The sequence below is a fragment of the Methylophilus methylotrophus DSM 46235 = ATCC 53528 genome, assembly GCF_000378225.1.
GTDB classification, from domain to species: domain Bacteria; phylum Pseudomonadota; class Gammaproteobacteria; order Burkholderiales; family Methylophilaceae; genus Methylophilus; species Methylophilus methylotrophus.
This window is the reverse complement of sequence record NZ_KB905141.1, coordinates 171,143-228,813: the sequence shown is the minus strand read 5'-3', so window position 1 is coordinate 228,813 and position 57,671 is coordinate 171,143. Positions and strand designations below refer to the sequence as shown.

The window sequence follows — 57,671 nt, the reverse complement described above, 5'->3', positions numbered from 1 at the left end:
CACTAAATTAAATAAATCATAGTGAGGCAATTTACACTCTTCTCCTACGTGCAATCATCCCAATCAGTCCTAAACCTAAAGCTGCCAGAGCTGCAGTCTGAGGTTCAGGTACAGCGGTGACGCCTAGACTATATCCTCCGCCGTTTTTGAGGGTTGTACCAGAAACGGAAAGTGTGTAAGTACCTGTAGCTAATAAACTGATCCAGTCAGTAGAAACTGTATTTTGTGTAGAAGTAGTTGCACTCCATACCAAAATTGGGATCACAAATACGCTTGTATTTGTTGGGCCGGTGGTTGTAGTACCACTTGTGCTACTTCCTGAAGGGCTTGTTAAAGTGACATTCAAATTACTGAAACCGGAGTTTGACACACCGCAAAAAATCAACAGCGCACAACCAACAGATTTGGAATTCGTGTAATTTAAAGTCGTTGACAAGGAGTTAAACTCCTGCAAGAGCTGTGCATTTAAATTAAATGTGTAATTGTCAGTGAAAGTCTTGTCTCCAGCATAAGACTTGCTGACACTAAAACTGCCATCATCAAACAGATCTTGCGAAATGTTTGAGGTTGTTGTCGTTGGGGTGCTTGAAGAAGGTGTCCCTGCGTGAGCGACACCAGTTACAGATAACAGACCGGCCAGTACCAAAGCATTTATTAATTTCATTTTAGTTCTCCCATAGTCACAATAAAAATCAGCGTAAAAAAATTACAGTGAATTTTTCTTGCGGTATGTGAGTGTGCCGATGGCAGCCAAGCCCAACAACATCATCAGATTTGTTTCTGGCTCAGGCACTGGCAAGGCCGTAATAGTGGTTTTTAATGTGTACTGCCCACCAAAAAGACCTGTTGTTGTGCCGGATACTTTAATGTAGTAAGCACCAGATGTCAGATTATTCAAATCGGTCACCAATGCATTGGAAGCATTGTACAAGCCATAGGTAAAGGATGTATCAGAAATGTCATAAATTTGAGCCACTGAAAACCCGAGAGAACTTGATGGGTCAGGATAACCAAACACGACTTCTTTCTCAGTGACTTGGTAGCTTATTTTGCCGGGGCCAGCGAGCGTGAAATTAAAAATGTCATTAAAACTGACAGTGGGGCCCAGAATACCACCCGCCGCAACTACCATAGGCAACGTAGACGAACCTGCGCCAAGTGTTACAGTGGTCGCACCTGCATTTACAGCAAAGGAGGCTAAAGCCGCAATTGCTAATCCTTTCACTATACTCATCTTAATTCTCCTCAATTTTATTAATACAATAATCAAATTCTTTTATTTGCAAAACTACCCATTCGGGCTAATTTTAATTAAAGCCAAATAGTGCGGGCGTTTCGTTAATCGTTATTAATTATCACAGCAAGAAATATACCAATATTACAAAAATATTAATGCTTTTATAATCAACAACTTATTTTTGTAGTCAGATTAAAAAGTGGGATTATCAGCCAGTTATGCTCCAAATAAACCAGCCAACCCGCGTTGACGCACCATTAACGTGCACCTTTACATACACCATTTTACACACAACTTCCATTGATTTGTGAATTTTTTTTGACAGATATTAGTCTGGAGGCAATGCAGATCAGGCCGATCAATTCAAGAATGTAAAAAATAGCGTCTTTGCAGCGGCTGTAAAAAGTGGCGCCTTGATAGCTATCGACAGTATAGTTAAGCGTCAAAGCCTTGTTTTTTGCTGCACGAACGAGAACTTCTCCGTTTTTATCAATAAAAGCCGTGATGCCGTTATTACTCGCTCTTGCAATCATTTTTTGGCTCTCTATTGCACGAGCCTGGCTGAACTGCAGATATTGCTCAAGCCCAACGCTATTTCCGAACCAGGCGCCATTACTTACGCTGACAATATAGCTTGCTTCTCGAGCATATTCTGCCAGGTCAGCCCCAAAAAGGTCGTCATAGCAAATTGACACAGCGACATTGTTAGCTCCAAGCAAAAATAATTGTTTTGCTTGGCCTACCGAAAAATCATTATGAGGCATATGAAACCAATGCTGGTAGATGGGCGAAAATAGAAATGGTAGCGGTACAAACTCCCCGAATGGCACCAGATGCGTTTTATGCTGAACCTGTAATCCTGAGACGCCATAATTCACAACGGCGTTAAATTTTTGCCGCGTTTCGCCAGCACCTTGCCAATCAAGCATCCCAACAAGAATGTCAGCATGTTTTTCAAATGCCAACGCCATTAACTTGTCTTTTGTTTTGCCCATGGCTTGGGAGAGGTAAATAGGAAACGCTGTTTCTGGCAATACCATCACCTCTGCATCAGCCTGCTGCATTAAATCCAGATAACTCAAAACGATTTGCTTACTTTGATCAACAGACCACTTGGTCTGCTGGCTGATATTCCCTTGCAGCAAAGACAGCCGAATAGGATCACCCTTTGTCGTCCAGCCGACATGCTGCAGACCCATCCCAAGGGCAACAATCACTGATATCGACAAAGCCCCTACCCACCGCCTTCTACTCGTGCCACGCAACGCATACAATAAAGTGACCACTATCCCCACCAGGATAATACTTAGACCGTATACTCCAGTCACGGGCAAGTAGCTGCTGAACAAACCTCCGGGTACCTGGGTGTAGCCCATGGTCAACCAGGGGAAACCACCGCCTATGTAGCCTCTTAGCCAATCCGCCAGGCCCCAGGCAAAAGGCAAGCACCATAAGGCTCGGACATATGCGGCCATCCACGTCGCCAGAGCAGTAAAACTGGCCAGGTATAAGCACAATATCGCCGTAGACAAATAAGCCAGCCATAATGGCATTTCACCAAATTCATGCAGGGTCGTCACCATCCATGACAAGCCAGCCACATACATCCCCAGGCCAAAACAGAGACCTAAGCAAAACGCATGAAAAGGCGTTTGACTGCGACAAAGCAGCCAACATAAAACAAATAGAGTGATGAGAGGGAGACAATAAAAATAAAAAGGCGCAAACCCAAAAACGGTCATTGCGCCTAGCAAAGCAGCGGTGACTAATAATATGCTAGGTCTATGCCAATATTTATTAAAGGCATTGAGAATCAGAAGTCTTTGCGAGATCAATTTAGAGTTGAACATTCCACATATCATGCGCCATTGATACTAATTTTTATGTACAGCCCAAGATGACAAGTCGATGCTTGCAATGGTTAGCTAACATTCTCATCAATCACAACTCAAGCAAACTTAGAGAGTTGTTTCAGCGTCACTTCAAGTAGCTTCATGGCTGACTCCGGGGTCTCATCCTCAACATAACACCTGAATTCAGGCGCATTTCCAGAGGGCCGCAAATGAACAATTTGTCCTGACGCCAACGTTATTCTTAATCCATCTGTATTATCAATGCTGTTGACTGGTGCACTCAGATTTAAGGCCTCAGCCAGAGCAGCCTGGTTGGCAGACCATTCAGCCAGCAATGCCTGACTTTTACTGGTGGCAAAATTCTGCAAACGATCACTGGCCGTATAACGTTGGGGCAAGGCCGTCACCTGTTGAGACAAAGGCTGGCCTAACTGTTTAACCTGGGAAAGCAAGACCACCACAGGCAGCACCGCATCCCTGGTTGGCAATGGCGCGAGGCCTGACAATCCAGGAGGCTGAGTGGCCAACAGAAAACCGCCATTTGCCTCAAAACCAGCCACGCTGGTCGCACCTTCAGACGCCAGTCTCTCCATGCCGGCAATTACATATGGAGAGCCGATTCTGGTGCGGGTGACCTGCGTAAAAAAACCACTTTTTTCGATCGCAGTATTACAGCTGACAGGCACCGCCAGGTGCGTAATATTGAGTGCGCGGGCTGTCAGCAAGCCAACAATGTCGCCGCGTAACCATTGACCACGCTCATCGCTGATCAGTGGACGGTCACCATCGCCATCGGTAGAGATAATCGCATCCACCTGATATTGCTCAGCCCATGCTTTGCCTCTGGTCACATCATCAGCCGACACTGCTTCGGTATCAATGGGTACAAAAGAGTCAGATCTCTCCAAGCAAACAACCTCAGCGCCCAGTGCGGTCAGTAATGCATGCATCAAATCGCGACCGACGCTGGAATGCTGATAAATGGCTAATTTGAGTCCAGCCAAGGCCTGCGCACCCGCCATCGTGACATAGCGTTGCACATAGCCCTCATACGCCGCCTCGTTGATCGGTGGTAACGGTGTCTCATCTACACTGCCAGCATCAACCGCAGAGATCAGCATGGCTGCTTCATCCTGTTTACTGATTTCGCCATCAGGGCGATAAAACTTCAAACCATTACGATCAAACGGGATATGGCTGCCAGTCACCATGATGCCAGGGATTTGGCGTGCCTGGGCATATAATGCCAACGCAGGCGTAGGAATTGCACCACAAAACACGGGGGTTACACCCAGTTTGTGTAGCATGCTCGCACAAGCCTGCGCAATGCGTAAACTGCTTGGACGCAAATCCACTGCAATCGCCACCTCGTCAAAATCAAAACTTGCACGCATGGTGCGTACAAAGGCTTGGGTATATGCAGCACAGACCTCATTGGTCAACGCAGAGACCAAACCGCGTGCGCCACTGGTGCCAAACGCCACCCCGCTCTGTTGCATCACCGCTTGTAATGTTTGCATACCAAACACCTAACTACGGCCGTAGGTATCTTCAAAACGCACGATGTCATCTTCTCCAAGATAACTACCGGATTGCACCTCGATTAAATGCAAAGGCAATTTACCTGGATTCTCTAGTCGGTGCGTTGAGCCAATCGGTATATAAGTAGATTCGTTTTCAGTATAGAGCTTGGTGACATCATCAATAGTGATCATGGCAGACCCACTGACAACCACCCAGTGCTCAGCCCGATGATGATGCATTTGCAGTGACAATCTTTCACCTGGTTTCACCATAATACGCTTGACCTGGAAACGCTCGCCGATATCGATTCCCTCGTACCAACCCCAAGGGCGATAAACACGGGGATGCATCTTATGTTCAGAACGTCCGCTTGCCTTCAAATGATCAACAATATTCTTGACATCCTGCGCACAATCACGGTGCGCAACCAGGATCGCATCACTGGTTTCAACAATCAGCAAATCCTCTACGCCAACGGCAGCCACAAAGCGCTCTTCCGCCCGTACCAAGGTATTTTTCACATTTTTAAGAAACACATCCCCGCGTGTAGCATTCCCATCCGCATCATTGGGCTGCACTTCTTTTAAGGCAGTCCATGAGCCAACATCATTCCACCCCATGCTGGCAGGTACCACGGCCGCCAGTTTGGTTTTTTCCATGACGGCATAGTCAATTGAATCAGAAGGAGACTCAGCAAACGAGGCCTCATGCAAGCGCACAAAATCCAGGTCTTTATAACTTTGCGCAACGGCATTGCTTACCGCACTGACCATGGCTGGCGCGTATTGCTGCAACTCAGCCAGGAACACAGCCGGTTTAAACAAAAACATGCCGCTGTTCCAATAAAAGTTTCCGGCATCCAAATATTGCTGTGCAGTCGCAGCATCAGGCTTCTCAACAAAACGTGCCACTTCAAAGCAACCATCACATGCTTCCAATTCTGCACCTGATTGGATATAACCATAACCGGTTTCCGGCTGTGTAGGCTCTATACCAAATGTGACCAGTTTCCCCTGCTCTGCTGCAACGCAGGCACGACGCACAGCAGCCTCAAAAGCAGTGACGTCAGTAATCACATGATCCGCAGGCAACACCAGCATCAAGACATCTTTGTCTTTTAAAGTCACAGCCGCAGCAGCAATCGCAGGTGCCGTATTTCGCGCCACCGGCTCCAGCACAATCGCCTCAGGTGTCAAATTCACTTGCCGTAATTGCTCCGCCACCAAAAAGCGATGATCGTTACCACAGACGACGATAGGATGACCGACATCCGCCCAGCTAGAAAGCCGGATCAATGTCTCCTGTAACATCGTATTTTCGGTCACCAAAGGCAATAACTGTTTAGGCAAAACCGCGCGTGACAACGGCCATAATCGCGTACCAGAACCACCGGACAAAATGACGGGGACAATTTTCATTAAAGACATCCAAAAATTAAATAAAAAAGACTAAAGGCACACGCATCATTTGCGATGATCAATTCAAGCCGATACTTTTGAGGCGCGATCCAAACACTTTATCTCCCACTGCCAAGCATGTTTAACAATCGTTTCCAAGTCGGTAAATACAGGTTTCCAGTTCAACACACTTCTCGCACGTTTGGCATCAGCCACCAGCCTTGCCGGGTCCCCATCTCTACGCGGACCATCAATGACCTTAACCTGCTTGCCAGAAACTTTTTGCACTGCGTCTAGTACCTCTTGCACCGAAAATCCAGACCCGTTACCCAGATTAAAGCGATCACTTTCACCGCCATTGACCAAGTAGTCCAAGGCGGCAAGATGTGCAGAGCATAAATCTACAATATGGATGTAGTCCCGAATACAAGTACCATCCGGCGTATCATAATCTCGTCCAAACACCTGAATATTTTCACGCCGACCAGAAGCTGCCTGCAATATGAGCGGGATCAGATGGGTTTCTGGATCATGACGCTCACCTAATTGCCCTTCAGGGTCTGCACCTGCCGCGTTAAAATAGCGCAAGCAAACCGACCTCAAATCAAACGCTTTGGCGTAATCGGCCAATACATGCTCTATCATCAGTTTTGAGCGGCCATAAGGGTTTAAAGGTCGGTTAGGGTGTGCTTCATCAATCGGCACATAGTCAGGCTCGCCAAATACCGCCGCCGTAGATGAGAAAATGAATTTTTTCACATTAAACTTGAGCATGATATCCAGCAAATTTAAGGTGTTTGTGACATTGTTTCGATAATATATGTCTGGCTTGCGAACGGACTCACCAACTTGTATGAAAGAGGCAAAGTGCATCACAGCATCGGGTTTATGTTCCTCAAATACGCGATATAAACAATCGTTATCCGCCAAATCACCTTCAACAAACACGCCTCCTATCACCGCATCACGATGACCGCTTGATAGATTATCTAACGTAATCACTTGATGATTGGCGTTAAGGAGCATTTTCACCATATGAGAGCCAATATATCCTGCTCCGCCCACTACTAATACTTTCATTTTTACATCCATCAATTATTAAGATTAGTTAATATACGATCAATACCAATTAACTTTAGTGGGACATTATTAAATGTCTAGCTCATATACTTTTCCGCTTCCAGAAAACTTAAGCCTTGAGCATCTTTTGCAGATAATGAGGGTGACTCTCCAATGGGCCAATCAATTTTCAAATCAGGATCATTCCAGATAACGCAACGCTCATGTTGCGGCGCATAAAAGTCCGTGGTCTTGTACAAGAATTCAGCCGTATCAGAAAGCACCACAAAACCATGCGCAAAACCTTCAGGCACCCACAGCATTCGCTTATTTTCTGCGCTAAGTATTTCACCTACCCATTGTCCAAAGGTGGGCGAGTTAGAACGCAGGTCTACAGCCACATCAAAGACTTCACCCTGAGTGACCCGAACCAGCTTGCCTTGCGGCTGTTGAATTTGATAATGAAGACCACGCAGTACGTGTTTAGAAGACTTTGAGTGATTATCTTGCACAAACCTGGGGCGCAACCCGGTGGCTTCTGCAAACACATTCTCGTTAAAGCTTTCATAAAAAAAGCCACGGGCATCCCCAAATACTTTAGGTTCAAATACCACCACATCAGCAATAGCTGTTTTAATCGCCTGCATTAAAACACCCTCTCATTTACAATTTGCATTAAATACTGCCCATAGCCATTTTTCTTATAGAGCTCGGCTTGTTTAAGCAGCGCCTCAGCAGAAATGTAGCCCATGCGGTAGGCGATTTCTTCAGGGCAGGCAACCTTGAGTCCTTGACGATTTTCAATGGTTTGAATAAACAATGAGGCCTCAAGTAAAGATTCATGCGTGCCCGTATCCAGCCACGCATGGCCACGCCCCATCACCTTCACATTGAGTTGATTTTGTGACAAATATTGTTTGTTCACATCGGTAATTTCTAACTCGCCTCTAGGTGAGGGCTTCATATTGGCGGCAATATCACACACTTGGTTATCATAAAAATACAAACCTGTCACTGCATAGCGTGATTTAGGCTTGGTAGGTTTTTCTTCCAAACTAATCGCCTTACCTTCAGCGTCAAACTCCACCACACCATAACGCTCAGGATCATGCACTGGATAAGCAAACACCGTTGCGCCTTCAGTTTGCATATTTGCTGCTTGTAGGCCGGAGGCTAATTCATGTCCATAAAAAATATTATCGCCCAACACTAAGGCACTCGGATGACCATTGATAAAATCTTTGCCAATAATAAAAGCCTGGGCCAGGCCATCTGGCGAAGGCTGTACCGCATATTGAATATTCATGCCCCATTGCGATCCATCACCGAGCAATTGCTCAAATCTTGGAGTATCTTGTGGCGTTGAAATCAGCAAAATATCTTTTATGCCCGATAGCATCAGCGTTGACAAAGGGTAATACACCATTGGTTTGTCATACACCGGGATCAATTGTTTTGAAACAGCCTGCGTGGCAGGGTATAAACGGGTGCCAGACCCCCCTGCCAGAATTATGCCTTTTCTATGTTTAGCCATCATGCATCCTTATAAAATTTGTTTTAGCACATGGGAAACACCGTGTTCCCAATGCGGCAATAGCAGGTTGAACGTTTTCTGGAACAAGCTTGTATCCAACCGGGAGTTAGCTGGCCGCTTGGCAGGCACCGGATAATCACTGGTCGCAATCGGCTTGATGGTTTCCGGCTGCACCTTGATTGCCTTGCCCGCCTTGATTGCCTCAGCAATCACAAACTGGGCATAGGCATGCCAATTGGTCACCCCAGAAGCAACCACATGGTATAAACCGAATGGAAAGCCCTGCAGCCCCTGCTGCCTGATACGTCCGACCAACTGCGCGGTCACATCCGCCAGCAAGGCTGCTGAAGTCGGCGCCCCATACTGGTCGGCAACCACACTTAAACTGTCGCGCTCAGCAGCCAGGCGCAACATGGTTTTGGCAAAATTGCCCCCATGCGCTCCGACGACCCAGCTTGTGCGCATAATCAAGCTTTGCGGACAACTTTGTTGTAACGCGCACTCACCATCTCTTTTGGTCAGGCCATATATGTTTTGAGGGTTAGTCGCATCACTCTCTTTATAAAACTGCTCGCCTATCCCTTCAAACACATAGTCTGTGGAGAAGTGAATGACGAAAGCACCTAACTTACTGGCTTCGTCGCCTATGATACGTGGCGCATCCGCATTTACCTTGCGTGCTTGTTCTGTATCCGTCTCAGCCTTGTCAACGGCCGTATAAGCTGCCGGATTAATGATCCCGTCCGGTTTTACCTTCTGGATAAGTGACCTTAATGCCGCTTCATCAGACAAATCGCAATCCGCTGAGCCTATGGCAACCACCTCAGCCAACGGGGCCAAGCTACGCTGCAATTCAAACCCCAATTGGCCATTACATCCTGTCAGCAGAAGTTTCATTGATATTGCTTCTCTACCCACTTCAGATATTGGCCACTGGTAATATTCTCTACCCAGGCCTGGTTATCCAGATACCATTGCACCGTTTTGCGTATGCCGGTTTCAAAAGTCTCAGCGGGCTTCCAGCCTAACTCTTTTTCAAGTTTGGTGGCATCAATGGCATACCGTCTGTCATGACCAGGGCGATCTTTGACAAAGGTAATTTGCGACTTATAAGATTGACCATCTGCACGTGGTTGCAACTCATCCAGAATATCGCAAATGGTATGCACCACTTCCAGGTTCGGCTTTTCATTCCAGCCACCTACATTGTAGGTTTCCCCCAATCGGCCAGCGGATAATACACGGCGGATCGCGGTACAGTGGTCTTTCACAAACAGCCAGTCACGAATCTGTTGACCATCCCCATAAATCGGCAATGGTTTACCATTGAGCGCGTTATGAATCACCAATGGAATCAGCTTTTCGGGAAAGTGGTACGGGCCATAGTTATTTGAACAATTTGTGGTCAACACCGGCAAACCATAAGTGTGGTGATAGGCACGCACTAAATGATCAGACGCTGCTTTAGAGGCAGAGTATGGGCTGTTGGGCTCATAGCGATTGCGCTCGTTAAACGGCGGATCATTTTTCTCTAAAGTGCCATATACCTCGTCAGTAGACACATGTAAAAATTTAAAAGCTGCTTTTTCTTCATCGTCCAACCCTCTCCAATAAGCGCGCACCGCTTCCAGCAAGTGAAACGTGCCAACCACATTGGTCTGGATAAAGTCTTCAGGTCCATGAATCGAGCGGTCAACATGTGATTCAGCTGCAAAATTCAATACTGCACGAGGCTTATGCTCAGCCAGCAGCTTGCTTACCAACTCAAAATCACCAATATCCCCCTTAACAAAAATATGTTTTTTGTTATCAGCAACGGTTTTCAAGTTATCCAAGTTACCCGCATAAGTGAGCTTATCAAGATTGATCACTGGTTCATCCAACTTATCCAACCAGTCCAATACAAAATTACTGCCGATAAAGCCGGCACCGCCAGTGACTAAGATCATAAAAAATAGTACCTAAATAAGTGAAGAGAGTAAGCAAAAGCTAAACTGAGAATATCTAAAAATAATAATTACTCTGAGATCGCTTTATTATGTTTTTAATCAGAATTTGTGAAAATAATTTTACAAAACGCGTCACCTATAGCTTGCCAAGAAAGACTATTTAGAAGCTTTTGTCTTGATTCAATAGTTTTATTTTTCCACTCTGACACGGGTTGACTACAGAAATCTAACATTGCATTTACTATACTAGTTTCATCAGGTGGATCAATTAAAGGTATACCGCACATACCAGTTTCAAATAGTTCAGCTATCCCGCCCATTGAAGTACCAATCACAGGCCTCATAGAAAGGGCTGCTAATACTGCAACTCCAGATTGGGAATTAAAATTCTTATAAGGTAACAATACAGCATCACACTCTGCAAAAAGCGTCTCTAACCGAGACTCCTCAACAAAACCAATTTCAGTTGTGACACTACTTCCTAGGTCGCTCAAGGCTTTTTCACATTCAGCCCAATATTCAGGCTCAGCTGAATAAGGTGCTCCTGCCACAACCAGCTTTGCATCAGGAACAGTTATCAAGAGATTTTTGAAAGCTTTTATAGACTCCAATATACATTTATTACTTCTAAGCATTCCAAAGATTAAAAATTTCCGATTATTTTTAAGTGGTTCAGCTTTTCCACTATCAAATACACCATGCGGTACTACAGAAAGCCTATTATTCTTTACTCCAAACTGCTCCTTAAGGACTGTATTACCCGACTTTGTAAGGGTCACCAATTGGTCAGCTAAGTAATAAGTCGAGGCTATACAAGCCATCTCAAAGTTTCTAAATAACTTAGGTAGGCTCCAAGCATGAGGCAGTGGATCATGCACAATATAAATAATCTTTGCACCCGTTAGCTTTAAAACCATAAATTGGAACATTGTTACAGACAACCAATGTGGGAATGTAACAACAAAAACTGAAGTTTCAAATCTAATCTTGATTAAATTGTAAGTAGCTTCCACAATCCGCATAACCATGTGAAATACCTTATGAATGCGTGACCATTCACTGCTATGGCCGGGTCTAAAGTTATAGCGGATTAAATTCTCAGATTTAGCTTCTCGCTCTTGAGGTTGCATGGGCGATGCGAGAAAGATTAATGAGTAACCTTTCGATCTCATTGCATTAGCTAAGCCTTCTGCAAAGCCATGTGTGTACCAACCATCACCACCTCGCCAAGAGGTAGAATAAAAACAAATTGACTTCATAACATCAGTAACCTGTCGCATTCGAAGAAAAGAGCTTTTCATAATCGGCCACTAAACGATCAAATCCAGAATTGGCAGTTATCAATGCTGAACTTTTCTTTAAGTTCTCGAAGAATATCTTATCATTTACCAGTTGATTTAAAACTTTTGCCAGGGAACTCGAATCACCAATCGGAACTAATGCCGCACAAAACTCACCAGTATCCAATCGTACAGCTTCTACCTGGGTTGGTACATCACTCACAACCATAGGCAAACCAAGAGCAGCGGCTTCCAGTAATGCGACACTGTGTCCCTCAAATAAACTAGGCTGAGTAAATACGTCACAATTAGCCATAAAAGTTAAGGTGTCTTTGTGAGACATATGCCCTTTTAGGTGGACAACATCTTGGAGTCCTAATTTCACTATTTGCGCTTGAAGTTTTTCACGCTCCGGGCCATCACCTAAAATTGAGAGATATGCACCATTAACATGCTTCATAGCATCAATCAATTGTGGATAGTTCTTTTGTTCAGCAAGACGACCTGCTGCAACAATATGTAATTTTTCGTGATTAGAAGACGTTTCTTTATTAGCTAAGATAGATTGAATGAGCTCGGCGACATCTGGTGATAATGCGTTTCGAATAACGATAATTTTGCGTTTATACAATAATGGATAATTATTGAACGACTGACTTACGCCCTCTGAAACGCATATGATATTCGTGACGATTGGAGTACAACCAACACAAAAATCTAATAACTGTTGTAATTTTCCATAAGTCTGAACTGGAGTGTGATGAGAAATAATTCGAAGCTTGGCGCCGGAAAAAAACCCAGCTATGGAGCCTATAATATTTGCTAATGGCTGCGCAGAGAGAGTCAAATAGTCTCTGTTCCCTCTCAAATGTCGACACATTAAGAATATAGCTTTAAAAATGTCGTAAATACGAAATGTGCCATTAATCGTAGGGAACCATTGACTTTTTTCTTCCTCATCTTTCCTGTAAATGGTCCTTAACGAAACTATATGTCCCCGTTTTTTTATAGCCCCTGCTATTTGCTCCCATAAATTTCTAGCACCGCCAGGTTCATCATGTGATAGCACAAATACAACCTGGCGATAACTAGAGAAGTTAGCCTGATTATGAAAAGTCATTTATTATTAACCTTATTCCCTGACTTAAATATTAATAGAAAAATTGCTACAGTATTAGTCCATAGGTAGCGCCAAAATAATCTTTTGGGATCTTGCAATAACCTGTACAACCATTCAAGTCCCAAGCTCTGCATCCATCCAGGTGCTCTTGGAGCATTTCCGGCTAAAAAATCGAAACAACCGCCGGCTGTGATAACCCAAGAGACCTGAAGCTGATTCTTGATTTGTTGAGAAAACAACTGCTCACGAGGTTTTCCTAGACCAATAAATAAAATATCAGCTTGCGTGGCGTTAATCTGAGAGATAACTTCGGAAACTTGATCTCCTGTAAAATAACCATCACGGAATCCAACCAATTTAGCTTTCGGATACAAAGAACGAAATCTATCAGCTGCGCTAGAAATTACTGCGGGCTTCGCACCAAGAAAAAAAATCTTAATTTCACTATCACTCGCACCTCTGCCGACGGAATGAATCAAGTCGGTAGTAGCACTTCTTTCAGTAATTTTTTGGTCGCAAAAAATTTGGGAGGCCCAAATTAATGCCTGCCCATCAGCATGAATAATTTCTGCTTGCTGCAAAGCTTCTCGATATGACTGATCAAAGGCTGCAAGCGCGATGCCATGACCATTTGCATCAAACACTAAGCGGCAATGCTTGTCGCCACTTCTGTCAATAATAGCCTGATCACATATCAATTTTGTGAGTTCAATCTCTGAACAAACATCAACTTCTATGCCACCAACAATAACTCTTGGAAAAAAAGACTTAACTACTTGTTTTTGTTGTTCCACAATAATCAATTCCATATCGTAGTGTTATTTGCTTGCTTAAAAAGCTACTTTTGCTCGTCTAGCATTGAATGCAAGTACCTGTTTAAATTGCCATGCTCTGGCGTTTGAGAGGGTTACGCTCCAGTCAGGTTGCCACTTACCGAAGTCATAAACCCATAATGCGGCACTTTCAATACCTGCGATATCAATTGCGTTCAGCATCATTTCAAAAGTTCTATACTCCTCTTTAGTGTTGCCTTGAGTCCTTACACCAAACTCACCGACAAACAAACTTTGAGAATTACTTGCAGCAGCAATTTTCGCCTCAATCAATAGTTTAGATGCTGTTGCCTCCCACTTTGAATACTTTCTAATTTTATCGGGATAAAAATGAATTGATGCTATCGAGTTTTTAACTGGATTAGCATTACAGACGGCTTGCCTGAACTGCTCAACGGTATCAGCCGAACTCTTTCCCTGTTGGAGATTGTAGGCATCAAACCGAGGGATATCTGATCCTGAGGATATAAGAGCGCCTGGTTTAATCTCCTGTACCCAAGAAGCAAAGTTACTCATTAATAGCGCGTAATCATCTGTAGTTAATACATCCGTTGGACTACGTCTTGCAGGAGTCCCCATTTCAACATTAACTTTTGGCCAAGGGAAGTCTCTATTGAAGTAATCAAGATTAAGGTTAAACTCATTGCCAAACTCCCAATGTAGAACGCTATTGTACTTTCCATATCGGCCAATAATGTCTTGAACGTATCGCTTTGCAAATTTAGATGTTTTTGACGCAGAAAACCCCCAAGAAGTAATCGATTCGCCGAACAAATCTGAAACTGATGTTGGGCTCCAGAAAAGAGAAGGAACCAGACCTATACCAAACTTATCAGCGTTTAGAAAAACTTCATCTAACAATCTATAATAGCGGTCTTGAGGATAAAGTCTCCACTCTTTTGGCCAAAAGGGAGAGGCAGCAAATCGTACAAAAGGGATTCCAGCATCAGACAACTCCCAAAGTCGATCTCTAGCTGATCTCACACCTCTTTCATCAACTAAGGTGCCATAAAACAAGTCGAAACAATTAACACCAATTCCAGACAACTTAAATACTTTACTATCCGCTAACACTGTTTTTGGTAAAACCAAAGATGCCATAGCTCCTAAAATAAACTCTCGTCGGGTGACTGGCATATTACTTTCCAACCTTTCCTAAAAGACCATGCCAAGTCGCTTTTATAATAGTATGACTAATACTTAAGTCGCGACAATTTATCTCTCGCAAAGCTTCTCTTAGATTTCTCAAAATGGCAAAAATGAGTAACAAGGGATAATTTTTTCGGTAAAAAATAACGAGATTTCTAGCAAGATAATAATAAGAAAGTAATGATCGTTTAGATCTGGAAGATGTGCCGATTGAGGCTCCCTCCTTATGGAATACAATACTTTTTGTAGCAACCACCATTTTTCCAGCCTTTGCAAGCTGCAATGCCCAATCCATTTCTTCATAATACAAGAAATAACGTTCATCCATTATTCCAAATTGCCTGATGGCCTCCATATTTACAAGCATGGATGCACCTGCAATATATGATAAGTTGTCCGGCTCTGGTAAATTCGAGCCTTTTGTCCAAGTATCGCCTTGACCAACCTGCTTTCCTACAGCTTTAAATATATTAAAAGAAACCCCTCCAACACATTGGATAGTTTGTCTATCATCAAAATAAACCAGCAATGACCCAACCATTGGCGAAGTGGACTGTTCAGCTTTATTAACTAACTCATTTAGTGCGTCAGGATCGACGACAACATCATTATTTAGTATCCACACATAACCAAATCTTGCATCTGACATAGCAGCGTTGATACCAAAATTATTTCCATATGCGAAACCGCCATTTATTGGAGCTTTAATTAAATTAAATTTAGCGTCAACACATGATGGTTGTGTCTTAGATCCAATTGTGTCAGGTTCAATTACTTGAAAAAGAATTGCAGAATCCGACTTTGACTGCTGATGAATCGCATTTGTGATCAACTCAATCGAGTTATCTGTAGATGCATTGTCCACAATGATCACATTAAAGTTACTGTACTTCAGGCGTCCTAAACTCTCTATACAGGCCGCGGTATCTGCCCCGCCATGCCAATTAAGAATGACAATTGCAATTTTTTGCATCAATCCACCTTCCGGCTACCCACTTGTATCGCAATCAAAGCACCAACAAGAAAGAATGCAATTGGTATGTTATAAGTGATCCCCAATACGGACCGCATAACAAATAAAGAAATTAGCGCAGCCGAAGCAGCCGAGAGGAAAGCGCTTTCAGCATCGCCTCTAAGCACCTGAAAAGCACTTTTCATAACAGGGATGATGAAAAAAAGCATGAAAAGACATAAATAAGGAAGCCCAGACTCAACTCCGATCATAATGAAATAATTATCCAATGTAGGAATACCACGACTAATAACGCCAGCAAGGGCAACTCCTGTACCCACACCAAATCCCAGAATTGGTTTTTCCGACATCAGGTCTATACCTTTATTCATCATAATAGAACGAGAAGCCGTACTCTCTGATTCAGCGTGAGATCGCCCTTGAGCAATATCTTGGACCACCCCCCAAGATAACAATGCCAAGAGAGTTATTGAAACACCAAGAATCACAAGACGGAAGAATGCCCTTGAGCCATCTGTACGCACTTTAGGCCGTAAAAACCATAATGCAACTAACCATGCCGAACCAATAGCTGTACAAATTAATGCACTACGGGAGTAGCTCAATACAACACAAATCAAAGCAGAAGTAATGCCTATGATTACGAACCACCGAGATTGAGACTGAGCGGGCCAAAGCAAGAGAGCTAATGCAAACACAAACACAACAGAACCAAACTCGGCAAGAAGTAATGGATGCTCAAAAGGGCCTTGTGCTCGAAGCACACCTTCCCTATACCTGGAAAGCATCATTGCATTCAAGCCTTCTCTGTCTGAGGATAATGGTGATAATAAATCTACAAAAAAGTTTTTCCCTATAGATGCCTCAATTATTGCAATCAGAGCACAGAAAATTGCTGAAACCAGCAGTGCATTTATAAAAAATTTGCGTGATTCCTCCACCTTAAGGCACAAAACCGCGAACAAGAAGATACTGAAATATAGGCATATCTCCCAAAAAACAAAGGCTATTGCTGAACCGAAAAATGGTGCAGAAAAAGCAGAGTAGATACGGATAAGTATCATCAGTACAGCAATAATTAAAACAACACGCTCAGTAAGGTGATCGGGTACAAGATTCTGCCTAACACTCCTTCGTGACATTAATAAATAAATAATCAACGCCATCATCCCCATGCCCAAAAGCCGTCGCAAATTTAGCGTAGGCAATAAAGGAATATGTAAATTAAGGAATGTTGGCCAGAAAACAGTCACGCCCACAAACATCAGTATCAAAATATTGATGTTTTTAATCTTCATAGGGCCAACATCATCGTGAAATAAGGCAAAAGCGACTATCACGGCCAAGATTGACATGGCTGTCAGTGCAACACTAAGCACTGGTGAGAATGCAGTAATTAACCCAACAAATGCCAATCCAATTACTGCAAACAGCATAAATACTAAATGCAAAATAGATAGATTTTTCACTGTTCTCTTACCTATCATAGGTTGACTTATTTTTTGCTGGCTAACATTGAAAAATAATCTACTAAAAAGTCTTCATAAGCCTGAAGTTTTAAATCCGCACTAGTCTTGGCTTTCAATGCATCTGCTTTAAGATTTGTTCGGTTTTTAAAGCCAGTAAGGATTTTTTCAACCGCCACCTCTGTGTTATCAACCTTACCATCTGCGATCCAAGGATACTCCAGAGTATTAAATAACCCATTGAACTTTCGACTATAGGACAGTGGTACGACAGGTACTCCAGAAGAAATCGCGGCGATACAAGCATGCATGCGCGCGCCAGTAAAGAAATCCATGCCCGCAATAAAGCTCTTAGCTTCAGATGGACTCTCGAATTTAGGAACTACTTTACAGCTTGGAAATTTCTTTTGTACCTCAAGAATAGATACCATGTCGTTTTCATTATCCATGTTTTCAGGAGTTACATGTGAGACCAACCAAATAGTATTGCGCTGATCAGCTGTCCATTCTTGAAGTAGTTTCTCTATCAGTTTCTTGTAGTCAACCGTCAGTCCAAACTGATTCGCGCCAGTATAGCCTCCACTCATGAGCAATCCAGAAATATTTAATCCGATATTTACAGTTTCGCCAATATTAGGTTCTGGTGATTTATAAGGCAGCCTAAATGCTACATCAATTGCTTCTGCGCGATTCTGTCTAACCTCAGCATCATCCAAATAACGCGTTGACAATTCATCACGGGTAAACACCTTCTCGCACCGCTTCATTACTTGTGCAGCAAGAAAGCGAGTAATTATCGAATTAAATGGGCCTATTGTTTGCGGGCTTAAAATAAGTGGGCGTTTTCTCATCAGAACGCCTACTTTACTACCCCATAAAAAAGCAAAACGATAAAGGCCATAAATATCTGTGAAGCTATCGCCTTCACCAATATCCAGCACCAGATCACACTGCTCAATATCATCAAGATATGGGGCATTGCCTAATATAGTGCGACGAATAGAAACGGGATTGCCTTGTGTAATTTCTATATCATGAAGCGTGTGCGCGCGGCCACCAGACGTACCAATAACTGTAAAGCTAATTTCTACATCGGCTCTTTTAGCAGCGGCAGAGCAAATTGCTATTTGCGACTCGGTTAAGGCACCAACTCCTAAGTTATCAGAAGTTAACGAGTGCCAAAGTAAACCAATTTTTATTTTAGATTTTTTCAACTCTTTTCTACCTTTGTTCGTCTGTAAGTGCCAACAGCATTTCTCAGCAAGCTAATCGGGTTAATCATAAAACTAGCCCTGAATAAGCCCATTCTTTTAAACTTAACAAACCTCATATTGGCCAAGCCCGCAGCAACTAACCTCGCCAAAGCAACTTTTTTTCTTAACGCTTGATAAGGCTGCATTTTTGCGATATCTGCCACCGGTAGGTCTACCATGTCGATAACTCTAGCCTCACAAGCCTTGTTAACCAACTCCTCACCTAGTTTAGTACGAGTCAAAAGCATGCTACGCCCCTCCCTCTCGGTAAAGTCTGGATATCCATCCTTACCGTACCAGGCATCCGCACATACAACATCCGCAAACTCACCCGTGCCATCTGGACACAACTTACATCTAAACTGGACTCTTCTTCCAAGAATCTCACCCCAAGAAGAGTTGTAATCCATTTCAAAAATCTGCCCATCATTCTGAATGGCGCGAGCTTTACCAGGCCAACCATCGCCACGATACCTGAATGAGGCCAATTTATTTTTATCCGCGCCCATTTTTTCCAGAACCTCGTGAGTTCCTTTAATGCTGGGAACACCCGCGCACATAAATGAAATCAAGAGCTTGACCTGTTCATAATACTCAGGGTGAGTATCGAGATAATGACGTAACGCTGCGACATCACAGGGCTTGCCGACAAATGCAAAACGCTCTCCAGTTTCTAGCATTTCACGAATATTTTCCAAAGGCGCAGAAGGCGCATATCTTGATCCTGCGGCCCTAAGCACATCCTCACGACTCCTACTTTTCTGCAATATATTTTTTAGAGGATCTGTAGGACTCACCGCTGTCTGTGCTACAAAATCGACAATCCCAGCCTCTAATAAATATGTACATAATGCAGACACAACCCCGCCGGATGAACCCTGCCGACGTATATCCTGATCTAATGAAAACGCTGTTCTTGTGTTTACTAGAGGCCCCCAAATGGGATGAAATTTTTCTGTATTTGCACTTGAATGCTCTAAATGAACTCCAGGACATGCCTCTTGAATTAATTGCTGACTTAATCTTGAAATAGGGCTAAATTCGACAGGTCGCAAGAACCCCGAAGAACTAATTTGCATTTCAATTTGACCAGGTTCTGCGATTGATGCGCAGATGCCACAGCCCGTGCAATAACCATTACTTTTTATAATATTCAAGACATTCGCGTTATTAGAATGTAATTCTGGATTCATATTATTTGCCTACAATGATCCCTGCATTTCAAAAATTGCAAAGGCTGTGATAACTATACAGTAAAGGATGGTGATTAAATTAAATCCAGTTGGTATTCGAGACCTAACCAAACTTGATAAATAAATAAAGAAAATTGTGATGAACGTGACACTAATTGCAATCAACATACCTTCAAGGTTATATGACCTTATTAAACTAGGCACGATGCAAAAAAACACTATTAACGATACGACTTGAGTATAGACTCTAACCTTTTGTTTTCCATATGCTGTAAGTATTACTCCAGAGGAAGCTGCAACATATCTAACCCACATCAAAAAGCCTACAAACGGCCAAATATTGGTAATTTTTTTGAATTGTCCACCGTAAACTAATTCAGATAAATTTGCACCAAAAAAAGTAAAAAACAACCACCCAGAAGAGCCTATAGCTAGCATTTTAATATTAAGCATCTTAACATATTTAAAGTTCCTCTCTTGACGACTTGCATTATTGGCTAAGGTTGGTAAGTAAACATTCGCTAGAACGGGGGCAAACTGCATACCTCCTTGCAACCATTTTGTTGCAGCCTGATATAAGCCAACTCCAGAAAAACCTAAAAAGTATTTAACTATTAATGTATCAATCTGTTGAAAAAAATTGGTAAATCCAGCATCAGCAGCATAAGGAAAACCCACTTTGAGAGTCTTCAAAATTTGCTCACGTTCAAAATTAAGTGTGATAGCTCCAATAGAAGAGCTATATGCTTTCGACGAAACGATCAAAAAAATGCATCTAGAAATAACGAATGCAAACGCCACAATTAATACGTTTTGAGTTATGAAAAGGACAGTTAGCAGTAAGAAAAAATGTATCAGTGATCCTATAGTTGCAATGTTAGTCTCTTTTTTATAATGACCAACCGCCCTTAACACAGTATTAAGAAGCTCGCAAAATGAGGCGACTAAGCAAGACAAAAGTAAAAACCCGAAAACAAAAGCAAACTCTCGAGTAAAAAAGCTTAAGTAAATGATTGATATTAATAAGACAAATAATGAAAGCAGTATCTTTGTACCCAAAACTTCTCCGACAATTTGACTGGCCTTGTCTGGAGTAGTCCCTATTTCGCGCAAAATTTGCTGTGGAAAACCGTAATCTACAATTAAGACAAGAAGAGTTGCAAGAGTGAAGGAGTAAGCGATCAAGCCAAAATCATGCGGACCTAGTAAACGTGCCATTAACACGAATACAACTATACCAGACAGCATTTTTGCTGCAGTAGTTAATCCCATAAAAATGGTGTTTTTAAACATCACAACCTTAAAACAAATTTATAACTTATAAGCCAGCAATTGCGTTTAAATTATTTGCTGGTAATGCTGAGAGCAGGTTATTGATAAAAGAAATTTGGAGTTCAAAGCCGTGTGTTGTGTCAGCCGTAATCGATGAGGTACGAAATAAAATCCCATCTGGGATCTTGCCTTGTAAACCATAACTTAATTTCAGCAACCGAGTTTCTTTGCCACGAAAAACAGCTCTATTACCAATAGTTGTCCAATAAATAATTGGCTCAACTCGTGTGGAGAATGTGGCAATCAGCTTTCTTACCGGTATGCTTCCTAATGATGTATTTAGCAAAGTATTGTCTGCTGAGATAATCTGAAAACCCTGCGCTGGGTAACAAACCTCGGGATAATGTAATTGGGTTCCATCACTTTGATCCTCACCATAGGCAATGACGAGCATGACCTGCTCACCCTTACTATTTGCGTATGTGCGAGATAATGTCTGGCTGTATAGCTTATTAATCAACGTATTTTGCTCAGGGTTAACAATCCGTCCACCTTCTGAGCTGTCAATTAACTTCCACTCGCCAAACTGTAAAGGAATAATATTAGCCAATATGAAGTTTTTTCTCTCGGCTGCAATTTTTTGTGTGGGCTCCAAGTATATTGCTGCAACTGCGGCCGCAACCATGGACACTAACAAAACCATTTTTTTTAAGTTCATTAACTTACTCTTGGGATAACCGCGAAACAACAATTCTTTGTATTAATGAATCAAGCGTAATGATTAAAATCAATGCGACCATAAACAAAACGATTCCTGCAAAGCCATGAACAAATCCCTGGCCAACCTCGTCACCGAAGTAGTAAGTTATTAAAGTGATTGCAATCACTCGAACTGTATTTGCAGTAAAAGAAATCGGAATAATGAATAGTGCTAGCAAAACATTTCTCGCTAGCGAATCATGCTTTACTAAATTGAGGTATAGCAATCCTAATGCTTCTAGAGAAATAAGTGTATGCATGCCAGCACAAGCGTCTGCAACCAGTAACTGGTATTGACCAATTTGCAGAATTACGCCAGTGCGTGCAATCGGATAATCGAACCAATATAATACGTGCTCAGCTACTTGAGATACCGCAATCTTCATGGGCATGGTTACTGCATCAACAAAAAAAGCAGGGAGCGGTACCATGAACAACATAAAAAACAACGGAAACCACAACACGACTAAGCTTTTCCAGCCCTTAAATAGCAAAATAAGTGAAGCAATAAGCAGCATTTGTCCGCCCATATCAAGAATCAATATATCTTGAGAACGACCAATGATGTAGCAAAACAAGGCAAATACAAATAATAACCAGCCAGAGATGTTTGCCGGTTTATTGGGTAGCGTTAAAGCATTTCGTTTGTCGTAAAATAAATATAGCACGACCGCAAGAACCAATGGCCCGTGGGCTTGATCTGAACTGTTCCAAACTGATTGCGTTAGGTAAACGTATGTTGGGATTATTACCGACATAAAGCCGATAATAATTGGCCAGAAGGCTACGAGTATCGACGGTAATTTCATCAAGAGCTTGTCTTGCATAAGAACCCTAATAATTATTGACTACCGCACCAATAATATTGGCACCTGAACCTTCAACCTGATTTTTTAACAACCTGAATTGTTCAATTGAAGTATGATGCACTCTTGATACCAATATAGCGCCCCGAGAAATCGAAGCCAACATTTGAGCATCAGAACCTGCAGAGATGGCCGGACTGTCGATAATAATTACGTCGAAAATAGAGCTGGCGTATTTGATTAACTGGGGGAAGTTTTGCCTGCCAATTAACTCCTGTGGGTTTGGTGGTACAGTGCCCGCACCAAGTACAGTTAGGTTTGGAAAATCAGGTATGTTAAATAATGCTTCCGCACCTGGCGTTCGATCAGCCAAAATGTCTGACAAGCCAAAAGACTGCTTCAGGTTGAATATTTTATGTTGACGCGGCTGTCGCATATTGCCATCAATTAACAATGTTTTTTTGCCAAGCTGGGAAAACACAACAGCCAAATTGGCAGCAATATAGCTAGCTCCTTCTCCTGAATCTGAAGCAACTACTGTGAATGCTTTGAAACCCTCATTTAACCAGCGAAACATGATCTGGCTACGTAGAGCCCTGAAACCCTCCACTTGGGTTGAAAAAGGCTGGTATGCTGCAACCAGATCGGCACTATACTGGGCATTTGCGGCAGGGAGGTATGCGTAGTCAAACTGACGGGACAGCACTTGCTGCAAGTCATCCTCGGTAATCAGGCCTAACTGTTTGGCTGCATCGCCAAACTTGATACCCTCTTCTTTTTGTCTACGCAAAATACGGTCAGTATCTTCTGGGGTTATTTTACCCATGTCCAACAACAAGCGTCCGATACTAGAGACATTTTCATGTGTTTTGGAATCAATGATTTGCTGACTCATATTAATAACCTTTAGAAAAAGGCGGCAGTAGCACGCTTTTTTTTGTTTTAGAACCATTTGATTCGATCATTGCAAGCAAGGGCAATTCAAGTAATTGTGTAATATCTTCAGCGCTACGTACTTTTCTGTTCATCATTTCAGAGAAAAGCGCGAAAGCGATTCCTAACATACCACCGAGGAAAATCGACAAAAATGTATTGAGCAATAGTTTAGGGCTTGAATGCTTATCTGGAGGAATCGCAACGTTCAGGATGGATATATCGCTTTCATTCGCCTTCCCTTCAATGCTATTCTGATTCAATCTTTGCGTTACATTGTTATATGCAGTTTGCGCGGTTTCGACGTCTCGCTGCAAAACAATTAACTGGTCCCGAGAGCGATTTAGATCTAACACTTTCTGCTTTTGTGCTGCCAAAGCGGCTTTAAGCAATGCTTCATTTTGAGAATAAATACGAGCACTACCACCTACACTATTGCCAATTCTAGACACTTCAATATCTAATTGAGACTTGAGTTTGTCAACTTCAGCCTGTGCAGACTGATATTGTGGGTGATTAGTGCCAAGTCTATTACCTGCTTCTGCCAACTTTGATGTGGCCTGTGCTAATGCAACCTTCAAATTCTGAATGACAGGACTAGCGGCGACATCCGGAGACGCATCGCCATTTGCATTTGCATTTTTTTGCCGGGAAGATGAATCAAGCGCTTGGGCTTGAACCATAATTAACTGATTTGCCAGTTGGTTAAGTTTAGCGTTCTCCACATCCAGGTTTTCCGCAATACTGGTCAAGCCATTTTCTTGCTGATATCGCGACAGCTTGACCTGAGCCTCTTCAAGTTTTTCACGGTAAATTTTTGCTTGTGTCAGCAAATAACCAGCAGCTTTTTGTGAAGGCTCGACCTTTAACCGCAAACTCGCCTCTTGGTAAGCATCGGCAAACGCATTCGCAATAGCCGCCGAGAACTGCGGATCGCTACCCGTGTAACTGATTTCAAGGATACTACTTTCACGAGAAGGCTTGACGTCGAGCTTTTTTAGCAACAATTCAGCCAGCCAGTCTTCGATATTCACTGAACCCTCAGATGCTTCTTCAAACTGCTGTTTGATGACTGGACTATTGGTCAAACCCAAGTTTTGCACAACTTTCACTGCAACGGCATGACTAGTAATAATATCGACCTGAGTAGCCATATATCCAGGCATCAATTGGGCTTGCATTACCATGCCACTCAAAGGGTCAACACCTTTGTAATTAACGACTAAGGATGTTGTGGCCGTATAATTTTTGGGTAAAACCAGGCTAATTGATATTGTTGTGCCAACAATAATTAAAAATGTCCAAATAATAATTTTGGCTCTTGCTTTAAGTATCAATAAAAATTGTGAAAAATTCATAATATGGCCCTTTGCTTAAAGCAAGCTTTCCTCGATATACAACACGTCTTCATCTTGTAATAAACTAGTTAACCCCGGTGTTTGTTTGATGACTTCATTACGCTCGTCTTTACGATGCAATTTGACTGAGCGTTGGGTGCCTCGGATGGTCAAGCCACCCGCTTTGGCAATCGCTTGCATCACGGTCATGTTTTTATCAATTTTATACATGCCAGGGCGCTGCACTTCACCGTAGACGTACACTTGTGGCGCTTTAGGCACATAAAGTACATCCCCAGGATAGACCTGCTTGTTTTGTGCAGAATTCGGCGCTTTAAATAACTCGTCAATATTGATTTGCTCAGTCACAGGTGACCCAGAGATTGAAGTGGTATAAAACATGACCTCACCAGCATTTTCGTTAGGGCCACCAGCCAAAGAAATAAAGTCACTGATTTTACGCATGCCACCCTGGATGCCATATTTGGCTGGGCGTAACAATTGTCCCACCACCGCAACATCACGCGTTCCAACATAAATAGTTTCACCGCCAACAACTGCGATATCTTCTTTACCAACGTGTTGGTTAATGACGTCATGCAGATCAAATTCGCTACGTTTGTCACCCCGGACGACTGTGACAATCTCTGAACCTTCAGCGGTGATACCGCCCGCCTCTGCGATCATGTCTTTTATGTCTGATGGCCGGGTGACTGGATAACGGCCAGGTTTAAGCACACCGCCCAGTACAGAGACTGTTTTGCTCAAAAACTGCAGCACCACCAAAGAGACTTGAGGGCTAGCAATAAAGCCTCCACGTTGTAACTGCTCGGCAATTTTCTTTTCAGCTTCAACGGTGCTTAAACCACCTACCTTCACCTCGCCGATGAGCGGAAAAGTCAGAATGCCGTTTTCTGCAATGCGAATTTCTCTGGTAAGCTCTGCATCACCGTAAACAGTGACTTTCACAAAGTCACCGGTGCCTAAGGTGTAATCTGCCAGCACAGGCAGAGAGAACAACAACGTGAATAAAAACAGGCAGCGTGTGAACAATTTCATATCTAGCTCTCGAGTAAATTTATTTTATTAAAGAATAAACGGTACGTTATCGACAAATGAATAACCGGTCTATAGCCCTTTTAAGCCATGATCAAGATTATTGGTTTTGTCATTGGCAGAAGCCGGAGAGGCTTTAGCCGTGGCGCTTGCTTCGTCTTGCTTCAGATTAGGGTCTAGCACTTCAATCTGCGCCAATTTTTTTAGCCGTTGCACTTCATCCAGAATCAACTGCTGACGTTTACGCTCATTGACCGCTTTGGTGGCCATATCTTTGGCTTGCTGTTCGGAGAGTGGCACCTCGGCAATATTGGCAATGCTGCGCGCGACGACTTTGATATCGTCGTGCATAAACATTAAATCGCCCACTTTGAGCTGGTCTGCCAGGCCGACTGCTTGTTTGGGCAATGCCTCGCTTGGAATGGTTTCTTCTGCGAGCTCAAAATGTATTTGGTGACTATTGAGCCAGGCTTTTAATTCCTCGGCATTACTGACCAGCGTTTGTAATTGGTTAACGTCGACCTTGGATGCGTCGTTCGCAAAAATAATATCTGAAGTGGTAAACACTTTGCGGTGACTGAATACTTCAGGGTGCTCAACCATGAATTGTTGAGCTTCTTTTTCAGTGGCAGGGCCTAAAGTAGACACTTTTCGCGCCAAATAAGCCTGGGCATAAATCTGCGCCCTGGCAGCATCCACCAGTTGCATGACTTCCGGGGTGCGGTCCAGGTTAAGCTTTTGCGCTTCTTGCACCAACAATTGACGGTCAATCAGGCTGGTGAGCATTTGTTTGGCCACTTTTTGCGGATTAGCCACCGGCACTTGCAGGCGCTGCATTTCGCCATTGATTTGATGTACGGTAATTTCGTCGCCATTGACCTTGGCCACTACCTGAGTTTGCTTGCCTATTGGATCACTGCTGCCACAAGCAGCTAGTGTGGCTAATAACAGGCTTGTCATTACTATACGTTTCATGGTTTTTTGATTCCTGTTTTTTATAAAATAACGGGTTCAGGTTGCAAATTGATGACGGGGGTTAATATTCAACGCTTTGAATTGAAAAATGTCTTAAATTTTCAAATCCTAAATTTTTAAATCCAGGGTCACACTGGTTGTTACGTCATCAAAGTCAAAATTATTGTAGCCATTGGAGGCATTGCGTGAGGACTTGGTTGAATTAAGAATCAAGCCAATACTTCTTAGTGGCTGCCAGGTCAAGGAGGCCCCCAAACTGCGTTCATCGTCAGTGCGAGACGGCAACCCTGCGACCACTGGCTGCTTGAAATCGCGTTGCGCATAGCGGCCATTGATGGCAAAAATTAATTTATCACTGAAAAAATAACTCATGTTTGCTGTAAGTGCATCGGTAGCCGAATAACTACTATACGGCGTATCAAACTGACCAATTGTACGAGCTAACTCAGTATTTAGTTTGAGCTTGCCAGTTAACAGTAAATCATACCGAATATAACCCAACCATGAATCATAATCTCGCACGCCGAAGTTATCGTACTTGCGGGACAAATACGCCAGCTTGGTACTCAGATTACTTTTACCAGTGGCTTTAAAGACGGTATCCCACTCAAATTCATCCTCACTGTAACCGTTATCAAAAAAACTTACAGAATCGATGCTTCGCTTGAAGTCCCCTGCCCGTTTATGCGCTAAAAAGGTGATGCTCGTACCAGACGTGAAGTTATAACTGGCCCCATAATCAAAAGCTGTGTATTCGAAATCAGGGATGGCATTAAAGGTTCGGCTGTTGGTAGCACTGGATTCAGTAAAGCCTGCAATCAGGGCCCATACTTTATGTGGAGAATACTCAGCACGAAACTGATTGGTCTCGGTGGTGCGAATATTTTGGGCCAACGTTCTAAAGTCGGCAAAACCGGCCAGCGCCTTGGATTTGGTAGAAGATAGTGTGCCCGTTAAAGCCGGTGTAAGCGTCCAACGCCAGGCTGCATCATAGTTGAGGGTATTAAAATCGAGAAAATCATTACGCTGATATTGATTATCCACATAATTGAGATTCACAATAAAACGCTGTTGCGAGTAGCTTTTATCGAGTTTGACCCCTGCCGTGTAGGTGGTAACCTGGTCAGAGATTTCATTATTACTCAAGCGAAACAGGTTGTTATCCCAGGTTTTATTGACCGCAGCGTTGAACTGCAGGGTGTCGAATTCATCTGCTATCGTGTTTGAAGCATAGAGTACTGATAAACACCACCAAATGAGTTTGGGCACCTTTGTTAATGATTTCACGTTTTTTGGTTTTATGGACATGCAGTGGCCGTATTGATTAAAAATGAGGCGATTGAATTACCAGATGATTATGTGCACAAAATGTGGTTTTAATTAAAGCTAAGAGCCCTGTTTTCATTATAGTCACGCGAGCAGCATCAGGCACCACAAATGATAAACCATGATGAACAACTATTATTAATTTTTTTTGACAGATTACCATGTTAATCCAAGTGATGCACCTGTACAAAAGGGCGATTGCAAGAATCGTGCATTGATGCCACTATCGCAGTTGCGTTAAACTTAAATAAATATAAGAAATAATGGTTACGCGGGCAAATTGCTGCATTGCACGCTACTCAGACCTCACTGTACTCTATAGTACTGATTCGGTGATTGCGTTGCGTGCGCCTTGCACTTTAGATTCCGCCCGCTCACTTATTTTTGTATTCATTTAACATTGAAGCCCCAACACAATAATTACTAATTTCACATATGGCGACTAAACCTCCGATCAGAACACTCTCCGGCTTTTCATCTGGCGGGAGTAATCCACTTTACATGCTTGAGTCTCTCGTTGAGCCCTTGGTGATGGTGTTTGTGCTGTGGGGGTTGTTTATTTATACCGAAAACCGCATTCCGATGTCGATTTTTATTACATCGATAGTGCTGTTTTCGATTTCTTTCCCCAGCGGCGCCAAGATTCGCAAGGGCTTTGCCAAGATGTGCCGGGATGTGATTGGTCAATGGCTGGTCATTGCCACCTTTTTGCTGACCTTTGCTTATATCACTCGTTACATCACCTTATATAGCGAAAAATTAATTCTCGCCTGGTTGATTGTGACGCCAGTTGCCCAGATTATTGCGTTGCAGTTACTAAAATGGGCCAGCCCCAAATTGATTGAGTGGCAAGGACCACGACAAAACACCTTGATTATCGGCTTGAATGAGCAAGGTCTGCTTTTGGCGGATAATCTGAAACGTGATTATTATCAAAGAATCAATATATTGGGATTTTTTGAGGACCGCGCGCCTAACCGGCTTCCGCACATAGATTCTTATCCGGTACTTGGCAGCTTGAATGAACTGAGTCATTACCTGAAATCACACACTGTACACAAACTTTATATCGCTTTACCGATGTCCAGTCACCCTCGTATTTTGAAACTATTAGACGATCTTAAAGACACGACAGCTTCCATTTACTTTGTGCCTGACATCTTTGTCACCGACCTGATCCAGGGACGCGTTTCGGATGTCAACGGCATTCCTGTTGTTTCTGTGTGTGATACGCCATTTACTGGCATGGATGGCTTTATCAAACGCACGGCAGATATTTTATTTTCATTATTGGTGTTGATTCTGATCTCGCCTATTTTGATCGGTATTGCGATTGCAGTAAAACTCACCTCTCCTGGCCCCGTTATTTTCAAGCAACGTCGTTACGGCTTGGATGGACAACAGATTTTGGTGTACAAGTTCCGCTCCATGACCGTCACTGAAGATGGTGCAACGGTGACACAAGCCACCAGGAATGATCAACGCATTACGCCACTGGGTGCCTTTTTGCGCAAAACCTCCCTGGATGAGTTGCCGCAGTTTATTAATGTGTTACAAGGCCGCATGAGTGTGGTTGGGCCACGCCCACATGCGGTGGCGCATAACGAGGAATACCGTAAGCTGATTAAAGGCTATATGGTACGCCACAAGGTAAAACCCGGGATTACCGGCTGGGCACAGGTAAATGGCTTCCGCGGCGAAACGGACACGTTAGAAAAAATGGAGCAACGTGTCCATTATGACCTTGAGTACCTGCGCAACTGGAGCCCTCGCTTGGATATGTTGATTGTCGCCAAGACGATATGGCTGACCATTGTTGGTCAAGATGGGGCTTATTAGGGAAAGCAAGCAAATAAAAAACCGAACAATTTGTCCAGTTTTTTATTTTTGATGATGGTCAATGAGTGCCAGCGCCCGCGTTACCCAATCTGGTTGCAAACAATCCAGCACATGTACATAATCCATGCCGCGCAACCAGGTTAGCTGGCGTTTAGCCAGTTGGCGCGTGGCATACACGCCATGCTCGCCCAGCGTTGGCAAGTCAATATCACCATGCAAATACTGCAGCACCTGACGATAGCCGACACAACGCATACTCGGGGTATCCATGTTCAGTTGCGGATAGTCAATCAGTAATTTTTTCACCTCATCTACAAAGCCTTGTTTGAGCATCAGCTGAAAGCGCTCAGCAATGCGCTGATGCAGCACACTGCGGTCACTGGGCATCAAGGCCAGTTTAAGGATATTGAATGGCAGCGATACTTTTTGTGACTGCGCGCGCAAGACGCTCATGGGTTTACCACTAATGCGGTATACCTCCAATGCCCGCTCTATGCGCTGAGAATCGGTGGTGTGAATTTTGGCGGCGACAGTGGGATCGATGCTGGCTAACTGGGCATGCATGGCCGGCCAGCCTACGGTGTTTGCTTCGGCTTCAATTTGCGCGCGAATGGTGGCATCTGCTTCTGGCAAATCACTTAGCCCATGCTGCAAGGCATTGAAATAGAGCATGGTGCCGCCAACCAGTACCGGGATACGTCCTTGATGCGTAGCTTTATGCATCAGCGCTAATGCATCCCTGGCAAATTGCGCTGCAGAATACTGTTCTAGCGGTGAAATAAGGTCGATCAAATGATGTGGCGCCTGCCGCAGCGTCTCGGCATCAGGTTTAGCCGTACCTATGTCCATATCGCGATAAACCAGCGCGGAATCGACGCTGATAATTTCTACCGGAAAGTGTTGACACAAGGCGATAGTGGCGGCCGTTTTACCACTTGCAGTCGGCCCCATGAGGAAAATGGCAGGAGGCAGGCTGGCGTTAACAGGTGAAGACATAGAAAATCAAAAATTAATCAATCATGCGCAACACTTTTAGATTATTTATCGTACTTCACATAACTGAAACGCAGGTCATCCTGAGGCGTACCTTCCAAAGCTGAGCCTGCCTGTGGTTGCCATTGAATCACTTCTTCAATTTTACGCGCCAGTTCAATGTCTTTCATGGTGATGCCTTTAGCGCTGTGCGTGCATAACTTCACGATCACAAACGCATACGATACCGTTAAATCAGGGTGATGCCAGGCTGCTTCTGCCAGGTGTCCAATAGTGTTCACCACCATGAGCGTGCCCTTCCAGCTATTGGTTTTGTATTTGCGGCGTATCCAGCCATCTTCATAAAACCAGTGTGGCAATGATTCAGAAAAGTGTTGTTGAATTTCCTGCTCAGTAAGTACTTGTTCGGTCATGGCATTCTCCTCGTCGTTTTCTTGAGAGGCTCACAGTATACTCTTGTGGTGGCTATGCTTAATCCCAGATTTTCCATTAGGCGACATTTAATCTACTTGAACGTCAACTTGTCCATTTTGCGTCTTTTTGGCGCAAATTTTCGGTCAATAGAATGACTATTACCCTCAAATTTTCACAAAAAAATCCATCAAACTGTCCAGCGTTGCCATTTCAAGTCCCAATGGAAAATCTGGGATAATGAGGAAAATCCTGGTTTAACCTGTCAGGGAAGCACACAGCGCGGTGATCACGGTTAAATCTGCACTTGTACCAGGATTCAACTTTTGCTGTTTGAGTGCCTGGTCCCAGGCTAGCAATTGAGGCAGGTAATGTTTGGGATTCTCCAGCGCTAACAATGCCTGGTAATGCGTTTGCGCCACCTGTTGCACAGCTGCGGCAGTTTTAACCCCATATTTACGCACAATATGACTATCAGGAAACGTGGCCAGCCAATACAGATACACCACTGACAATGCCCACGCCGGGCGTTCCCAGCGTGCTATCAGCTCGCGATAAAGTGGCAACGCTTGAGAGAAGATGGTTTCATAACCATCGACATATTGCCGCGCGACCATATCATGCGCGCTTGCCAGGCGCATCGCTTCCAGCAAATCAATTTGCGGCGCTTGTGAAACATCATGCTCTTCGCGTTGACCCATCCCAGCAGGATTCACTAATCGTATGCCTTTATATACGCAGGCCGCATCGGCTATCGTGGTTTGTTGCAGCACGTGTTGCAAGCCATTTTTTAACGGTAATTGCGGATATGTTGATAAGGCGTGAACGACTGGGGCTGCCAATAACAAGATGCCCAAATTAGTATTGCAACCTACCTTGTCATAAGTAGCTTGTAGTGCATCTAATATCCGTTGCCCTAAAGAACGCACACCAAACACCTGATCATCACACAGCGCTGGCGCAGACACTTCGGCGCTCTGGATAAAGTCCTGTACCTGCATGCCATGACCATCGGCAAAAATATGCACATTGCCGGGTTTGAGCGCCTCCAGCTCTGCCAGGCAGGCGTTGAGGTAGGCTTGTTGTACTGAGGTGGTCATAAGGATTAGGACAGATTAGCCTTGCGCAAGAAGTCATTGACCAGCACGTCAGCAATCTCAAATGGGGTGATGCTTTGCAATCCCCGCCAGGCAGGGATACTGTTGACCTCGATCACCCATAACTTGCCATGTTTGTCGCGCATGATATCTACTCCGGCATAATCAATATTGATGGCTTGTGCCGCCCTGACGCCAAGCTCAGCTACATCCACTTCGTGACATACAGTACAGCGTGCGCCACGGGCGACATTATGTAACCAGTTCTCCCCTTGCCGCTTCATGGCTGCCACCGGCTCGCCACGCACGACAAATACACGATAATCATGCTGATGCTGGCCACACTCGATTTTTTCTTGCAGATAATACACCCCATCGACAAACTGATCTTGCGGTAGCGCAAATTGCTGCGGATGCTCTATCAAACGTACACCTTTGCCCTGGGAGCCAAACAGCGGCTTGATCACCAGAGACTTGCCGGCATCCAGCGCCTGCTGCATCAAGGGATGGGCAACGCCGCGATGTTCGCATATCCAGGTGGCGGGTGTGGGAACGCCGTGCTCTGCCAGCAATTGGCTGGTCAGGCCTTTGTCTACGGTTATTTCAATGGCCCGCGCCTGATTGTAAATTGTCATGCCCTGGCGTTGCAGGGTATGCAGGATATTCATACGCGTGATGATTTGCTGGGTGGTGCCCGCCGCCACGCCACGCACGAATGCCAAAGGTGCAGCTTGTGTGAGCCCTGGGATGTGGACTTGCACCTGCTGATTCACAATACTGACGTGGCAACTATCCAATGACACCATCAATGCCTGCCAGCCAAGTTTTGCAAAGGCTTGCGCCAGACTCTGTCCGTGCCAGCCACCAGCCTGGGCTACTTCGTCGGTAAAAATAGGAAGGACGTTCATGTCAGCGTTGAAATGATCACGCGGGACCCATGCATTTTGCACAGAATCCCGCGTCAAGAACTTTTATAGCACCTTAAATTTAACTTCCAAATGATTGATTCAGAAGGGTTTCATTAAACTGGCCGCCAAAGAAAGTCTTGCCGGACTTGAGGTTAGTCACACTGACTTTGGCTGGAGAGAACAACATGGGGTCAATCTGGTAAAAGTCCATATTAACGGCTTTGAACACCTGTGCGAATGGGCGGCCGTAATCTTTGGATGAAGAGGAAGGTAGTTGCTGGGCGAGTTGTTCCGCTGCAGCATCATCGGTATTCACAAACAACTGCACAAAGCCGCCAAACAGGATCGCATCATTGGTACGGCCCATGCCGACGATAAAGTCTGGCGAGGGCGCCGGTACTGGCGCGACACCATAACCATCGACAATGGCATTCAGGTCAAAATGCAAGGCATGGCATTTATGCAGTGCAACTTCGAGCACACGTGCAGTCACTTGCAAGGAACCGGCCACACTGCGGGTTGGGGTCAGGATAAATGTCAGCTTATTGGCTGGCAGGCCAGTATCTCTGGCCACTTTTTCAATCACCTGCACAGGAGGCACCTTGTCGGTTTCCAGCACCAAAACCGTTTGCTCGCCTTTATCACTGTAATTAATATCTTTGAAGACTTCTTCACGCTGTGCAATTGAGCGTGCCGGGCCACTGCCCAGTGAGAAGAATTTTTCGTGTGACAAGGCCCAGCCGGCATACTGACTGCCAAGGCAGGCAATCACCGGTTGGGTAGCTGTCACCACGACACTGAGAGGCCAGTGGGCAAATTGCGGCACTTGCTGCAACGACACTCTACCTAAACCACCCATGCAAATTTCGGCGATGATGCGCCCTGCTTCCAGGCCGCCAGTTGCTTGAATACCTGCATCCACAATCGTGGCGCCTGTTTCATGCGTTGCCACTGCGCAGCCTAAAGCTGGGGCATTGGCCATCAGATGCGCCACCAGTGGTGCGCTATATTGTTGAACGCTAATGGATGTTGAATTCGATGCGGTTACAGACATAAGTCCCCCATAGTTTCTCTAATCGTGTTTTCTTATCTTGCAAAGCCTGTAGCAATTCCCTGTCTGAGTCCCCTTGTGCATATAGACTGCAAACGGGCAGACCCGCAGCAATCATGCCACCACTGGGCCGGTCTTCCAACCAGTCAGGAAAGTCTAGATGACTTGCGTTAATCTCTTGTCGTGCATACGCAATGCAATGGCAGGCATGCGTTTTAGTATGTTGTTGCAGAGGCATGATGTTGCCATTGCAACTGTCCATATGCGCTTTTATCAATGGCAACCCTGCATACAGACGCATACTGGCGCTGAGTCGGGGGTTCACCTCGATGAGATGCAACTCGCCCTCATGCCAGATGGCATCAATACTGTTAATGCCAACTAATCCCAAGCCTGGCAAGACTGCCTGCAATAACTCTGTGGCAGCGACAGTTAGCGCTGGATCATGCAAGCGCTTCACGCCTGCATAAGCATAGCTCCCTGCGCGTTGCTTGAGTGCATGTACGCCAATCAATGTGAATGCCTGCTGATGCGCGACAAACAATATTCCCACGGCTTGTCCTGGCTGAAATGCTTGCCAGTAACTTTTTGCAGTGACTGTTGCTGCAGGTGACCAGTCTTGCACATGCATACCACCACATCGTCCCGCCTGTTTATGCAGCCAACGACCTTCGACCGGCTTTTGCGTGGCGATGCATGGCGACTGGACGCCGTGCGCATCACAATAATTTTTCAGCCATTGCGGATTTTTGACCCGGGCCACGGTTTCCGGTGTATTGCCAAATATTGCATGGCGTGTGAATAACTTTGCATATGCCGCTTGATCTGCTTCAAAACCAGAACCAAGTAAAACGGCATCCGGCTTGAAACTATCCAATACTTCCATTAACCCAGACATTTCATTGTTGACATCCGGTCCGCACAGGCCTGGCCAGTGGTATACCAATGTTGCAGATTGCTGCGTATCGTTATCCGCAAACGCGTCCACAGCCAATACACTAAAGCCTTCTTGTTGCGCCATCTGGCTATAAATACGCGCACTCTGTGACAATACAGCCAATCGCAAGAATCGCTTTACTCCACGTGTGCACAGGCATACTCATATGCCTCATGGTAATCAATGTGCATGGGGCTTTCGCTTTGCAGCATTTGCTCCAGTAGCTTGTTTTGGGTGACATATTTCAACTGGCCAATCGCCAAGGCGCCAAAACCGGCCACTTGTGTGCCTTCAATCACGCCACCATCAGAGAATGTGTCTACGCCCTCAATGCCAGAAGGAGGGACTGCGTTTACGTCTGCCACCACTTTCAGTGATTTGGAGTTGGCGAATTGCTTGATTTCAAGGACGCGAATCCCAGCTGGTGTTGCACACAAGGCTACTGTCGCTTCATTCAACACAGCCACTTTGGCAGCCTCTGTACTGCCATCCACTACTTTGAGGCTGACATCATAATTGCTAGAAAGCTTATCAACATACGCCTGCATACTGGCAACATCCGAGTGCGCCACCATCAATACAGTGGCTCCCTGGCGAGCTGCGATGAGTGCTGCTGTCGAGCCCACGGTACCACTGGCACCAAAAATAGCGACTTTTTCCTTGCCCAAACCACTACCAGATTTCTGCAAATAAAAATCGACTTTGGCCAGCATGGCTGCTGCCGTGGTAAAGGCACCGGACGGATCAGAAAAAGTATGGCATTCAAATGGCTTGAACATGGCACTGCGCGCCTGCTTCTGCATTTCCAGCGCCACCTGGATATCGCGGCCACCAAAAAATAAGGCTTGCTGCTTTAATCCACTCGGGCTGCGTGAAAAAATGGCATCCTGCGTCAACGCGACGATTTCATTCAAAGTCACATCGGTGTAAGAAATAATTTTCTCATAGCCAGCATCAAAGGCCATATTCACATCAAATGGACTGGCATTCTTGGCAGCAGTGAACAAATGCATAATACTGGTTTTTTTCATTCTTCCCCCCGGTACGGTTCGTTAACAATATCTTTCGCCAATATACACATATCCAGACCAGTTCAAAATAAAGAGTAGACCGTAAAAGCCATAACTTTTCAAAATTATCTTAAGAAAATTTAATCTGCGCCATTCCCAAACATAATATTGGCCGACTGATTCATGGCTGCTGTGACGATAAATCCCAGGGAGGCATCGTTAGCATGCAAATGCAGCAGCTGCATTTGCATAGTGACCGCTTCTGCACGCGAAGGCAGCAACACAAATCCTGTTGGTCCCCAGGACGTCTGTCCGATGCCTGCATAACCTTGTTTTTTAATAGATTGCAAAATGCTTGCCACGCTCGAACTGGCATAGGCACCACCCTGTGCAGGCGCGAAATAATCTGCATTATAAGCTTGCAAATCACCAAGAAAACGGCTGAACGTGGCAAAATCCTGCTCGATCAAGGCAGGCAAACCCTGGCTTAACAGCTGTTGCTGGATAACTTGTGTGGCGGTCAGCGATTGTGGCTCAAGCTGTTTAAATGCGTTTTTTTCACCCTGACCATGCAATCCATCGCGACTGTTGTCAACAATCAGTAAAAAGTGCCAATCTGGTGGAAAAGCATGTTGCGCTATTAAGGGCGGCACCTCTGTATGTGGCCCGCGCCCACTATCTACCACAAACCCACCATGTTCAAACGTCGCAATGCCAATGCCTGAACGTGCGCCGCGCTGATGCGTTGCTGCGATCTTCGCTGCATTCACAGGCAGACCCAACAAGGTATTCACCGCAGCGCCTAATGCCAGCGCCATCTGCGTGCCTGAACCGAGGCCACCATGGCGAGGGACGGCCTGCTTGATGGTTACATTGATTTCGGCGTTTAACCCGCAAGCACTCAAGTGATGCTGCAGCCTCTCGGACACCCATGGATCTAATGGTGACTGCTGCGGGCCAAGCCCCACAGTCAATGAAGTTTGAAAGGCATCAATCGCCACGCCCACACTGCCAAACTGGCGTTGGCTTTGCTGGCTCAAGTTAAAAAAACCGAGATGTAAGCGACCATATGTGGTCACGCTGACCACGCGCTCAACAGGAATCACTGCATTCATGGCGTTTTATTATAAAGATGCTAAAAAAAATGGAATGGCGATGTCATGGCGACGTGACATTAAAACATGATTTTGGCATAATGGCCGCTATAAAAGTCATTCTACAATCAGACTATGTCCGGCAAACGGCCTCTACTGATCGAATTTTAGTCCATTGCACTCCGCGATAGATGATCACCAGTTTTAAAATAATTAAGGGTTTTATATGGTAAGTCATGTTATTCCATTTGAGAATCTAAGAAACACCGATGTGCCGTCCGTTGGGGGCAAGAACGCTTCCCTGGGCGAAATGATCTCTCAGCTCACAGCCAAAGGCGTACGCGTTCCTACCGGGTTTGCGACCACTGCCGATGCTTACCGCGAGTTTCTGGCCCAAGGTGGTTTGAATGACAGAATCAATGACTTGCTGGACAAACTGAATGCAGATGACACCCAGGAATTGGCGCGCGTAGGCTCACAAATCCGCCAATGGATCATGGAAGCAGAGTTTCCACCGGCATTGCAGACAGCGATAGCCGACAACTATGCCAAACTGATTGAGAAATCAGCGCCAGGCACCACCTTTGCTGTACGCTCTTCCGCGACTGCCGAAGACTTGCCAGACGCTTCTTTTGCCGGCCAGCAAGAGTCTTTCCTGAATATTCATGGTTTGGACAACATTAATCACGCCATTAAAGAAGTGTTCGCCTCGTTGTATAACGACCGTGCGATCTCCTACCGCGTACACAAAGGCTTTGTGCATGCTGATGTCGCCCTGTCCGCTGGCGTGCAACAAATGGTACGCTCAGATATCGGCTGTGCCGGCGTGATGTTTACCATTGATACTGAGTCCGGCCACCGTGATGTTGCTTTTATCACGTCTTCGTATGGTTTGGGTGAAACCGTGGTGCAAGGTGCCGTGAACCCGGACGAATTTTACGTCCATAAGCCATTGCTGGCACAGGGCAAACCAGCGATTGTACGCCGCACCATGGGTTCAAAACTAATCAAGATGGTATTTTCAGATGCCACCCAGGCAGGCAAATCCACGCACACCGTGCCTGTAGATGCTGCTGAATCTAACCGCTACTCGCTGAACGATTCAGATATCCTGGAATTGGCAGGCTATGCCATGACCATTGAGCAGCATTATGGCTGCCCAATGGATATCGAATGGGGTAAAAATGGACTGGACAACAAACTGTATATCCTGCAAGCGCGCCCTGAAACTGTGAAGTCCCAGGAGTCAGCCAGCAATGTGACCGAAACTTTCAAGCTGCAGAAACACTCTTCTGTGCCTGTCGTCGCTGGCCGTGCCGTGACTCAGAAAGTAGGTGTTGGACCGGTACGTATCGTGCTGGATCCAGCTGAAATGCACGAAGTGCAACCAGGTGACGTATTGGTTGCCGACATGACTGACCCGAACTGGGAACCGGTGATGAAACGTGCCAGCGCACTGGTGACTAACCGTGGTGGCCGTACCTGCCACGCGGCAATTATTGCCCGTGAACTGGGGATTCCCGCTATTGTAGGTTCCGTCAATGCGACCGATTTGCTCCGTGACGGTGAGGTAGTTACTGTTTCTTGTGCCGAAGGTGAAACTGGTTTCGTTTATCACGGCGCATTAGAGTATGAAGTTTCCACGCAAGCCAATAGCGAACTGGCGAAACCACCTTGCAAGATCATGATGAACGTCGGTAACCCGGATATGGCATTTACCTTCGCTCAAACGCCGAATGATGGTGTGGGCTTGGCGCGTCTGGAGTTCGTCATCAACAACATGGTTGGTATTCACCCGAAAGCTATCCTCAATGTCGATGCCATGCCTAAAGCGATGCAGGCAACCATTCATAACCGCGCACGTGGTTACGCCAGCCCTAAACAGTTCTATATTGATAAAGTGGCTGAAGGTGTGGCAACGATTGCTGCCGCTTTCTATCCCAAACCAGTCATCGTGCGTACCTCTGACTTCAAGTCCAACGAGTACAAGAAACTGGTTGGTGGCGACATCTACGAGCCGGATGAAGAAAACCCAATGATTGGTTTCCGTGGTGCAGCTCGCTACATGGCTGAAGACTTTAAAGAGTGCTTTGCCATGGAATGCCAGGCCATGAAAAAAGTCCGTGATGAGATGGGCCTGACCAACGTGGAGTTGATGATTCCATTCGTGCGCACTCTGGAAGAAGCGAAAGCTGTGACCGACATCATGGCCGCCAACGGCCTTAAACGTGGTGAAAACGGCCTGCGCCTGATCATGATGTGTGAAATACCTGCTAACGCCCTGCTGGCTGAACAGTTCCTGGAGTACTTCGATGGTTTCTCTATCGGCTCCAATGACTTGACTCAACTGACTCTGGGTATGGACCGTGACTCCGGTATCCTGGCAGACGGGTTTGACGAGCGTAATGATGCGGTAAAAGTCCTGCTGAAAATGGCTATCAACACCTGTAACCGCCTTGGCAAATATGTGGGTATTTGCGGCCAGGGCCCTTCTGACCATGAGGACTTTGCCGAATGGTTGGTCAAGGAAGGCATCCAGTCTGTGTCATTGAACCCAGACACAGTGGTTGCCACCTGGCAGCGCCTGACCAAAAAATAAGCAGACAGCATTATTAGTTACTCATTGAGGCACCTGTATGAATCACCGTTCTGTGTTTATTGTTTCTGATGGTACGGGGATTACGGCAGGTGCCTTAAGCAAACTTCTGGAACACTTTCCCAATACCCAGTTCACAACTACCCGCCTCCCCTTTACGGATAACGACGAAAAGGTTCAGGCAGCGTTTGAGCATATCCAGAAAGTGGGCGACCAGGATGGCATTCGCCCGATAGTGATCATGTCGATCGGCAATGGTGAACACCGTAACCACCTCAAGCAAGCCAACGCGTATTTTATTGATTTATTCCACCGTTTTATTTATCCGCTAGGTTCCGAACTCAACCAGGAGCCACTCACAGGTGCCAGCATTGCTTACAGTGTCAAAGGCCATAGTTACCTTGAGCGCATGGAAGCGATTAACTTTACGCTAAATCATGACGACGGCATGACCAACTCTGGTTTGGATGAAGCTGATGTGATTCTGATTGGCGTCTCCCGTTGTGGCAAAACACCGACCAGTATCTACCTGGCCATGCAATTTGGCATCAAGGCAGCCAATTACCCATTGATCCCGGAAGACTTTGAGCGCGGTTCTTTACCCGCAGCGGTAGAAAAGAATATTGACAAGATTTTTGGGCTGACCATTAAACCCGAACGTTTGCATTCTGTGCGCAGTGAGCGCCGTCCAGACAGTTTTTATGCCTCTTTGGACAATTGCCGCAAGGAAATTGCGACAGCTGAGGAAATGATGCGTCGCTATAACATTCCCTGGGCAGACTCTACCAGCCGCTCGATTGAAGAGCTTTCTGCCCTGATCCTGCAAAAAATTCGCCAGCGCTAAGGCTGGCGTTTTTTCTATAGCAATCCAAGCTTGGCAATCAAGCGGCAATCGCCATCTCGCGGCCTTGCATGGCTGGAGATTTTGCAGATTGCGTCTTAAGCATATCACTACGCCAAAAGTAATAAAACTCACGGGAAACACTGAGGAAAGTATGCTGGGAGCCCAGTGCATTGAACAGCGGTAAATTCCTGTCCACCATCTGGCGATAGCTATGTGATTGTTTATAAGGCACCTGACGCAAAGAGAGCAACAAGCACTTAGCCATGCGCATGCGTTCTTTAAATACGGCAGGCTCGAACCCACGCACCATGGATACCTGCTTAAAGGTATCCATCACTTGCTCTTCTTGGCTAGTCATGGTGGTTTTATCCAGGTCGTACCAATGTTTGAATAACTCATCCTGGGTCGCCATGGTCACTGGCGTAGTACCGTTGAAGACTTTCGCCTGGCTCATGGCGGCAATGGCCTTGATATCACGGACCCAGAACGAGAAAAACTCGCGAACGACAGGCAATATGGCTGGAATCTCGGCCGGATCCATGCTGGCAATAAAGCGGTCAACGGCTTGCCGGTAATGGCTACCGTCACAAGGAATATCTTTCAGGAAAGCACTCAGGCGAATAATCACAAACTCACGTTGAACCAGCACACGCTGACTCACGCCTTGACCGGTAAGCAGTTTGACATAGGCCTTTTGTGCTTCTTCTTCTCTGGTCATTTCCATATGAACTCCCGTTATTTATTCTTAAGAATGCGCTGCCATCTGACAGGCATTGACAGTTTCATCTTAAAACAAGCCTTGGTGGTTCAAATATCGAATGAAGGCGGTAAACATCCCATAATTCGGTGCTTGAGGAGGGCTATACCTTGTCGTTGATTGCGCTGGCATGCGCTTGCGGTTGGTGCGTCAGGCGCAATAACAAGGTGCTCAGCAAAGTCATCATGAGCATCGCCACCGCGAGAGTGAATGTGGAATGCCATACGAAAGGCACGATCGCTGCCGAGCAGACTGTGGAACAAAGCATTTGCATGAACGCCTGTGCAGAGGCTGCCGTCCCGCGCACTTTGGGATAACAATCGAGGGCGGCAATAGACAGTACCGGCATGGCGGCAGCCATGCCTATATTAAAGAGTGCAATGGGCAAGATCGCCAGCCACCAGGCGTGATGAATGCCATTGCCCACCCATAACTGGATACAGACATTCAAACTGGCAATCAATACCATCCAGGCAAATGCATATCGCAACATCCGTGACGCGGCAATCTTGCCGGCGGTGTGACGGGATATCCAGGAACCCAACATCATGCCGGTCACCGTCGGGATAAACAGGTATCCAAACTGCTGGCTGTTCAAATGCAAATGCTCGACCAGGAATATCGGGCTTGCCAACACATAAATGAAAAAGGCGGCAAAGTTAAGACCCAGACACGCAATCAATGCCAGGAAAACACGGTGCCTAAGCATTTTGCCATAGGTATGGGCTATGCCTGCCAGTGAAAAAGGCACCCGCTTTTCTACAGTCATGGTTTCAGGCAGGTAACGTACAGCCATCCATAAAGCAACCGCTGCATACAAGGATAAAAACAGGAAAATGGCTTGCCAGTGGATTCCCAGTAACAGGCCACCCAAAATCGGGGCAACCGCTGGTGCAATGCCGAATAACAGTTGCACGGTCGCCATGACGCGCTGCGCCTGGGCACCGGAGAACAGGTCTCGCACCATAGCACGTGCAACTGTGTTGCCCGCCCCGCCACTCACGCCCTGCAATGCCCTGAACAGCCACAAGGTCTGCACATTGGGCGCGAAGGCACAGCCCAGGCTTGCCAATACAAAGATGGCTAATCCCCATTTAATGGTTGTAATGCGGCCGATGGCATCAGAAATAGCCCCATGACACAAGGTCATGACGGCGTAGGGTAATAAATAAAAAGTTAAGCTCTGCTGGATCGCCAGTTCATCCGTGCCAAACTCAGCCGCCATGACATGGAAAGCTGGCAGGTAGGTATCAATCGCAAAAGGCGCTAACGCAGCCAGTGCTGCCAGAACCAGCACGAGTACTGAAGAACGAGATTTCAAAATGAAAGACTTTCCTAAAAAAATACAGGTGCCCGATGGGCACCTGTAGATCATAAATCATATTGCAGCCGTTGGCTAAAGATCATTTACTAAGGCAGGGCGTGGAACTGCTCTATACGCTCCTTATCACCTTCTACATATTTTTTGGAGTTCTTGTCTGTCCTGAAAATAATGGGCTGTTCACGCAAGAATGGTTTTTGAGAATTGGCCAATGCTTCATCAATCAACTGACGGTTTGGCGACTTGGTACACACTGGATCCGCCATTTCAGCATCTCCACTCAGCAAATAGGATTGGCAGCGGCAACCGCCCAAATCATTTTCTTTCTCATCGCAACTGCGGCAAGGCTCTTTCATCCACTCCATGCCACGGTATTTATTAAACGCAGGCGACTCCCTCCATGCCCATTCCAGGCCATTCTCCTTGACATTGGGGAACTCAAGGCCAGGCAATACCCTTGCAGAATGGCACGGTAATACATCGCCATTGGCAGTCACAATCATGAACACCTCGCCCCAGCCATTCATGCATTTCTTGGGCCGGTCAGAAAAATAATCCGGCACCACAAAAAATACTTTCATTTTGTTGCCAACACGCTCCCGGAATGCATTGGTTGCCGCCTCAGCCCGGTTTAACTGTTCACGCGTCGGCATCAGCTGATCACGATTCACCAAGCTCCAGCCGTAGTACTGGGTATTCGCCAGCTCAACGTAATCCGCACCAAGGGCTTCAGCCATTTCCAGGATTTTGCCTACCTGGTCAATATTGTAACGATGGATGACCACATTCAATACCATGGGATAGCCATGCGACTTGATCATGGCGGCTACCTTTTTCTTCAACTCAAAGGTGCGCGTATTGGTGATAAAGTTGCTGATATCTTCTGTGACATCGTGCATGGAGAGCTGGATGTGATCCAGCCCCCCTTCTTTAAAGGCCTGGATGCGTTTTTCTGTCAGCCCCACGCCTGAGGTTATCAGGTTACTGTAATAACCTAATTTGTGCGCTTCAGCCACAATCTCTTCAATGTCATCGCGCAACAAGGGCTCACCGCCAGAGATGCCCAGCTGAATGGCACCCATTTTACGGGCATCACGCAAAGCAGCAATCCACTGCTCAGTGCTTAATTCATTTTTAGTGTGCTTGTCATAATCGGTTGGGTTATAACAGAACGCACAATGTAGCGGGCACCGGTAGGTGACCTCTGCCAACAGCCACAAAGGCTGCTTTTGAGTAACACTTGCTGCAACGCCATTATTTAACTGTGCCATGATGCCCTTCCTTTCGGATTAATTCACCTTGCGTAACCAGGCTTTACCCACGGCGATATCAAACATGCCCAGGATATCGCTTTCAATGTCTTCGGCATCTGGAAAAGTATTCTTCAAGTCAGCCACAATCTCACCAACACTTGTTTTACCGTCCACCCGCTTGAGAATCTCGCCCGCACCACCGTGCAACTTGATCATGCCTTCGGGAAACAGAATGACATAGCTTTGCTGCGCTTCTTCCCACTGAAAGCGGTGATGCAAGGCGATGGCATAAATGTCTGAGTGCTGAATATTGTTTTCCATGTTCTACTTTCAATAACGCCGTGTCGAATGGCTTAGCTTTCGATTTGTATCACTGGCTGGCGTAAATAATCACGGCCTTCTGTTTTGATATCGGTACAGGCCAGCATGATAGAGTCGGCAATCACCCATAACACATTCAGTTTGAATTGCAGGATCTCCAATGCTTTCATCTGCATTTCTCGAGAAGTGCTGAAATAATCCAGTGTCACGCTTAATCCCTGCTCCACATCGCGCCTTGCTTCAGTCAGGCGCTTTTTAAAGTACATCAGGCCTTCTTCTTTCACCCAAGGATACATGCTGGGCCAGGAACTGATACGCTGCTGATGTATATGTGGTGCGAACAGTTCTGTGAGGCTAGAGCAAACACTCTCCTGCCAGGGACGTTGTTTGGCAAAGTTGATATAGGCATCTACCGCAAAGCGCACGCCAGGTGAGACAAGCTGCAGACTGGTTACTTGTTCACGTGTCAGACCAACAGCTTCGCCCAGTTTAATCCAGGCCTCAATGCCTCCAATCTGGCCATCTACGCCGTCATGGTCAGTAATACGCACTATCCATTGCTTGCGCACTTCCTTATCCGGGCAGTTAGATAAAATCGCCGCATCTTTCATGGGGATGGCGATCTGGTAATAAAATCGGTTGGCCACCCAGCATTGCAGCTGTTCTTTGGTCAACTTGCCTTCATACATCATCACGTGAAACGGATGATAAATATGGTACCCCTGCCCTTTTTCTCGAAGTTTTGCCTCAAACTCTTCACGAGTCCATGGCAATTGTGCCTGCGTCACTGCGTTCATTTTTCTCTCCTATAGAATGATGTCCATGCCGTCATATGCCACCTCGATCTTATGATCATCGAGGATCGCACGCTCGGCGGAATCTTCCCTTAAAATCGGGTTGGTATTGTTGATATGAATAAGCACTTTACGCACCGGTTTATTCACACCAAACTTGTCCAACTCTTCTATCATGCCGCCCGGGCCAGACTGTGGATTATGGCCTATGCTGCGCGCTGTCTTGGTCATCAGGCCCATATCCAGCATTTCGGTATTGGTCCAGAAGGTGCCGTCTACCATGATGCAATCTGCCTGGTTCATCAATGGCGGCAAATGCGGCTCGATTTCAGCCAGCCCTGGGGAGTACCAGCATTTTTTGCCGGTAGAAATTTCTTCAATCAGCACACCGATGGTATCGCCTGGATGCGGGTCATTACGGTGTGGGGAATATGGTGGCGCGGCACTTTTGAGCGCCACAGCTGTGAAACGCAGGTTAGGGACACCTGGAATCTCGAAACTGTGCGCCTGGCTGATATCGTTGGTATCAATGGGGATTTCATGGTGGTTAATGCCGCAATAATGACCAAGGATATTTAAAATCTGGTTGCCAGAGGTGAGGTCGCCATAGACAGCTTTGGTACAGTAAATCTCACGCTTTACTTGGCCCTCACGCAACATGAACAAACCCGTCGTGTGGTCAATTTGCGCATCAATCAGCACAATGGCTTGTATACCGGTATCCCGAATGCCACGGCCAGGCTGTAAAGGGGCAAACTCCTGTATTTGCTGCAATACATCCGGAGAGGCGTTGAACAAGACCCAATCAACACCATTGCTGGAGACACAGATGGACGATTGTGTGCGTCGCTTGGCTTTGATTGTGCCTTTACGCAACCCGTCACAATTTTGACAGTTACAGTTCCACTGCGGAAAACCTCCGCCAGCGCCAGCCCCTAATACGTGTATATGCATAATCGCTCGTTATTTCTATTAATCATGAATGTATCGATGAGTTTCATCTCATCATACAACAATTGTGAATGACCTACTGTTTCACAGCTATCGGCTGTTACTGTTTAAGTAGACTGGCATCATACGCATGCGTTGCATGAACAGCCTGCAATTGACAATGATTCCCTGCTCATGATTTTCATGAGCGCATCAATCCCGGCATCGGCACGCATAAAAAAGCCGTGCATAAAGCACGGCTTTTCATACACACATCACTTATTCAGCAGCGGCATGCTTGTCACGGCGGGCCTTGACTGCAGCAGCCAGCGTTTCCAGCACAGCCACTGAGTCCTCCCATCCCAAACAGGCATCGGTGATGGATTGCCCATAATTAAGGCTGCAGCCTGGCGAATGATCCTGTCGCCCTTCGTTCAAATGCGACTCTAGCATGATCCCGATTATGCGAGCATCTCCACCCGCTATTTGGCTAGCCACATCATTCACCACCGAAATTTGGTTTTTATATTGCTTCTGGCTATTGCCATGACTGCAATCCACCATCAATACCGGTGCCAGGCCAGCGTCTGCCAATTGGTCGCATACTGCTGCCACACTAGGCGCATCAAAGTTCGGCGCTTTACCGCCACGTAAAATCACATGGCAGTCTTCATTACCCTTGGTGGCAAAAATAGCGGATTCGCCTTCTTTGGTCACGGACAAAAAGTGATGCGGACTGGCTGCTGCCTTAATCGCATCAATGGCAACTTTGACGCCGCCATCGGTCCCATTTTTAAAGCCAACCGGACAAGACAGGCCAGAGGCCAATTCGCGGTGAATCTGAGACTCTGTCGTCCGAGCGCCAATAGCTCCCCAGCTGACCAGGTCAGCAGTATATTGCGGGGAGACCACATCGAGGAATTCTGTGGCTGCAGGCATGCCAATTTCATTCACATCCAGCAGGAAACGGCGGGCCTTCTCCAATCCAAGATTGATATCATAAGTCCCATCCAGATGCGGGTCGTTGATCAGGCCTTTCCACCCTACCGTGGTACGGGGTTTCTCAAAATAGACGCGCATGACAATGAGCAATTCGCCACCCAGTCGCTGACGCACATCGAGCAGGCGTCGCGCGTACTCCATGCCAGCTTCCGTGTCATGGATGGAACAAGGGCCAACAATCACCAGCAACCGGTCGTCGCCCTGATGGAGAATATGATGAATCGCTGACCGCGTTTTAAGGATGTTTTGGGTACTGACTGTACTTTCCTGCAGGCGAGACAATAGCTCCGCGGGCTTTACCAGCGGCTTGATTTCAAGCACGCGCACATCATCGGTGGCTAATTTTTCGTATGCAGTCATGACTTTAAAATATTTTCCAGCACTTCGAGGAATCGTGCATTTTCGCCAAACAGGCCGATGCTCACGCGTAAATAATCCGGCATTTCATAATTCGCCACAGGCCTTACGATGACGCCACTTTTCAACAATGCCTGATTAACAGCACTCGCGTTGGTCACTTTAAAACTGACAAAGTTGCCATAAGACGGAATATAGCTCAAGCCCAATTGCTCCAGGCCTTGCGTGATCTGAGCCATGCCCGCCTGGTTGGCAGCATAACTGCGCGCTACAAAATCCTCATCCTGTAAGGAGACCGTTGCCGCCACCTGGGCCAGGCTGTTGACGTTAAAAGGCTGACGCACACGATTCATCAAGTCAGCCAGCGTTGCATGCATCAAGCCAAAGCCAACACGCAAGCCAGCCAGGCCATATGCTTTTGAAAAAGTACGCGAAATAATCAGGTTTTCAAATTCTGTCAGCCAGGCGATAGCCTCAGATTTATCTACGGAAGATAAATACTCATCATAAGCCTCATCTAACACCACGAGGACATGCTTGGGCACTTGCTGTAAAAAGGTTTTTAAATCCGTTTTGTTGATCAGCGTGCCTGTTGGGTTGTTGGGATTCGCCACAAAAATCAGCTTGGTTTTAGGCGTAATGGCCTTTAAAAAACCTGGCAAATCATGGGCAAATTCAACGGCCGGCACGACGACGCCGGTTGCTCCCACGGCTTGCGTCACTAATGGATATACCGCGAACGCATGTTGAGAATAAATCGCCTCATCACCTGCGGTCAGAAAAGCACGGGCGGCCAGCTCCAGAATGTCATTAGAACCATTGCCAAACACAATTTGCGCAGATTGCACACCGTATTTGCGGCTTACCGCATCGCGTAAGGCAAAACTATTGCCATCGGGATAACGCGCAATCTCGTAAATGGCTTCTTCCAGTGCCATTTGCGCTTTGGGACTCATGCCCAATGGATTTTCGTTAGACGCCAGTTTAACGATGTCCGCTTCATTAAGGCCCATTTCACGGGCTAATTCGCTTATGGGCTTGCCACCTTGATATGGCGCAATCGCACGGATATTGGCAGGGGCTAATTCTGATAAAGATAAGGACATAGGTAGAATTAAATAATAGCGGTTGGGTATGAGCCCAACACTTTAAGGAAAGTCGCGCGCTCAGCCAGTTCTTTCAGCGCAGCTTGTACCGAGGGCTGCTGTTGATGACCTTCAATGTCAACAAAAAATACGTAGTTCCATAGATTTTGACGTGATGGACGCGATTCCAGCTTGGTCATACTCACGCCATGGCGTGACAATGGTTCCAGCAATTGCAACACCGCGCCTGGCTTGTTGTGAGCACTCATCACCAACGAGGTTTTATCCTGACCAGAAGGTGCGACGCCGTGATTACCCAACACCAGAAAGCGCGTGGTATTTTTCGGATCATCTTCGATATTTTCGGCGAGTATATTCAAGTCAAACAATTCAGCCGCACGTTTGCTGGCAATCGCAGCCGCAAACGTGCCTTGGGTGGCGACTAGCTCATGAATCATTTGTGCAGCACGCGCGTTGCTGGTCACAGCTTCTCGTTGTGCACTCGGTAACACTTTATTTAGCCATTCATGACATTGCGACAAAGACTGTGCGTGCGAGAACACATGCGTGATCTGTTGCAAATCCTGCTGGGCCGATAGCAAGCAGTGATGTACTGGTAAAGTCACCTCGCCTACCACTTGCAGCGCACTACCCAGTAATAAGTCCAGCGTAATTCCCACCGCACCTTCGGTTGAGTTTTCTACAGGGACAACGCCGTAATCCGCCTGGCCAGCTTCCACCGTACGAAAAACTTCATCAATACTGCCGCAGACGACTGCCTGGCGGCCTTCACCAAACTGCTTGAGTGCGGCTTCTTCACTGTAGGTGCCCAGTGGGCCCAAAAAGGCAATCGCAAGTTCTTTTTCCAAAGCGCGACAATTGGACATGACCGCACGGAAAATATGGCTGACGGCCTCCGGTGACAGCGGCCCTTCATTTTCTGCTTGCAAGCGACGGATAATTTGCGCTTCACGCTCAGGACGGTAAATCACACCATCATCCTTTAAATGGCCGATTTCACGTGCCAGCTTGGCACGCTCATTGACGAGCGCTAGAATCTGCGCATCAATCGCGTCAATCTTATCTCTAAATTGTTTTAATAAATCAGACATTTAAAGTTTAATGTTAGTGTATTTTATGAATTATTTCTTTCGAATTCTTGCATGAATTCAACCAATGCTTGAACGCCTTCAACAGGCATGGCGTTATAAATACTGGCTCGCATACCGCCCACCGAGCGGTGACCTTTGAGTTGCAACAGGCCACGGGTATCCGCCGCTTTCAAAAACACTTCGTTCAGGGTTTCATCACGCAATCTGAACGGGATATTCATGCGGGAACGATAGGCTTGTTGAATCGGATTGTAATAAAAGTCCGTTTGATCAAGATAGTCATATAACAAGTTGGCTTTGGCTATATTGACCTTCTCAATCGCCTCCACACCGCCCTGTGCCAACAACCATTCAAATACCAGCCCAGCAATATAAATGCTGTAAGTAGGCGGGGTATTAATCATGCTCTGGTTTTCAGCCTGGGTTTTCCAATGGAATACGGCTGGCGTCAGAGGGGATGCCTGTTCCAGTAAATCTTCACGCACAATCACCAGGCATAAGCCTGCCGGGCCAATATTTTTCTGTGCGCCGCCATAGATGACGCCGTATTTTGAGACGTCAATCGGGCGCGACAGGATATGCGAAGACATATCTGCCACAATGGGGACCCCGTGAGTCTCAGGCACCTCGACAAACTCAACGCCATTAATGGTTTCATTGGTGCAGTAATGCACGTAAGCGGCATCCTGATTCAATTGCCACTCAGAGAATGCAGGCACATAAGTGAAACCGTCAGCTTCTGCCGAGGCAACAATGTTAATCTGGCCGTAAGCTTTGGCATCCTGCACGCTACGCTTGCTCCAGGAGCCAGTGACGACGTAGTCCGCAGACTTGCCATTGAGCAGATTCATGGGAATGATGGCATTTTCGCCAATCGCCCCACCTTGTAAAAATAATACTTTGTAATTGGGCGGAATCGCCAGTAACTGGCGTAAATCTGCTTCTGTTTTTTCGAGGATGCTGGTGAATTCTTTGCCGCGATGCGACATTTCCATCACGCTCATGCCGGAACCATGCCAATCAAGCATTTCAGCTTGTGCACGCTCCAGTACAGGTTTGGGAAGGACTGCCGGACCGGCAGAAAAATTAAAAATCTGTTTCATGCGTCTGCTTATTCTTCGCTGTCGTCACCATCATCATCGGTCTCTACGATTTTCTCCAGACCTGACAATTTCTCACCTTCACCCAAGTTAATCAGAGTCACGCCTTGTGCAGCACGTCCCATATCGCGAATTTCCTTAACGCGAGTACGGATCAGTACACCACCGGTGGTGATCAACATAATTTCATCTTCTGCCGTCACCAGTTTTGCCGCAATCGCCAGGCCATTACGCTCACTGATCGCAATCGCCTTCACACCCTGTGTACCCCGGCCAGAATGACGGAACTCAGACAACACAGTACGCTTGCCATAACCATTCTCGGTCGCGACCAACACGGATTGCTGGTCATTTTCGGCAATCAGCAAGGACAATACTTGCTGCTTAGCCGCCAACTTCATGCCACGCACACCACGGGTTGCACGGCCCATTGGGCGGACATCATCCTCGGTAAACCAGACGGCTTTACCGCCATTGGAAACCAGCACTATGTCGTTCTGGCCATTGGTCACTTCAGCACCAATCAGGTAATCGCCATCATCAAGGTTAATGGCGATAATGCCGGATTTACGCGGATTAGCAAACTCAGTCAGCGCGGTTTTCTTCACTGTGCCCATAGAGGTCGCCATAAACACGTAGTGATTTTCATCGAACTCTTTTACCGGCAGGATGGCGTTGATTTTCTCGCCCTCTTCCAATGGGAACAGGTTCACAATCGGCTTGCCACGGCTCACTCGGCTGCCTTGCGGCACTTCATAGACTTTCAGCCAGTAAACTCGGCCACGGCTACTGAAGCACAAGATATAATCATGGGTATTCGCCACAAACATCTTGTCGATAAAGTCATCTTCCTTGGTTGCAGCGGCTTGTTTACCACGGCCACCACGCTTCTGTGCGCGGTACTCATCCAATGGCTGTGATTTGACATAGCCCGAATGGGATAAAGTTACCACTACATCCTGCGGCGTAATCAGGTCTTCCAGGGATAAATCCTGGGTGTTTTGCTCGATTTCGGAACGGCGTTTATCGCCAAACTGCTTCTGGATCTCGTTGAGCTCATCCACAATAATGGCGGTCACGCGCTCTGGCTTGGCCAGGATATCCAGCAAGTCAGCAATGATATCCATGACTTCTTTGTATTCATTGACGATTTTGTCTTGTTCCAGGCCGGTCAAGCGTTGCAGACGCATCTGTAGGATTTCCTGCGCCTGCACATCAGACAGTTTGTAGCCCTTTGGTGTGAGGCCAAAATCAACTGACAAGCCTTCAGGACGTGAAGCCTCCATGGCTGCACGCTTAAGCATTTCTTCCACTACCGGCGAATTCCAACTGCGCGCCATCAATTCTTTTTTCGCTTCTGGCGGTGTTGGGGCAGCCTTGATGATGGCAATCATCTCATCCACATTGGCCAACGCGACCGCCAGGCCTTCCAGTACGTGGCCACGGTCCCGAGCCTTACGCAGTTCAAACACGGTACGGCGTGTCACCACTTCGCGGCGATGACGTAGGAAGGCTTCCAGCATCTGCTTGAGGTTGAGCAAACGTGGCTGGCCATCCATCAGCGCCACCATATTCATACCGAACGTGTCTTGCAGTTGAGTTTGCTTGTAGAGGTTATTTAAAATGACCTCTGGGACTTCGCCGCGCTTGAGTTCAATGACCACGCGCATACCAGACTTGTCAGACTCGTCGCGAAGGTCAGAAATACCTTCGATCTTCTTCTCGTTGACCAGCTCGGCAATTTTTTCAATTAAGGTTTTTTTGTTGACCTGATATGGCAACTCATCGATGATAATCGACTGGCGGCCGCCTTTTTCCAGGTCTTCAAAGTGAGTGCGACCACGCATGACGACACGACCACGGCCGGTTCGGTAACCTTCCTTGACGCCAGCGGTACCGTAAATGATACCGGCGGTCGGGAAGTCTGGCGCCGGGATAAGTTCGATCAACTCATCCACGCTGATTTCCGGATTCTTGAGCAGCGCGAAACACGCGTTCAGCACTTCATTGAGGTTATGGGGCGGAATATTGGTCGCCATCCCCACCGCGATACCAGAGCTGCCGTTGATCAGCAGGTTAGGAATGCGCGTTGGCATGATCAGCGGCTCTTGCTCGCTACCGTCATAGTTAGGGCCAAAATCAACGGTTTCTTTTTCGATATCCGCCAGCAATTCATGCGCGATCTTGGCCATACGGATTTCGGTATACCGCATAGCCGCCGCATTATCGCCGTCGACCGAACCAAAGTTACCCTGGCCGTCTACCAGCATGTAGCGCAAGGAGAAATCCTGCGCCATACGCACGATGGTGTCATACACGGCAGTATCGCCGTGCGGGTGATACTTACCGATCACATCCCCAACAATACGGGCAGATTTTTTATAAGGTTTGTTGTAATCGTTAGACAGCTCATGCATGGCGAACAACACGCGCCTGTGTACTGGCTTAAGACCATCACGAACATCGGGAAGCGCCCGACCTACAATCACGCTCATGGCGTAATCGAGGTAGCTGCGGCGCATCTCGTCTTCTAAACTGATAGGCAGGGTTTCTTTAGCAAATTGATCTGGAGACTGACTCATTCTTGACCCAATTTATAGTTAAAAGTTATCACGCGATTTTAGCATATCTAGCGCAATCCCGCTCGGCAAATCGCGGCCAAGAAGCTAATTACAAGAAGCTAATTGGAGGATCCGCTAGACAGCCAGAAAAAACAAAGGGAGCACGAATGCTCCCTGAATGATTCATAATCCATGCAGCAGTAAATCACTCTGTCAACAGTTGTAAATCCGCTTTCAAATCTTCAATATGCTCCAAGCCCACCGCAATCCTCACCAGATTATCCTTAATGCCTGCTTCAGCCCGTGCCTCGGCAGTGACGCGGCTATGTGTGGTGGTCGCCGGGTGCGTGATAGTTGACTTGGCGTCGCCCAGGTTTGCCGTAATCGAAATCAGGCGCGTCGCATCGATCAAAGCCCACGCTGCCTCCTGTGCAGTTTGGCCCGCACGAGGCTTGACCTCAAATGTCACGATTCCGCCTCCTAAGCGCTGCTGCTTTTGTGCCAAAGCATATTGCGGGTGTGAGGGCAAACCTGGGTAATACACGCGCTCAACGCCAGGCTGCTGTTCAAGCCACTGCGCCAATGCCAAGGCACGTGTTGCATGCGCCTCCATCCGCACTTGCAGAGTCTCAAGGCCTTTCACGAACACCCAGGCATTGAATGCACTCATGGTCACGCCAGCCGTGCGTAAAAAAGCATAGACAGGCTCAATTAACACCTTGTTGCCTAACACGGCCCCTCCTAGCACCCTCCCCTGACCATCGATATACTTGGTGGCGGAATGAATCACGATATCCGCGCCCAACTTGAGGGGTTGCTGCAATGCTGGCGTACAAAAGCAGTTATCCACTGCCAAATAAGCACCAGCAGCATGTGCGACTTCCGCTAGTTGGACAATATCGCCCACTTCAGTTAATGGGTTGGAAGGCGTTTCGGCAAAAAACAGTTTTGTATTGGGTTTGGCTGCTGCCTTCCAGGCCTCGACATCCGTCAATGAAACAAGCGTCACCTCCAGCCCCCACCGTTTGAGGATATTTGTAAACAACTGAACGGTAGTTCCAAAAATACTGCGCGAAGCCACAATATGGTCACCCGCGCTACAAATACCCATGATGCAAGCAAGAATTGCCGACATGCCACTGGCGGTTGCCACACACTGCTCTGCGCCTTCAAGTGCAGCCAGCTTATCTTGGAACATAGTCACGGTAGGATTGGTAAACCGTGAATAAATATTGCCCGGTTCTGTGCCACCAAAACGCGCCGCTGCCTGCGCCGCATTTTTAAAGCGGAAACTGGAATTTAAAAACAATGCTTCAGAGTTTTCCCCAAACTCTGTGGTGAGTGTGCCGGCACGCACTGCCAGCGTTTCCAGATGGTATTGATCGTTCATGTTTCCTCAAACTTCTGTCCGTAACCGGACGGCAATAAAAAACCCGCTTTAGCATTGCGCTAAAACGGGTCTTTGGGCTCTCGCTTTAGCAGTATTTATAATGCGCTCGCAAGCTGAGTTTGGCTTCGTTTAAAGTTCGCCACTCAAATCAGCGCAATTCCATTAAACGCCTTTTGCAGGCGACTGTCAAGCCTTACTCCACGCCCACCAGATCCGTAGATAACAGGTTCAAATCGAGTTGCGTGGTTGAGTTTGGCGGCAACTGTTTTTTACTCATATCACTGCGTGCAGACTCAATGCGGTTTAAATACGCCGCATCAATATCACCAGTGACATATTTGCCGTCAAAGCAGCTGCAATCAAATTCTTTGAGATGAGGATTAGATTTGGTAATGCTTTCGCGCAGCGCATCGAGATCCTGATAAATCAGAGCATCAGCACCAATTTCGGCACAGATTTCTTCATCTGTACGATTAGTCGCTAACAGCTCATGACGGCTAGGCATATCAATGCCATACACGTTCGGATAGCGTACTGGTGGCGCTGCAGAAGCAAAATATACCTTGTTGGCGCCCGCATCACGCGCCATCTGCACGATTTGTTGCGAAGTCGTGCCGCGTACAATCGAATCGTCTACCAGCAACACATTCTTGCCCTTAAACTCAATGCCGATCGGATTCAGTTTCTGGCGTACAGACTTTTTGCGCAGTGCCTGGCCAGGCATAATGAAGGTACGACCGATGTAACGGTTCTTGATAAAACCTTCGCGGTAATCCAGCCCCAGCGCAATGCCCAACTGCAACGCACTTGGACGGCTGGTATCTGGGATAGGAATGACCACATCAATCTTTTTATCGGCCCATTCGCGCTTGATTTTCTCGGCGAGCAAAGTACCCATATCAAGACGGGTCTGGTACACGGACACACCATCGATCACTGAGTCAGGGCGGGCCAGGTAAACGTACTCAAAAATACAGGAGGTCAGTGTTGGGTTTTCGGCACACTGGCGGCTGAACAAGTTGCCGTCCATATCAATGAATACGGCTTCACCTGGCTCAACATCACGCAATATGGTAAAACCCAGAACATCCAGCGCCACGCTTTCAGAAGCAACAATATATTCGGTACCTTTATCGGTCTCTTGTTTACCAATGACCAATGGGCGAATGCCATGTGGGTCACGGAATGCCAGCAGACCAAAATTGGCAATCATGGCCACTACCGCATAAGCGCCTTTACAACGTCTGTGCACGCCAGCCACGGCATCAAATACCATGTCGCTATTCAACAATGCGTTTTTAGAAGTATGTTCAATCTCGTGCGCCAAAACGTTCAACAACACTTCTGAATCAGAACTGGTATTGATGTGACGCAGGTCTTGCCTGAACATTTCAGATTTGAGTTGCTCGGAGTTGGTCAGGTTACCGTTATGGCCCAACACAATACCGAATGGGGAATTGACGTAGAAAGGCTGCGCTTCGGCGGCACTGGAAGAACCAGCAGTTGGGTAACGGACATGGGCAATACCGACATTACCGATCAAGTTACGCATGTGGCGCGTATGAAATACATCCTTCACCAGGCCATTATTTTTGTGCATGTGGAAAGTGTTACCATCACAGGTGACGATACCAGCAGCATCCTGACCACGGTGCTGTAAGACCAGCAATCCGTCGTAGAGCAGCTGATTGACGGGGTTCTTGCCTACAATACCGATAATTCCACACATAGTGACATCCTATCAAACACTCGATTACAAATTAAATAGTAGACTCATCTACCGGCTGCTGGTCCAAATGCACGTGCTCCGCAATACTAGATGGCATCCAGGGGAGCAATTTCAAGACCAATGCCTCTACAGGGGCACTGAGCATGGCATTTGTCCAGCGTATATCTTTTGGCAAATCCGTCATGGCCGCGAGCATGGCCAGGATACACACAATCAGCACACCCTTGGCAGTGCCAGCGACTCCACCTAGCACCCTGTTAAAACCTCCCAAACCAATGGCTTTCAGGAGGGTTGTTAATAACAGGGCACATAAGGCGCAGACAAACAGCACCAGTAAAAATACGATCAAAAAAGCTGCCATGGCCTTAATCGCTTCACCAGGAATTTGCTCAGGCATGTAATGCATGACCTGGCTGTTAAAACGGTTGGCCAAATAAAAAGCGAGCACCCAGCCCAGCACAGAGAAAAGCTCATGTATCGCTCCGCGCATCAGCCCCACCAGAATAGAGAAACCTATGATGCCCAGTACCAGATAATCAAAAATGGTCATAACCTATCAGGATTTGGTTGCCACAATACCGCTAAACCCTGCTGCTTGCAGTTTTTGTAATGCTGCCGCAGCCTCATTGCGTGTCGCGTAAGTGCGCGTACGCAAACGTAGCTTCTGCCCGGCGGCATCTACACTTTCAGTGGCAGTTTCAAACCCGGCCTGCTTCAGTTTGGATTGCAGATTTTCCAAGTTTTTTGGATCTGAAAAAACACCAAACTGCACAAAAAACTTACCAGTTTTTTTATCGGATGCTGCTGGCTCTTCTTTAGGTTTGGTCGGCGCAACTTTGGGTTCAACTTTGGGTTCAACTTTGGGTTCAACTTTGGGTTCAACTTTGGGTTCAAC

The 57,671-nt window shown here is 46.3% G+C and carries 52 protein-coding genes; 3 read left to right on the top strand and 49 right to left on the bottom strand.

Annotation, left to right across the window (positions count from 1 at the left end; genetic code table 11):
• Window positions 1-31: 31 nt before the first annotated feature.
• From F463_RS14665 to epsL, 26 genes are all read right to left on the bottom strand, one after another.
• Window positions 32-664 (bottom strand): FxDxF family PEP-CTERM protein, encoded by a 633-nt coding sequence (locus tag F463_RS14665; RefSeq protein ID WP_081620771.1) that lies wholly within the window; start codon window positions 662-664, stop codon window positions 32-34.
• Window positions 665-706: 42 nt separating this feature from the next.
• Window positions 707-1,234 carry an FxDxF family PEP-CTERM protein gene (locus F463_RS0101085; protein ID WP_018985189.1) on the bottom strand — a complete coding sequence of 176 codons (528 nt, stop codon included), beginning with the start codon at window positions 1,232-1,234 and terminating at the stop codon, window positions 707-709.
• A gap of 287 nt (window positions 1,235-1,521) precedes the next feature.
• Window positions 1,522-3,087, bottom strand: a complete 1,566-nt coding sequence (gene lnt / locus F463_RS13965; protein WP_169623153.1) for an apolipoprotein N-acyltransferase — start codon at window positions 3,085-3,087, stop codon at window positions 1,522-1,524.
• A gap of 98 nt (window positions 3,088-3,185) precedes the next feature.
• A complete protein-coding gene (locus F463_RS0101075) occupies window positions 3,186-4,610 on the bottom strand; it encodes a phosphomannomutase (protein WP_033413085.1) in 1,425 nt (474 codons plus the stop codon).
• A gap of 9 nt (window positions 4,611-4,619) precedes the next feature.
• Window positions 4,620-6,032, bottom strand: a complete 1,413-nt coding sequence (locus F463_RS0101070) for a mannose-1-phosphate guanylyltransferase/mannose-6-phosphate isomerase (protein WP_018985186.1) — start codon at window positions 6,030-6,032, stop codon at window positions 4,620-4,622.
• Window positions 6,033-6,095: 63 nt separating this feature from the next.
• Window positions 6,096-7,091, bottom strand: a complete 996-nt coding sequence (galE, locus tag F463_RS0101065) for a UDP-glucose 4-epimerase GalE (protein ID WP_018985185.1) — start codon at window positions 7,089-7,091, stop codon at window positions 6,096-6,098.
• A gap of 77 nt (window positions 7,092-7,168) precedes the next feature.
• Window positions 7,169-7,717 (bottom strand): dTDP-4-dehydrorhamnose 3,5-epimerase, encoded by a 549-nt coding sequence (gene rfbC / locus F463_RS0101060; RefSeq protein WP_018985184.1) that lies wholly within the window; start codon window positions 7,715-7,717, stop codon window positions 7,169-7,171.
• A complete protein-coding gene (gene rfbA, locus F463_RS0101055; RefSeq protein WP_018985183.1) occupies window positions 7,717-8,604 on the bottom strand; it encodes a glucose-1-phosphate thymidylyltransferase RfbA in 888 nt (295 codons plus the stop codon). Before rfbA ends, rfbC begins: the two co-directional genes overlap by 1 nt.
• Window positions 8,605-8,613: 9 nt before the next feature.
• Window positions 8,614-9,501, bottom strand: a complete 888-nt coding sequence (gene rfbD / locus F463_RS0101050; protein ID WP_018985182.1) for a dTDP-4-dehydrorhamnose reductase — start codon at window positions 9,499-9,501, stop codon at window positions 8,614-8,616.
• Window positions 9,498-10,553 (bottom strand): dTDP-glucose 4,6-dehydratase, encoded by a 1,056-nt coding sequence (gene rfbB, locus F463_RS0101045; protein WP_018985181.1) that lies wholly within the window; start codon window positions 10,551-10,553, stop codon window positions 9,498-9,500. The genes rfbD and rfbB overlap by 4 nt, the downstream gene beginning before the upstream one ends.
• 95 nt (window positions 10,554-10,648) lie before the next feature.
• Window positions 10,649-11,854, bottom strand: coding sequence for a glycosyltransferase family 4 protein (locus F463_RS0101040; RefSeq protein WP_081620769.1), 1,206 nt, complete (start codon window positions 11,852-11,854; stop codon window positions 10,649-10,651).
• Window positions 11,817-12,953 (bottom strand): glycosyltransferase, encoded by a 1,137-nt coding sequence (locus tag F463_RS14550; protein ID WP_018985179.1) that lies wholly within the window; start codon window positions 12,951-12,953, stop codon window positions 11,817-11,819. The genes F463_RS0101040 and F463_RS14550 overlap by 38 nt, the downstream gene beginning before the upstream one ends.
• The gene (locus F463_RS13955) at window positions 12,950-13,762 is read right to left on the bottom strand and encodes a WecB/TagA/CpsF family glycosyltransferase (protein WP_018985178.1); all 813 of its coding nucleotides are present in this window, start codon (window positions 13,760-13,762) and stop codon (window positions 12,950-12,952) included. Before F463_RS13955 ends, F463_RS14550 begins: the two co-directional genes overlap by 4 nt.
• Window positions 13,763-13,783: 21 nt before the next feature.
• Window positions 13,784-14,923: a cellulase family glycosylhydrolase gene (locus F463_RS0101025; protein ID WP_018985177.1), complete on the bottom strand. Its 1,140-nt coding sequence runs from the start codon at window positions 14,921-14,923 to the stop codon at window positions 13,784-13,786.
• A 1-nt stretch (window position 14,924) separates the two neighbouring features.
• A complete protein-coding gene (locus tag F463_RS0101020) occupies window positions 14,925-15,908 on the bottom strand; it encodes a glycosyltransferase family 2 protein (RefSeq protein WP_018985176.1) in 984 nt (327 codons plus the stop codon).
• Window positions 15,908-17,377, bottom strand: a complete 1,470-nt coding sequence (locus tag F463_RS0101015) for an O-antigen ligase family protein (protein WP_169623152.1) — start codon at window positions 17,375-17,377, stop codon at window positions 15,908-15,910. The genes F463_RS0101020 and F463_RS0101015 overlap by 1 nt, the downstream gene beginning before the upstream one ends.
• A 26-nt stretch (window positions 17,378-17,403) precedes the next feature.
• Window positions 17,404-18,588: a polysaccharide pyruvyl transferase family protein gene (locus tag F463_RS0101010; RefSeq protein ID WP_018985174.1), complete on the bottom strand. Its 1,185-nt coding sequence runs from the start codon at window positions 18,586-18,588 to the stop codon at window positions 17,404-17,406.
• The gene (locus tag F463_RS13950; protein ID WP_033412982.1) at window positions 18,585-19,820 is read right to left on the bottom strand and encodes a Coenzyme F420 hydrogenase/dehydrogenase, beta subunit C-terminal domain; all 1,236 of its coding nucleotides are present in this window, start codon (window positions 19,818-19,820) and stop codon (window positions 18,585-18,587) included. Before F463_RS13950 ends, F463_RS0101010 begins: the two co-directional genes overlap by 4 nt.
• 9 nt (window positions 19,821-19,829) lie before the next feature.
• Window positions 19,830-21,113 (bottom strand): oligosaccharide flippase family protein, encoded by a 1,284-nt coding sequence (locus F463_RS0101000; protein WP_018985171.1) that lies wholly within the window; start codon window positions 21,111-21,113, stop codon window positions 19,830-19,832.
• A gap of 25 nt (window positions 21,114-21,138) precedes the next feature.
• Entirely contained in the window at window positions 21,139-21,810 is a 672-nt protein-coding gene (gene epsI, locus F463_RS0100995; RefSeq protein WP_018985170.1) for an exosortase-associated protein EpsI, B-type, read from the bottom strand.
• Between the two features lie 4 nt (window positions 21,811-21,814).
• Window positions 21,815-22,678, bottom strand: coding sequence for an exosortase B (gene xrtB, locus F463_RS0100990; RefSeq protein ID WP_018985169.1), 864 nt, complete (start codon window positions 22,676-22,678; stop codon window positions 21,815-21,817).
• 7 nt (window positions 22,679-22,685) lie between these two features.
• Window positions 22,686-23,552 (bottom strand): chain length determinant protein tyrosine kinase EpsG, encoded by an 867-nt coding sequence (gene epsG / locus F463_RS0100985; RefSeq protein ID WP_018985168.1) that lies wholly within the window; start codon window positions 23,550-23,552, stop codon window positions 22,686-22,688.
• Window position 23,553: 1 nt separating this feature from the next.
• Window positions 23,554-24,948, bottom strand: a complete 1,395-nt coding sequence (gene epsF, locus F463_RS0100980) for a chain length determinant protein EpsF (RefSeq protein WP_018985167.1) — start codon at window positions 24,946-24,948, stop codon at window positions 23,554-23,556.
• Window positions 24,949-24,963: 15 nt separating this feature from the next.
• On the bottom strand, window positions 24,964-25,986 hold the full coding sequence (locus F463_RS0100975; protein WP_018985166.1) for an SLBB domain-containing protein: 1,023 nt from the start codon (window positions 25,984-25,986) through the stop codon (window positions 24,964-24,966).
• Window positions 25,987-26,055: 69 nt separating this feature from the next.
• Window positions 26,056-26,982, bottom strand: a complete 927-nt coding sequence (locus tag F463_RS13945; RefSeq protein ID WP_281163704.1) for an EpsD family peptidyl-prolyl cis-trans isomerase — start codon at window positions 26,980-26,982, stop codon at window positions 26,056-26,058.
• A gap of 84 nt (window positions 26,983-27,066) precedes the next feature.
• On the bottom strand, window positions 27,067-28,245 hold the full coding sequence (gene epsL / locus F463_RS0100965; RefSeq protein WP_245545094.1) for an XrtB/PEP-CTERM-associated polysaccharide biosynthesis outer membrane protein EpsL: 1,179 nt from the start codon (window positions 28,243-28,245) through the stop codon (window positions 27,067-27,069).
• A 540-nt stretch (window positions 28,246-28,785) separates the two neighbouring features.
• Here epsL and F463_RS0100960 point away from each other — a divergent pair.
• Entirely contained in the window at window positions 28,786-30,123 is a 1,338-nt protein-coding gene (locus tag F463_RS0100960) for an undecaprenyl-phosphate glucose phosphotransferase (RefSeq protein ID WP_018985163.1), read from the top strand.
• Window positions 30,124-30,165: 42 nt separating this feature from the next.
• Here F463_RS0100960 and miaA read toward each other — a convergent pair whose 3' ends face one another.
• From miaA to F463_RS0100920, 8 genes are all read right to left on the bottom strand, one after another.
• Window positions 30,166-31,119 carry a tRNA (adenosine(37)-N6)-dimethylallyltransferase MiaA gene (gene miaA / locus F463_RS0100955; RefSeq protein WP_018985162.1) on the bottom strand — a complete coding sequence of 318 codons (954 nt, stop codon included), beginning with the start codon at window positions 31,117-31,119 and terminating at the stop codon, window positions 30,166-30,168.
• Window positions 31,120-31,160: 41 nt separating this feature from the next.
• Window positions 31,161-31,529, bottom strand: coding sequence for a 4a-hydroxytetrahydrobiopterin dehydratase (locus tag F463_RS0100950; protein WP_018985161.1), 369 nt, complete (start codon window positions 31,527-31,529; stop codon window positions 31,161-31,163).
• A gap of 255 nt (window positions 31,530-31,784) precedes the next feature.
• Window positions 31,785-32,627 (bottom strand): triphosphoribosyl-dephospho-CoA synthase, encoded by an 843-nt coding sequence (locus F463_RS0100945; RefSeq protein ID WP_018985160.1) that lies wholly within the window; start codon window positions 32,625-32,627, stop codon window positions 31,785-31,787.
• Between the two features lie 5 nt (window positions 32,628-32,632).
• Complete coding sequence (locus tag F463_RS0100940) at window positions 32,633-33,532, bottom strand: ATP-grasp domain-containing protein (RefSeq protein ID WP_018985159.1); 900 nt, start codon at window positions 33,530-33,532, stop codon at window positions 32,633-32,635.
• Between the two features lie 79 nt (window positions 33,533-33,611).
• Window positions 33,612-34,586, bottom strand: coding sequence for a methenyltetrahydromethanopterin cyclohydrolase (mch, locus tag F463_RS0100935; RefSeq protein ID WP_026295188.1), 975 nt, complete (start codon window positions 34,584-34,586; stop codon window positions 33,612-33,614).
• A complete protein-coding gene (locus F463_RS0100930; RefSeq protein ID WP_245545093.1) occupies window positions 34,552-35,649 on the bottom strand; it encodes an ATP-grasp domain-containing protein in 1,098 nt (365 codons plus the stop codon). Before F463_RS0100930 ends, mch begins: the two co-directional genes overlap by 35 nt.
• Before the next feature lie 8 nt (window positions 35,650-35,657).
• Entirely contained in the window at window positions 35,658-36,551 is an 894-nt protein-coding gene (locus F463_RS0100925; RefSeq protein ID WP_018985156.1) for an NAD(P)-dependent methylenetetrahydromethanopterin dehydrogenase, read from the bottom strand.
• A gap of 119 nt (window positions 36,552-36,670) precedes the next feature.
• Window positions 36,671-37,645, bottom strand: a complete 975-nt coding sequence (locus F463_RS0100920; RefSeq protein WP_018985155.1) for a beta-ribofuranosylaminobenzene 5'-phosphate synthase family protein — start codon at window positions 37,643-37,645, stop codon at window positions 36,671-36,673.
• Window positions 37,646-37,850: 205 nt separating this feature from the next.
• On the opposite strand from F463_RS0100920, the gene ppsA reads away from it, so the two are divergent.
• Entirely contained in the window at window positions 37,851-40,223 is a 2,373-nt protein-coding gene (ppsA, locus tag F463_RS0100915) for a phosphoenolpyruvate synthase (RefSeq protein ID WP_026295186.1), read from the top strand.
• Window positions 40,224-40,260: 37 nt separating this feature from the next.
• Window positions 40,261-41,064 (top strand): pyruvate, water dikinase regulatory protein, encoded by an 804-nt coding sequence (locus tag F463_RS0100910; protein WP_018985153.1) that lies wholly within the window; start codon window positions 40,261-40,263, stop codon window positions 41,062-41,064.
• A gap of 37 nt (window positions 41,065-41,101) precedes the next feature.
• On the opposite strand, the gene F463_RS0100905 is transcribed toward F463_RS0100910, so the two are convergent.
• The 15 genes from F463_RS0100905 to F463_RS14660 form a co-directional block, all read right to left on the bottom strand.
• Window positions 41,102-41,788 (bottom strand): hypothetical protein, encoded by a 687-nt coding sequence (locus tag F463_RS0100905; protein ID WP_018985152.1) that lies wholly within the window; start codon window positions 41,786-41,788, stop codon window positions 41,102-41,104.
• Between the two features lie 136 nt (window positions 41,789-41,924).
• Window positions 41,925-43,145 carry a multidrug effflux MFS transporter gene (locus tag F463_RS0100900; RefSeq protein WP_026295185.1) on the bottom strand — a complete coding sequence of 407 codons (1,221 nt, stop codon included), beginning with the start codon at window positions 43,143-43,145 and terminating at the stop codon, window positions 41,925-41,927.
• Window positions 43,146-43,231: 86 nt separating this feature from the next.
• Window positions 43,232-44,413, bottom strand: a complete 1,182-nt coding sequence (gene pqqE, locus F463_RS0100895; protein WP_018985150.1) for a pyrroloquinoline quinone biosynthesis protein PqqE — start codon at window positions 44,411-44,413, stop codon at window positions 43,232-43,234.
• Between the two features lie 18 nt (window positions 44,414-44,431).
• Entirely contained in the window at window positions 44,432-44,716 is a 285-nt protein-coding gene (gene pqqD / locus F463_RS0100890) for a pyrroloquinoline quinone biosynthesis peptide chaperone PqqD (RefSeq protein ID WP_018985149.1), read from the bottom strand.
• 32 nt (window positions 44,717-44,748) lie between these two features.
• The gene (gene pqqC / locus F463_RS0100885; protein WP_018985148.1) at window positions 44,749-45,513 is read right to left on the bottom strand and encodes a pyrroloquinoline-quinone synthase PqqC; all 765 of its coding nucleotides are present in this window, start codon (window positions 45,511-45,513) and stop codon (window positions 44,749-44,751) included.
• Between the two features lie 9 nt (window positions 45,514-45,522).
• Window positions 45,523-46,464, bottom strand: coding sequence for a pyrroloquinoline quinone biosynthesis protein PqqB (gene pqqB, locus F463_RS0100880; RefSeq protein WP_018985147.1), 942 nt, complete (start codon window positions 46,462-46,464; stop codon window positions 45,523-45,525).
• Window positions 46,465-46,719: 255 nt separating this feature from the next.
• The gene (locus F463_RS0100875; RefSeq protein WP_018985146.1) at window positions 46,720-47,802 is read right to left on the bottom strand and encodes a 3-deoxy-7-phosphoheptulonate synthase; all 1,083 of its coding nucleotides are present in this window, start codon (window positions 47,800-47,802) and stop codon (window positions 46,720-46,722) included.
• The gene (gene hisC, locus F463_RS0100870; RefSeq protein WP_018985145.1) at window positions 47,799-48,905 is read right to left on the bottom strand and encodes a histidinol-phosphate transaminase; all 1,107 of its coding nucleotides are present in this window, start codon (window positions 48,903-48,905) and stop codon (window positions 47,799-47,801) included. Before hisC ends, F463_RS0100875 begins: the two co-directional genes overlap by 4 nt.
• Before the next feature lie 8 nt (window positions 48,906-48,913).
• The gene (pheA, locus tag F463_RS0100865; RefSeq protein WP_018985144.1) at window positions 48,914-49,996 is read right to left on the bottom strand and encodes a prephenate dehydratase; all 1,083 of its coding nucleotides are present in this window, start codon (window positions 49,994-49,996) and stop codon (window positions 48,914-48,916) included.
• 23 nt (window positions 49,997-50,019) lie between these two features.
• The gene (serC, locus tag F463_RS0100860) at window positions 50,020-51,099 is read right to left on the bottom strand and encodes a 3-phosphoserine/phosphohydroxythreonine transaminase (protein ID WP_018985143.1); all 1,080 of its coding nucleotides are present in this window, start codon (window positions 51,097-51,099) and stop codon (window positions 50,020-50,022) included.
• An 8-nt stretch (window positions 51,100-51,107) separates the two neighbouring features.
• Window positions 51,108-53,678, bottom strand: coding sequence for a DNA gyrase subunit A (gene gyrA, locus F463_RS0100855; protein WP_018985142.1), 2,571 nt, complete (start codon window positions 53,676-53,678; stop codon window positions 51,108-51,110).
• Window positions 53,679-53,862: 184 nt separating this feature from the next.
• The gene (locus tag F463_RS0100850) at window positions 53,863-55,047 is read right to left on the bottom strand and encodes an O-succinylhomoserine sulfhydrylase (RefSeq protein ID WP_018985141.1); all 1,185 of its coding nucleotides are present in this window, start codon (window positions 55,045-55,047) and stop codon (window positions 53,863-53,865) included.
• 193 nt (window positions 55,048-55,240) lie between these two features.
• Window positions 55,241-56,776 (bottom strand): amidophosphoribosyltransferase, encoded by a 1,536-nt coding sequence (gene purF / locus F463_RS0100845; RefSeq protein WP_018985140.1) that lies wholly within the window; start codon window positions 56,774-56,776, stop codon window positions 55,241-55,243.
• A gap of 31 nt (window positions 56,777-56,807) precedes the next feature.
• Window positions 56,808-57,326, bottom strand: coding sequence for a CvpA family protein (locus F463_RS0100840; RefSeq protein ID WP_018985139.1), 519 nt, complete (start codon window positions 57,324-57,326; stop codon window positions 56,808-56,810).
• A gap of 6 nt (window positions 57,327-57,332) precedes the next feature.
• The coding region (locus F463_RS14660; RefSeq protein ID WP_018985138.1) for an SPOR domain-containing protein at window positions 57,333-57,671 on the bottom strand (339 nt) is incomplete at its 5' end.

Bases quoted from the DNA above. Each gene is read 5' to 3' on its own strand.
- F463_RS0100905 (WP_018985152.1), bottom strand. From the start codon at position 41,788: ATGGAAATGACCAGAGAAGAAGAAGCACAAAAGGCCTATGTCAAACTG.
- serC (WP_018985143.1), bottom strand. From the start codon at position 51,099: ATGAAACAGATTTTTAATTTTTCTGCCGGTCCGGCAGTCCTTCCCAAA.
- F463_RS0100960 (WP_018985163.1), top strand. From the start codon at position 28,786: ATGCTTGAGTCTCTCGTTGAGCCCTTGGTGATGGTGTTTGTGCTGTGG.
- rfbA (WP_018985183.1), bottom strand. From the start codon at position 8,604: ATGGCTAAACATAGAAAAGGCATAATTCTGGCAGGGGGGTCTGGCACC.
- F463_RS0100850 (WP_018985141.1), bottom strand. From the start codon at position 55,047: ATGAACGATCAATACCATCTGGAAACGCTGGCAGTGCGTGCCGGCACA.
- mch (WP_026295188.1), bottom strand. From the start codon at position 34,586: ATGTCTGTAACCGCATCGAATTCAACATCCATTAGCGTTCAACAATAT.
- F463_RS0101025 (WP_018985177.1), bottom strand. From the start codon at position 14,923: ATGCCAGTCACCCGACGAGAGTTTATTTTAGGAGCTATGGCATCTTTG.
- F463_RS0100875 (WP_018985146.1), bottom strand. From the start codon at position 47,802: ATGACTGCATACGAAAAATTAGCCACCGATGATGTGCGCGTGCTTGAA.
- F463_RS14550 (WP_018985179.1), bottom strand. From the start codon at position 12,953: ATGACTTTTCATAATCAGGCTAACTTCTCTAGTTATCGCCAGGTTGTA.
- ppsA (WP_026295186.1), top strand. From the start codon at position 37,851: ATGGTAAGTCATGTTATTCCATTTGAGAATCTAAGAAACACCGATGTG.
- F463_RS0101000 (WP_018985171.1), bottom strand. From the start codon at position 21,113: ATGTTTAAAAACACCATTTTTATGGGATTAACTACTGCAGCAAAAATG.
- epsG (WP_018985168.1), bottom strand. From the start codon at position 23,552: ATGAGTCAGCAAATCATTGATTCCAAAACACATGAAAATGTCTCTAGT.
- F463_RS0100950 (WP_018985161.1), bottom strand. From the start codon at position 31,529: ATGACCGAACAAGTACTTACTGAGCAGGAAATTCAACAACACTTTTCT.
- F463_RS13950 (WP_033412982.1), bottom strand. From the start codon at position 19,820: ATGAATCCAGAATTACATTCTAATAACGCGAATGTCTTGAATATTATA.
- pheA (WP_018985144.1), bottom strand. From the start codon at position 49,996: ATGTCTGATTTATTAAAACAATTTAGAGATAAGATTGACGCGATTGAT.
- F463_RS0101040 (WP_081620769.1), bottom strand. From the start codon at position 11,854: ATGAAAAGCTCTTTTCTTCGAATGCGACAGGTTACTGATGTTATGAAG.
- F463_RS0100925 (WP_018985156.1), bottom strand. From the start codon at position 36,551: ATGAAAAAAACCAGTATTATGCATTTGTTCACTGCTGCCAAGAATGCC.
- F463_RS0101075 (WP_033413085.1), bottom strand. From the start codon at position 4,610: ATGCAAACATTACAAGCGGTGATGCAACAGAGCGGGGTGGCGTTTGGC.
- purF (WP_018985140.1), bottom strand. From the start codon at position 56,776: ATGTGTGGAATTATCGGTATTGTAGGCAAGAACCCCGTCAATCAGCTG.
- pqqB (WP_018985147.1), bottom strand. From the start codon at position 46,464: ATGCATATACACGTATTAGGGGCTGGCGCTGGCGGAGGTTTTCCGCAG.
- epsF (WP_018985167.1), bottom strand. From the start codon at position 24,948: ATGAATTTTTCACAATTTTTATTGATACTTAAAGCAAGAGCCAAAATT.
- gyrA (WP_018985142.1), bottom strand. From the start codon at position 53,678: ATGAGTCAGTCTCCAGATCAATTTGCTAAAGAAACCCTGCCTATCAGT.
- F463_RS0101020 (WP_018985176.1), bottom strand. From the start codon at position 15,908: ATGCAAAAAATTGCAATTGTCATTCTTAATTGGCATGGCGGGGCAGAT.
- F463_RS0101085 (WP_018985189.1), bottom strand. From the start codon at position 1,234: ATGAGTATAGTGAAAGGATTAGCAATTGCGGCTTTAGCCTCCTTTGCT.
- F463_RS14665 (WP_081620771.1), bottom strand. From the start codon at position 664: ATGAAATTAATAAATGCTTTGGTACTGGCCGGTCTGTTATCTGTAACT.
- F463_RS0100840 (WP_018985139.1), bottom strand. From the start codon at position 57,326: ATGACCATTTTTGATTATCTGGTACTGGGCATCATAGGTTTCTCTATT.
- miaA (WP_018985162.1), bottom strand. From the start codon at position 31,119: ATGTCTTCACCTGTTAACGCCAGCCTGCCTCCTGCCATTTTCCTCATG.
- epsI (WP_018985170.1), bottom strand. From the start codon at position 21,810: ATGAACTTAAAAAAAATGGTTTTGTTAGTGTCCATGGTTGCGGCCGCA.
- lnt (WP_169623153.1), bottom strand. From the start codon at position 3,087: ATGTTCAACTCTAAATTGATCTCGCAAAGACTTCTGATTCTCAATGCC.
- F463_RS0100975 (WP_018985166.1), bottom strand. From the start codon at position 25,986: ATGAAATTGTTCACACGCTGCCTGTTTTTATTCACGTTGTTGTTCTCT.
- hisC (WP_018985145.1), bottom strand. From the start codon at position 48,905: ATGTCCTTATCTTTATCAGAATTAGCCCCTGCCAATATCCGTGCGATT.
- pqqD (WP_018985149.1), bottom strand. From the start codon at position 44,716: ATGGAAAACAATATTCAGCACTCAGACATTTATGCCATCGCCTTGCAT.
- xrtB (WP_018985169.1), bottom strand. From the start codon at position 22,678: ATGCAAGACAAGCTCTTGATGAAATTACCGTCGATACTCGTAGCCTTC.
- pqqE (WP_018985150.1), bottom strand. From the start codon at position 44,413: ATGGCACAGTTAAATAATGGCGTTGCAGCAAGTGTTACTCAAAAGCAG.
- rfbD (WP_018985182.1), bottom strand. From the start codon at position 9,501: ATGAAACTTCTGCTGACAGGATGTAATGGCCAATTGGGGTTTGAATTG.
- F463_RS0100920 (WP_018985155.1), bottom strand. From the start codon at position 37,645: ATGAATGCAGTGATTCCTGTTGAGCGCGTGGTCAGCGTGACCACATAT.
- F463_RS0100945 (WP_018985160.1), bottom strand. From the start codon at position 32,627: ATGACCACCTCAGTACAACAAGCCTACCTCAACGCCTGCCTGGCAGAG.
- rfbC (WP_018985184.1), bottom strand. From the start codon at position 7,717: ATGCAGGCGATTAAAACAGCTATTGCTGATGTGGTGGTATTTGAACCT.
- pqqC (WP_018985148.1), bottom strand. From the start codon at position 45,513: ATGAACGCAGTGACGCAGGCACAATTGCCATGGACTCGTGAAGAGTTT.
- rfbB (WP_018985181.1), bottom strand. From the start codon at position 10,553: ATGATCTTAGTCACTGGCGGTGCCGGCTTTATCGGCAGTAATTTTGTA.
- F463_RS13955 (WP_018985178.1), bottom strand. From the start codon at position 13,762: ATGGAATTGATTATTGTGGAACAACAAAAACAAGTAGTTAAGTCTTTT.
- F463_RS0100940 (WP_018985159.1), bottom strand. From the start codon at position 33,532: ATGAACGTCCTTCCTATTTTTACCGACGAAGTAGCCCAGGCTGGTGGC.
- F463_RS0100910 (WP_018985153.1), top strand. From the start codon at position 40,261: ATGAATCACCGTTCTGTGTTTATTGTTTCTGATGGTACGGGGATTACG.
- F463_RS0101070 (WP_018985186.1), bottom strand. From the start codon at position 6,032: ATGAAAATTGTCCCCGTCATTTTGTCCGGTGGTTCTGGTACGCGATTA.
- galE (WP_018985185.1), bottom strand. From the start codon at position 7,091: ATGAAAGTATTAGTAGTGGGCGGAGCAGGATATATTGGCTCTCATATG.